This window comes from Reinekea sp. (assembly GCF_046710285.1).
In the GTDB taxonomy this organism is placed as follows: domain Bacteria; phylum Pseudomonadota; class Gammaproteobacteria; order Pseudomonadales; family Natronospirillaceae; genus Reinekea.
On the sequence record NZ_JBKEGY010000006.1, the window covers coordinates 115,343 to 173,013 of the forward strand.

Genomic DNA, 57,671 nt, shown 5'->3' on the forward strand with positions numbered 1-57,671 from the left:
CGATATGGGCAATAATGGAAAAGTTGCGGATATGAGATAAATCGCTGCTCACAAATGTCTTCACTTGACTGAAAAATGGGGCGCGAAGTTTAAACTATTTAGCCCTTGATCTCTATGGTTTTGCCCACAAAGTGCGGGCAAAACCAAATTTTGACTACTTTATCGGTATTGCTAAGTAAACAATGTTATTACCACGAATAATCCGAACGGCAACGGCACCATTTGCAGGTAGCTCAGACATTATGCGGTCAAAATCGTCTTCGGTACGAACGAACTCATTACGCATCATGGTAATAATGTCGTTTTGGCGCATACCGGCTCGCTTTGCAGGCCCATCTAAGACTTGATCAACGACCACCCCGTTTTTTCCACCGGCATCACGGACTATGATATTTAACGGGTTATCTGCCTGCGGATTCAACGCGGGCGCGGTAGCTAAGCCGTTTTCATTTAAAATGCCTATTGTCACGCTAACTTTACGTTCTTTACCATCTCGTAAAATAATGGCATCAACTGAATCACCTGGTTTAATTAAACCCACCAGCGGCGGTAAATCGGAATAACGCTTAACTTCACTACCGTTAAGCTCGATAATTACATCGTTAGCTTGAATGCCAGCTTGCTCTGCTGGGCTATCATCGAACACTCGAGCAACGAGAGCGCCTTCAGCACGGTCTAAACCAAGAGATTTTGCCAATTCGAGATCATCGTTAAAGGCAGCGTACATTTCAACACCCAACCAGCCTCGTTGCACAACACCATTTTCTTTCAGTTGCTCAGCAACGCTCATAGCTATGTTAATCGGTATCGCAAACGACACGCCCATAAAACCACCCGAACGTGTATATATTTGCGAGTTAATACCCACAACTTCGCCATCTAGGTTAAAAAGTGGCCCACCAGAGTTTCCTGGGTTAATGGCTACATCGGTCTGGATAAAAGGAACATATCGGTCATTACCACCTAGCGCGCGTCCTTTGGCACTGACGATGCCTGCGGTGACACTGTATTCAAAATTAAACGGCGAACCGATAGCAAGTACCCACTCACCTACTCTAAGCGCATCACTATCGCCCAGTTTCACCGCAGGAAGTTTTTCACCTTCAATTTTGAGTACAGCTACATCGCTTGCAGCATCGGAACCGATTAATTGAGCTTCAAACTCGTCACCATTGGTTAACCGGACGGTAATTTCATCGGCACCATCAACGACATGATTGTTGGTCAAAATATAACCATCTTCAGAGAATATAAACCCAGACCCCAAACCCTGACTTGGCTGAGGTTGATTATAGTTAAAATCGTCGGGTAACTGGTCACCGAAGAAGTAGCGAAACAGCTCGGGCACATCTTCTCGGCCTTGCGCTACCGCTTTACGGGTGGATTTGGTACTGATTTTAACGACCGAAGGTGACTGATCTTCAACCAACTGGGTAAAATCAGGCAAGCCTGAAGACAGGGCAAAAACCACTGTGCTCGAAACGAAAAATAAATTGAATAGCAATAAAAATCGCTTAGCCATCTGTTCTACTCCTAATAAGACTGCACTAACAATAGCGCTAAGAGTAAGGCCACACGAAGTGGTTAGTAGTCGCTTTACGTCTGTTTTACACCCTAAGGCTTAATTTGACGAAGCAATCACATTACTTTGACGCGCACCATACACTTGGAGGATTACAGGGGTTAATCGCGCTGTTTTTATGAAGGAATATTTATGCATAAACGCATAGGCTGCGAAAATACCAGCCACAAAACCTATTAGCTGAATACCTTCGTTAAAATTCAAATACAACGCCAAGCTTAAAAACGCCAAACCGAAGAACAGTGGCAGTATATATACCAACAACGCCACTTGAGAAATGACGTCAGGTTGCATACCTAACTTAACCACATCACCAACATGAAATGCTTGGTCGGTCGGGATATTAAAATGATTTTTAGCTTGCTGCTTGGTTTCACTACCCCACTCGCTTAGGACAGCTTGACCACAACCTTGCTTAGCTTTACAACTTTGACAAGCACTTGTACGCACGACTTCAACAACTACGCCAGCGGGCTCGATGGCAACAACAGTGCCTTGTTCTTCTATCAACATGGGGTTTAGAAATCCTCGACCAACACAACATTCTGCGCCAGTTTTAACGCGGTTTGCTCTGGCACTTCACCAATCACGGTAATACCAAGTTTATCACGACTGATCATTAATGCAGTGGTTGCGCCCATTTTTGCCATGGTTGATTGAGGCATCTTAAGTCCAGCACTATCGACAAACACACTGAAACTCGTTAAACCATCACTGTAGATAAGCTTTTCGGTCCAACCCTGGGCACTGGCACTGGTCGCGGAATGGGACAGCATAAAGCCATTCGGCATCCAATTTAACTTAACTTTTTTACTTTGCTGCTTGTTAGCAAGGTGACTAATTTGGCTTTTTTGCACTAGCACGGGCGACTCGACAGTTGGTGTCAACTCAGTCGGTTTTAACACCGCGTTTAATTCTAAGCGAGTAAAACGAAACTGCTCTAAAACATTACCATCGGCATCAATTAATTCTGACTGCAATAGCATATGAGTGCCTTTATCAAGCCAATAGCGATGTTCGTATCCCCACGGGCCTGTCGATAAACTAATAATTTTAGTTTTAAATCCAGCGACTCTCTCCTCCCCTACCTCCATGGCTTTGTAGGTTTGGCTAATGCGCTCTATGTCCATCGCCGTTAACTGAGTAAAGGGCGCTGCAGGCACGGCATGATCGGCAGCCGTTTCAGACCCTTCAGGGAAGTAACAGGTCAACAGTTCCCCTTGCCTTAAGACTTCTACCATGAACCCGTCAAGCTGCTTCAGTAACTCTGTAGTGCCGCCTTGCTTATCATACTGATGAATAACGCTATAAACATTTGTCTCATCACCACGACGATGCAGGAATTCACCTCGATAGGTCAACTGCTGAACCGACAAACGCATTTTCTCTAACCACATCCATTCCATTGCCTGAACTGACTGCATTGAAACTAAGCCAACTAGAAGCAATCGAAAAACTATTTTACTCATTTGACTCACTCAATTGTGACCAAGTTAAAGCACTCGGAATAACACCATGCCCTGATGAAAATGAGGCCTGCTCAATATGTTCCTTCAAAAAAGCCTGTAATCGTTGTTGCGCTTCGAACTGCTGCGCAGCTAAAACAGCTGACGACTGCTCACTTTGATTGATACTAATTTGTGGAACTGTAGCGTTGGTATTCGATTGGACCGTGACCCAATACCCACTGGTTACCGCAACGACAACCACGGCGGCTACCGTAGCTCTCGGCAACCATGCTGTTAACGATTTTGCCGGTTTGTCTGAAGCTGAGGCTGCTTTAAACTGCAATCCAGCCTGACTAACAACTTCGTTATTCAGCAGCGCCTGGGCGCTTGATAGGTTATGCCAATGACCAGCGACATTCGGATCCTCCTCATAGGCTTTGAGCAAGCGCTGGATATCTAATTCACTTGCCTCACCATCTAAAAAGGCGGAAAAACTTTCATTTACTTTTGTCATCGACGGCTACCTCAATTCTCGGCTGATAAACGGTTACGACCCGCGATCACCGAATGTAATTGTTGTTCAATAAATTCTCTTGCCCTAAAAATTCTGGAACGAACGGTTCCAATCGGCGTGTCCATAATCTTCGAAATATCTTGATAGCTTTTGCCTTCAAACTCTCGCAGCGTTAATGCGATGCGTAAGTCTTCGGGCAAGGCGGCCAAAGATTGCTGAAGCTTATCTTCCAACTGCTGCTTAGCCATTAATCCATCGGGGGTATCATAGTCGCGCAGTGATTCTGGCGTATCGATCGTGACTAATGCATCAAGGTCTTGCGCCCTATAACTCGGCTTGCGACCTGCTGACTCTAGGTGGTTTTTTGCCGTATTTGTTGCAATACGATGTAACCAAGTAAAAAACGCACTGTCACCTCGAAACCCCGTTATCGCCCGATAGGCTTTCACGAAAGAGTCTTGCACTATGTCTTCTACAATATCGCGCTCTGAGATCAGTTTAGCCACGACACTGGCTAATCGGTGTTGATACTTCAGCACCAGTAGATCAAACGCGCGTTTGTCACCTTTTTGAGCTTTTCGTACCAGTAGTAAATCGACATCGGCGGCATCTGCCATTCCGTGTGCTCCAAGTTTATTCTTACTCTATTGACGTGAACTCGCTTAAAAAGTTCCCAATCTCTTTAAATTTAGACCTAATCTGTAACGTTTCGATTGATTCAGATTATGTACATGTGCTGTAAACTCCGTACAATCTTCGCCGGTTACCGTTAAGAGTATAAAATTATGTCTACCCGTCTTGCTACTGATGTTTTGATTGTCGGCTCTGGAGCGGCTGGTCTCACCATGGCGTTGAGCCTTCCGAGCCACATGAATATTTTGGTATTGAGCAAGGGGCAGCTTGGTGGTGGTTCTACCGCCTGGGCTCAAGGCGGTGTTGCTGGTGTTTTAGATGATGTCGATTCCGTCGACCAGCACGTGGAAGACACACTCAAAGCTGGGGCGGGATTGTGCGACCCTAAAGCGGTACGTCACACGATTGAGCGCTCAACCAGTGCTATCCATTGGCTAGTTGACCAAGGCGTCCCTTTTACCATGGCTGATGGCTCAGACGCTGAGTTTCATTTAACACGTGAAGGCGGACATAGTCAGCGACGTATTATACATGCAGCCGATGCCACGGGCCTTGCCATTTCAAGCACACTGATAGACCGAGTAAATCAAGCACCCAATATTTTAGTGCTCGAAAACCACGTAGCCATTGACCTTATCATGCTCGAAAAGCTTGGCGTTACTAATGAACCTAATCGTTGCGTGGGTGCTTATGTTTTAGATATGGCCAAAGACGAAACAGTAACGATTGGTGCTCAATTCACTTTACTGGCTTCAGGTGGGGCAAGTAAAACCTATTTATATACTTCTAACCCCGATGGTGCGACCGGTGACGGTATAGCAATGGCATGGCGCGCAGGCTGCCAAGTGGTCAATATGGAGTTCAACCAATTTCACCCAACCTGTTTGTTTCACCCAAAGGCTAAATCTTTTTTAGTCTCGGAAGCGGTTCGAGGTGAAGGCGGCCTATTGAAACTGCCCAATGGCAAACGCTTTATGCACGAGTTTGACGAACGCGCGGAGCTCGCCCCGCGCGATATAGTAGCCCGAGCCATTGACCATGAAATGAAGCGCTTAGGGGTCGACAATCTTTACTTAGATATCTCTCACAAGCCTGCTGAGTTTATAACCAGCCATTTCCCAACTATCTATAAACGTTGCTTAGAATATGGCTACGATATGACCAAAGAACCTTTACCTATCGTACCCGCTGCTCATTACACTTGCGGAGGTGTACGAACAGATGTGCATGGCTGCACCGAACTACCCGGTTTGTATGCCGCAGGTGAATGCGCTTATACCGGGCTACATGGAGCTAACCGCCTCGCATCTAATTCACTGCTTGAGTGCATTGTTTATGCCCGTAGTGCCGCAGAGCACATCATAAATTCTGAGCTGAAAGCCTATAATCCCGAAAATTTACCGTTATGGGATGAATCACGCGTAAGCGATTCCGATGAACTCATTGTCATTACTCATAACTGGGATGAACTACGCCGTTTTATGTGGGACTATGTTGGCATTGTGCGCACAGATAAACGCTTAGAGCGCGCGAAGCGTCGTGTTAAAGTGCTTAAACAAGAAATTATGGATTACTACTCTAATTACCGAGTCAATGCTGATTTACTGGAATTGCGCAATTTAGTCGTTGTCGCTGAATTGATCATTGAATCTGCGCTTTCGCGCAAAGAAAGCCGCGGTCTACACTATACTCGCAGCCATCCACAAACCAATGAAAACGCTGAAATTACGGTACTGTCTTCGCGGGAAGTGCCTTAGCGGCCTTAAGTTGCTGTATAATAACTGGCTGCCAAACTGAAAACGCCATATTCAATGCACGCCAGCTAGCTTCGCTCACTTGATCTTTCCAGATAACTAGGGACTTTTTGCCAGCTTCACCTTGTAATTCTAATTTAATAAAAGCAAAAGACTGACGCCCATGCCCTGCCCACATCCACTTATTCGTCTCACTACTTTCATTATTCTCAGAGACTGGTATCAAGCGTATTTCAGAGCACTGCCATTGCAAATGGCGATATGGATCAGGTGCTATGCGTCGAATTGTAAGCAGAAAAGCCAAAGCAAGCATGATTATAAAATAACCATGCTCAAATAATGCGATCGTCAAAAAACTGGTTAACACCAATGCAAAGCCGTGAACAAGGTATGGCCAACGGCTGTGCGACAGGGTTGCGCTAACCGTTACGTGCATATTCAAGGACAATTTCGACCATCCTCTGAAGCTCTGTATCTTCACTTTTTGATTTTTGCATAAACCAGTCAAAGAGATCCTGATCTTCGCAATCAATCAAACGACGATACAAAAATTTATTCGCCTCTGTTAAACCACGGAATTTATTTTCAGTGAAAGGTAACAATAAACCATCAAGCTCTAGCATGCCTCGACGACTGTGCCACCATAAACGGCGAATTTCTGTTTCTTCTTTTTCTTTTTGATCCACTTTCAATTACTCTACACATTACGATATTGTCCTTAGTTTACCATTTTCTAGAGTCAAACCGAGCCCTATGAACGAAATAACTCAACATCCGATCAAACATTTAGCCTCTATCACGGTCTGTGGTAGCGATGCACTGACCTTTTTACAAGGCCAATGCACCCAGGATATTAAAAAGATCCCTAGTTTTGGTGCCTTGCCGGGGGCTTTTTGCTCAGCGAAAGGTCGCGTTGTCAGTAATGTTCTTGTGCATCGTGTCAATGACAGCCAAGATGATTTTGAATTACTTTGTCATGCTAGTTCAGCGGCTTTGCTCTATGACCACCTTAAAAAATATGTGCCTTTTTTCCGCGGCACCAAAATGTCGATAACCAGCAATGCAGCGCTGAATATGGTCGGGTATATTGGAACAGGTGATCGCCCTGGGTTTAAACTCAATGACCTAATGAGTTTAGAGCTTAATTCGCCAGCAATTAACGAAGAGCTGGACACAGCAGAGCAATGGCTGGTTGAAGAGATTAAACAAGGTGTTTTATGGCTTGACGAACATCAGTTTGAACAATGGATAGCTCAGAATATCAATTTAGATAGTTTAAACACGGTCTCTTTCACTAAAGGTTGCTATACCGGCCAAGAAGTTGTTGCACGTTTACACTACAAAGGTAGCAGCAAAAAGCGGCTTTACGCGGTGCGTGCGACTGATTCAATGACAACCTCGCAATCAATTTCCGCTAACGGCAAAACTGTTGGTAATCTGCTGCAATGCGCTCATTGGGGTCCGCATTCATATGGCCTAGCCGTGATTAAAACCGATGCAACTGAAGGTCCGCTTTTTATCACGGAAAACGAGCAGCTTCAGTTAGAGCTGCTACACTCTTTTTAAATAGTTTCGAACGGGTATAGAGAAAACATGAGCAACTTAGTTGAGACGGTCACAAAAGATATAGTAGAAGCATTAAATAATGACCAATTAACGCTACCAAGCCTTCCAGAGATAGCGCTAAAAGTGAGAGATATTGCCGAACGAGACGACTCCACTATTAACGACTTAACTGAAATTATCGTTCAAGACTCCGCTTTAACGGCCAGAATTATCCGTGTCGTCAATAGCCCTCTTTTACGCGCTGCTCAAGACGTAAAAAACCTTCCAATGGCGGTAAGCCGTCTAGGTATGAATTACACTTCAAACCTTGCCATTGGCTTAGCGATGGAACAAATGTTTCAGGCTACCAGTGACATGATTGAAAAACGCATGCGCGCCTTATGGCAATTAACAGGGACTATTTCAACCTGGGCATCGGTACTGGCTTCACACACCAAATTACTACCGCCTGATGAAGCCATGCTCGCCGGCCTCATTCATCGCCTCGGTGCGTTACCTATCTTGACCTATGCCGAAGAGCGTGACGATATCATCCAAGATAACATTACCTTAGGTAAAATTATTGATCGCTTACATGGGCCCTTAGGTGAGGCCATTTTGAAGAAATGGGATTTCTCTGAAGAATTAACATCAGTGCCTAAGTATTATCGTAAAACTGATCGTGTTTCTGAACAGCCCGATTTTACCGGACTTATTACACTTGCAAACCTCATTCACAATAAAGATGTGCAGGCAGGTTGGGGTCTAAAAGATTGGTCAGAGATCAAGCTCTTTGAGCAATTTAACTTACCACCCGATAGAGATCATGAAATTTATATAGAATTGGATAAACAAGTACAGGCCTCACGTGCGGCATTAATGTAAAACGGGTTAGTCTTCACCTACCTTGTTAAGCGTTATCAATTCTAACTCTTCTAAAATAGAGAGGGCTTGCTCTCTATTGTCACCACAGATACTTTGTTCAGCGGCAAAGTTTGAACAAACCTTCGGCCTTTCTGGGCGATCAAAAATCAAACAATTAAAAGAGTCATCAAGGTGTACACAGGCAATTCCTGCTGGCTTACCCTCTGGCATGCCATAGAACGGTTGGTTGATACTGGGAGCGATACAACAGGCGCCGCAGCCAAATCTACACTTCATACTGCTTGCCTCTGACTATTTATTATATAAACTGCTCTGCTACAACACGAAGGACATAGCATGTTAAACACTGAAACACTTGGCAGCGGACCCGATTTAGTTTTTTTACACGGCCTCTTCGGTGCCGGTGACAATTGGAAAAGTATCGCACGAAGTTTGAGTGATCACTACAGAATACATTTGATCGATTTACCGAATCACGGACGTTCGGCTTGGGTAAACGACCCTTCATACCCAGCCATCGCGAACATTGTTGAACACTGGATTGACCAACAAGACATTACCAGCTACCGACTACTCGGTCATTCTATGGGCGGTAAAATAGCAATGCAAATGGCTTTAAACGCACATGCGCAAAGAATAGAAAAGCTCATTGTTGTCGATATCGCACCAAAATTTTATCCTCCCCATCATCAAGATATATTTAAAGCTCTCAATACCATTGATCTGAACCTTTACCAAGATCGACAAAGTGTAGAAGCCCAGCTCGCACCTTGGGTTGAAGATCAGGGCATACGACAGTTCTTATTGAAGAGTCTATATAAGAAAGACGGCGTCTTGAACTGGCGGTTTAACTACCCAATATTAGAACAGCACTATGATGAGATTGCACAAGCCCCTACTATGAATGAGCCATTTCGACAGCCCACTTTATTTATAAAGGGAATGAATAGCCAGTACATTAGCGCCGAAGATCAACCTCAAATCAACGCCCTATTTCCATATGCTCAAGCAAAACTCATAGAAGGCGCGGGCCATTGGCCTCATGCAGAAAAACCCAACGTCTTTCTCAAAATTATAGAAAAGTTTTTAAACTAAGGAATTTATATGGCTGGAACAAGCCTCCTCGCACTAATCGACGACATAGCAACCCTATTAGATGATGTCGCACTCATGACCAAAGCTGCGGCCAAAAAGACCGCTGGCGTGCTTGGTGATGATCTCGCTCTAAACGCCGAGCAAGTAACCGGCGTTAGCGCCGCCAGAGAAATACCTGTCGTTTGGGCTGTTGCCAAGGGCTCGTTTATCAATAAACTCATACTCGTGCCATTGGCCTTGTTAATCAGTTTTTTTATTCCTTGGGCTATTACACCTTTATTGATGCTAGGTGGCGCATTTTTATGCTTTGAAGGAGCGGAAAAGATCATTCACAAGTTCTTTCATAAGCCAGAAGAAAAGAAATTGGCTCGAGAAGAAAAATTAAAAGCTGTTCTTGATCCTCAGGTAAACATGGTTTCTTTTGAACGAGAAAAAGTAAAGGGTGCGATACGAACTGACTTCATTCTGTCTGCAGAGATTATTGCCATTACCTTAGGTACCGTTGCTGCGGTTAACTTAACAACTCAATTTTTGGTACTTGCGACAATCGCGATAGTTGTGACTGTGGGTGTTTATGGCCTTGTCGCTGGCTTAGTCAAAGTGGATGATCTTGGCTTGTACTTATTTAACAAGCCCAATGCAACTACCAGTTCTAAATGGGCTGGATCCTTTTTGCTTAGCTTAGCTCCGAAAATGATGAAGTTTTTGTCTATTGCAGGCACCATCGCCATGTTTTTAGTCGGTGGCGGTATTTTGGTTCATGGCATTCCCGCTTTACATCATTTATTTGAAACATGGGCCGTGAATTTTGGTCTACTGTTAACTGTACTGAACGGCCTCACCGGACTAATAGCCGGCGTTATTTTGGTTCAAATATACAACCTAGTGAAAAAACTAAAACACAGTTAAGCTTGCTTAAACCGAGGAGCCTGAACACTCAGGCTCCTCGAGTGTTTAGTATTTAGCCATAAATACACAAATAGACTGTCTCTTGGGTGACTTTCAACTGAAATTTACTGTTTGCAGGCACATTGAATTCGGTGCCCGCTAAATAAGTTAACCAGTCATCCGAACCCGGCAGTTTCACAATCAGCTGCCCTACGACCACTTTCATCAATTCAGCCGCTTCTGTACCGAACTCATATTCACCAATCGACATAACACCAACCGTAGCTGGTTTATCATGGCCTGAAACGGAAAGCGACTGAACTGCACCGCCAAAATACTCATTATGTTTTATCATCTAAACCCCATTAATACGCGTAGTGTAACGTTATTCTTCACCTAAAAAGCCACCGGTTTGATGCGCCCAAAGTGAGCTATAAATACCGCCCTGTTCTATTAACTCTTGGTGAGTACCTTGCTCTACTACTCTGCCTTGGTCCATAACAACCAAACGATCCATGGCCGCAATAGTCGAAAGCCGATGGGCTATCGCAATCACGGTTTTACCTTCCATAAGCTTATATAGATTCTCTTGAATGGCGGCCTCAACTTCTGAATCCAGTGCTGATGTCGCTTCGTCGAGAACTAATATGGGTGCATTTTTCAACAAAGCTCTAGCAATTGCGATTCGTTGCCGCTGACCACCAGAGAGTTTAATCCCGCGCTCACCGACTTGCGCATCGAAACCTTTTAGCCCGTTAGGATCGGTTAACTCTGCAATAAAATCTAAAGCCTCGGCCTTTGCACAGGCGGCGTGTAATTCTGCTTCGCTGGCGTCAGGTTTGCCATAAAGGATATTGTCCCGCACAGATCTGTGCAACAACATTGTGTCTTGAGTCACCATGCCAATTTTAGATCGAAGTGACTCTTGTTGCACTTGGTTAATCTCTTGACCGTCGATACGTATAGCACCTGATTCAACATCGTAAAAGCGTAACAACAAATTAACCAGTGTCGACTTCCCTGCCCCTGAACGGCCAACCAGGCCTACTTTTTCACCGGGCTTAAGTGTTAGGTGTAGGTCTTCTATGACACCAGAGCCTTTACCATAGTGAAAGCCAACTTGGTCAAATTCAATTTCACCGTGCTCAACATGCAACACAGGTGCATTAGGTTCATCTTCAATTGCAATGGGTTTACTCAATGTGCCCATGCCATCGATTACTGTACCTATATTTTCAAACAGCGCTGACACTTCCCACATTATCCAATGACTCATGCCATTTAAACGCAGAGCCAAAGCAAGTGCCACAGCAATTGCACCCACCGTGATACTGTTTTGCAGCCAAAGGTATAAAGACAGAGCGCCTATAGAGAAGACCAACGTATAGTTAAGCCATTCTATGCACATATTGAAACCGGTCACTAGCCGCATTTGCTTATGAACCGTGGCAAGAAAGCCGTCCATACCTTCTTTCGCGTATTCGGTTTCCCGATCGGTATGGGCAAAAAGCTTTACCGTCTGAATGTTGGTATAGCTGTCAACAATTCTGCCTGTCATTAACGATCTGGCATCGGCTTGTTCTGCGGCAACATTACGCAAGCGAGGGATGAAGTAACGCTGCACCATGACATAACCTAACAGCCATACGAGCATTGGAATAATTAAGGCTTTTTCAGCATTACCCACCAATACCAGCATGGTGACAAAATAGATAACCACATAGACTAAGACATCTAATAGCTTCATCACTGATTCACGCACCGAAAGTGACGTTTGCATTAACTTGGTGGCAACTCGACCGGCAAAATCATTTTGATAAAAAGATAAGCTTTGCTTTATTAGGTAGCGATGCGCCTGCCAGCGAATCGCCATCGGGTAATTCCCCAGTAGCGTCTGATGTACAAGCATTGAATGAAGCAAAACGGTTGAAGGAATTACCACCAATAAGAGAATAGAGATCGCGATCAACTCAAAACGATAATCAACCAAAAAAGTTTCACGATTCCCCGAACTTAGCCAATCAATAACCACACCAATCATGCCGAACATAGAGGCTTCGGCGATAGCGACAATCGAAGTAAGCAATGAAACAATCAGAATTGGCCACCACATACCTTTCGTATAATGCAAGCAAAATTGAATTAGGGTACTAGGTGGTTGGCTCGGGCTTTCAGAAGGGAACGGATTAAGTATCCGTTCGAAAAAAGACAGCATGTGACTCCTTAGTCAATAAATGTTACTTCTCCAGTCGCCAAGGAATACTCTGCGCCGACAACGGCTACCTTTCCTTGCTGGACAAGTCTTTCGAGAATTGGCGAAGAATAGCGTATATGAGTCACGGATGCGCGAACATTTGCTCTGACCGAATACTTCATCAGCTGCTCGTAGTCATGCTTGAGATCGGTTTCATAGAGAGTTTCAATGACTGGTTTTATTCTAGACACGATTGAGTTGAGATTATGAGAAGATGTGTCTGTCTTGCCTGCTAAGGCATCCAATGTTGATTGAATAGCCCCACAATTTGAGTGGCCTAAAACGATCACCAAGGGCGCACCAAACTTTTCTACCGCATACTCGATTGAGCCTACTTGAGAAGGTGCAACAATATTTCCTGCAACGCGAATCACAAATAAGTCACCCAAGCCTTGGTCGAATATGATTTCCGCAGGGACTCTGGAGTCTGAGCACCCTAAGATAATTGCAAATGGCTCCTGATCCGCGACTAATAACTGACGTCGACGCTCTGAAGACATCGATTTATGCTGGCTGTCTTCACTATAAAATCGTTGATTACCTTCTTTTAAACGAGATAAGGCTTCTTCTGCAGTAATCATAAAGGCTCCAAAATAGAATTGTGTCACTAACAATAGTGAATTATCAGCATACCACAAGACTATAAAAATCAGAGCAATAGTGAATTTTTGGAAAAGACGGGGATAGAGCCAAGCTCAGTTGCTCATTTTTGTAGGCCCAAATTAAGCAACTGAGTTAAAACATCGAAGGTAATTGAAGCCTCTATTAAAATCTATAACCTATGGAAATACCTACTGGCATTGTATCTGCAATAACACTTCCTCCAGCACCAGAAGTATATGAAGGGTCAACTCCACTAAAATAGCCAGAGTCGCCTAAATCAACGTAATTGCCCTCTCGTAATTCAGCGAACAACTCAACATTAAACTGTTTAAAGTTTGCACCGATGCCCAATGGAATAGTAAAGCTGCCAAATGAAACCGCTTTATTTCCCTCCCAAAAGTAATGGGTTCCGGTATAAACATAAACACCTTGGCCATTCATGTTATAGCCGGTTAACAACTCAATTTTCAAGCCTACTAGTGGCTTATCAACCTCACAACCAATATTGAAAGAATTTGATGCCATTGAGCATTGATTCATTTGATAGATTTGCACGCCAATTGTCGTCCATGGAGAATAAATGTAACGACCTTCCAGCCCAATACCCTTTAGCTCATACAATAAACTCCCTGGGTTGCTGCCAAAAACATTATAATTTCCAGAATAGGTCCTGCTGACTAGGTTTACTTGAAACTTATTGTCTACATTCGTTTCGGAAAAGCTAAAAGAACCAAATAGAACCAGCCCTGTTAGTACAATTATCTTTAGTTTTTTCAATTAAAAATACCTACAATTTAAGTTAAAAACGGAAGCCAAATTCAGTTTGAGCGCCAAATGCTTCAAAGCCTTCGGCTGACTTAAAAGCGGTAGAGACCTCTAAGCCAAACCGAACAAATAAAGCGTCTATAGGGCTGATTGTCCAAAAGCTGGCAATTGTGGGAGACTTTCTTCGCTCTGACAAAGTTACTTTGAGTCGTGCCTCAGTAGAAACGATGTGGTTAACAGGCGCGGCATAGGTAGCAGAAAAATGCCCCTGATGCGTGATCGTCTCGATGTAGTCAGCTATTGACCGAGCAGAATGCTCAATAGGCGCTTGCCCAAGGTAGCCAATTTTAAATTGGACCTCAGCATCATTACTGACTAAAGCAAAGTCATAGCCAATTTCTGCCCCTAAGTAGATATCATTGACAGGTGTAAATGCACTACCCCATACCTCTGTTCTTACCTGACCGAGAATAATGTTCATTGGTATTTTTGGAGAAACAAAAGTGCCTCCCTGTATAAAATAGCCTCTTGGGTAATACTCGTAGTGCTCACTTCCTGTTACCAAGTCAATTCGGTACCCACCCGAGATATAATTTTGCGCCATCGCTGGAAACGTGAATCCGATCACAAATAAAAACAGAATGATTTTTTGTATGCCCTTCATTAAAGGTCCCTTTTACGTAGATATATTTTAGCAGCCACTTCAACGCGGGGATATTAACGTAAAACATAATATTAATTAATGAATAATTTATATTTTAGGATATTAATACTGCAAGGAAGGAGCACACTCGATTTAGGAAAGCCGAGTGCACTAAACAATATAAGATTCAACTAACAAAAACTAACTTCTTAAAAATTACTCAGGCACGTGAACTTGACCCGACATAATAATTCGCGCACTTCGGCTCATGGTTGCTTTTGCCACTTGCCACTGTCCGGCAACTTCCGTTGCTTGTGCTCCCACTTTTAAGGTGCCCGATGGATGGCCAAAGTTAACAGTTGGCTTTGCGCCACCCGCAGCGATGCTTACTGTGGTTCCAGGGATTGCTGCTGCCGCGCCAATGGCCACTGCGGCGGTACCCATCATAGCGTGATGCAGTTTGCCCATGGAAAGAGCTCGTACTAATAGATCAATTTGTTCAGCCTGCACTTGTGTACCACTTGATGCAGTATATCCTTTAGCTGCACTCACAAATGCAACCTTCGGAGTATGTTGACGCAATGCAGCTTCATCTACGTGCTGTATTAAACCCATTTTAACGGCGCCATAGGCACGAATTGTTTCGAAACGCGCCAGCGCTGTTTCATCGCTGTTAATCGCTTCTTGCAGTTCAGTTCCTTGATAGCCTAATTCTTCAGCATTTAGAAAAATAGTTGGGATGCCTGCGTTAATTAATGTGGCGGTTAACTTGCCACCGGCAACTACAGATTCTGGCACCTTGAGTTGGTCAATCACATTACCAGTGGGGAACATAGCACCCTCACCGTCTGCCGGGTCTATAAATTCAACGACTATTTCAGCGGCTGGGAAGGTGACTCCATCTAACATGAAGTCGCCGGTTTCTTGCACTTGACCATTACTCATTGGAATATTCACAATAAGTGTTTTTTGAATGTTCGCTTGCCAAATTCGTACTGCGGCAATGCCATTGGTTGGCAAACGATCTTTATCAACCAAGCCCTTATGTATAGCAAAGGCACCCACCGCCGCCGTCAGGTTGCCACAGTTGCCACTCCAATCTACAAATGCTTTATCAATGGCTATTTGACCAAACAGATAGTCGACATCATGATTTGGCTGCAGACTTTTTGACACGATAACTGTTTTACTCGTGCTTGAGGTAGCACCGCCCATACCGTCAGTTTGTTTACCGTAAGGGTCTGGGCTACCAATAATACGCATTAACAATTCATCGCGAGCAGAGCCCGCTTGTTGTGCTTTTTTAGGCAAGTCTTCCAAATTGAAAAACACACCCTTGCTAGTTCCACCGCGCATATAGGTTGCCGGAACGGTAATTTGTGCTGCCTGTGTCATTGGAGCCTTCCTTTATAAATAAGCTGACTTGGTTCTGTTATAAATTCACAAAAATTCTAAGACTGTGCTGTGGTGCTGTAAAACTAGGGCGTTCATTGGCATGGATGCCAATGACGAGCTCCCATGGATGGGTTCACGGCGGTCCTAGTTTTACAGTACCTCAGCGCAGGAGCCGCTGTAAATTAAGCTAGATTAGATTCTAGAAAATCTTCGGCGAAACGCTGCAAGACGCCACCGGCTTGATAAACCAAAACCTCATCTTTAGTATCTAATCGGCACGTCACGGGTACTTCAACCGACTCACCATTTTTTCGGTGAATGACTAATGTTAGCTGCGTACGCGGCGCTGCTTTACCAACAACATCAAAAGTTTCCGTGCCATCGATTGCATAAGTTAAACGACTTTCACCTGGTTGAAATTCTAGCGGCATCACACCCATACCCACTAGGTTAGTTCGGTGAATACGCTCAAATCCTTCGGCGACAATGGCTTCAACACCGGCCAAACGCACACCCTTGGCTGCCCAGTCACGTGATGAGCCTTGGCCGTAATCGGCACCAGCAACAATAATTAGTGGCTGCTTGCGTTTCATGTAAGTTTCGATTGCTTCCCACATGCGCATCACTTCGCCTTCTGGCTCGACACGCGCGAGTGAACCTTGCTTAACTTTTCCCTGCTCCAGCACCATTTCATTTAGCAGCTTAGGGTTTGCAAAGGTGGCACGCTGAGCAGTTAAATGATCGCCTCGATGGGTCGCGTAAGAGTTAAAATCTTCTTCAGGCAAGCCCATCTTATGTAAGTATTCACCGGCTGCACTGTTCATCATAATGGCATTCGAAGGTGATAAATGATCGGTAGTTATATTGTCACCTAGCACCGCCAAAGGACGCATTGCCGTTAAGCTACGCTCACCGGCTAAGGCACCTTCCCAATAAGGCGGCCGACGAATATAAGTTGATTGTGGTCGCCAATCGTATAGCGGGTTAATACTTTCATTTACTGCAGGTGTAGCATCAAACATGGGGATATAAACTTCTTGGAACTGCTCTGGTTTAACGTGAGCATTTACAATTTCATCAATCTCTTCATCGCTTGGCCAAATATCTTTTAAGCGAATTTCATTTCCTGAAGAATCAAGTCCGAGAATATCTTTTTCAATATCGAAACGAATCGTACCTGCAATTGCATAAGCAACCACCAAGGGTGGCGATGCTAAGAAAGCTTGTTTGGCATAAGGATGAATACGACCATCGAAATTTCGATTACCCGATAAAATCGCCGTTGCGTATAAATCTTGATCGATTATTTCTTGCTGAATAACGGGGTCTAGCGCGCCACTCATGCCATTACAGGTTGTGCACGCAAAACCGACAATGCCAAAACCAAGTTGCTCCAATTCCGATAGAAGATTTGCATCGTTTAAATACAATTCAGCAACTTTTGAACCCGGCGCAAAGGAAGTTTTTACCCAAGGTTTGCGAGCAAGGCCTAACTTGTTTGCATTTCGCGCCAACAAGGCGGCCGCAACAACGTTACGAGGGTTACTGGTGTTTGTGCAACTGGTAATGGCCGCGATAATAACGGCACCATCTGGCATCTTGTCACCATGAGCGGGAACTGCGCGTGAGATACCCTCTTTCGCTAAGTCACTGGTTGATACTCGGCGATGCGGGTTAGAAGGCCCGGCGATGTTGCGACCTACACTCGAAAGATCAAAGTTCAAAACACGCTGATACTTGGCCTTTGTCATGCCATCGGCCCATAAGCCAGTGTGTTTAGCATAATTTTCAACCAAAGCGATTTGCTCAGGTTCACGGCCTGTTATGGTTAAGTAATCAATGGTTTGTTGATCGATATAAAAAATACCGGCACTAGCACCGTATTCAGGTGTCATATTTGAAATAGTTGCACGGTCACCAATGGTTAAGTTCGCAGCACCCTCACCAAAAAATTCTAGATAAGCCGAGACCACTTTTTCATTACGTAAAAACTCTGTGATGGCCAAAACAATATCGGTTGCCGTGATACCAGGCTGACGCTTGCCCGTTAGCTCAACACCAATGATATCGGGTAGTCGCATATAAGAGGGTCGGCCTAGCATAACGTTCTCAGCTTCTAAACCACCCACACCTATAGCAATAACGCCTAAGGCATCAACGTGTGGCGTGTGACTGTCAGTACCCACTAACGTATCAGGGAACGCAACGCCGTCTAAGTTATGAATAACTGGCGACATTTTTTCTAAATTAATTTGATGCATAATGCCGTTGCCAGGCTGGATAACATCGACATTTTTAAAAGCTTTTTTGGTCCAATTAATAAAGTGGAAACGGTCTTCATTGCGGCGATCTTCAATGTTACGATTTTTTTCAAAAGCGCCTTTATCAAAACCCGCATGTTCAACGGCCAATGAATGATCGACAATCAATTGCGTAGGCACTACGGGGTTAACTAAAGCAGGATCTCCACCTCGCTCGGCAATTGCATCACGCAGCCCGGCCAAATCTACCAATGCTGTTTGGCCCAAAATATCATGGCAAACCACACGCGCAGGGTACCAAGGAAAATCAAGATCTTGTTTAGCTTCAATAATCTGCGTTAAACAATCGTTAAGAATTTCTGGCTGACAACGACGAACTAGGTTTTCTGCCAGTAACTTAGAGGTATAAGGCAGCGTATCGTATGCACCTGGTTTAATATCATTGATCGCTTGGCGCGTATCAAAAAAATCTATCGCCGAACCCGGTAATTGTTTTCTATAATTCGTATTCATAGCGTATCCATATTTTCAAGTGAGTGCCCATCTTGGAGCGTCAATTCTAAACTCGTCACGGAATGAGGATGGACTAAAAGGTTTATTTTAATAAGCCTCAGCGAGAAGGATCTCGCTGTAGAGTGTCACATGGATGTGCTCGAACGACTTCTTAAAATAAACCTTTTGGTCAATCCGTAACAACCCACCGCATTTGGGTGAGAAAAAGTTATCGATCCGTTATTGGCGTATATACCCGCGGCTCTTCACCAATATAATCAGCACTTGGCCGAATAATTCGGTTATTCGCACGTTGCTCTTTAATGTGTGCAGCCCAACCTGAAACACGTGACATAACAAAGATAGGCGTGAATAAATCGGTTGGAATGCCCATGTGATGATATGTCGAGGCATGATAAAAATCGGCGTTCGGGAACAGTTCTTTTTCCCGCCACATAACTTTTTCACATTGCTCGGAAATATTATACAAGTTCATATTGCCAACTTCTTCACCGATACGTTTAGCCCATTCCTTAATAACAATACTACGTGGATCACTGGTACGATAAACGGCATGGCCAAAGCCCATAATCTTATCCTTTGCCGAAAGCATCGCCATTAAACCCTGCTCTGCATCCGCAGGGTCATTAAACGAACTGATCAGCGCCATTGCCGCTTCATTTGCACCACCATGCAATGGCCCACGTAAAGTGCCAATCGCAGCCGTTACCGCACTGTAGATATCAGTTAAGGTACTTGCAGCAACCCGCGCAGCAAAAGTAGAGGCATTAAACTCGTGCTCAGCGTATAGAATCAAAGACGCCTGTAGCGCTTGAACATGTAACTCACTCGGTGATGACTGGGTGAGCAGCTCTAAAAAATGCTCAGCTATTGAATCTGCATTGGAGCCAGTTTCAATTTTTTTACCATTAAAATGAAAGTGATACCAATAAGTCATGATGGCAGGAAATTTTGCCAACATATTAATAATGTGGTCGTCCTGTTCAGAAAAATCATTTTCTTGCTGCAATACACCTAGGGCAGAGCAACCCGTGCGCATAACATCCATCGGGTGTGCAGACTTAGGAATGCGCTCCAATATCTCACATAAAGCTTGTGGTAATGCTCGCTGCGCTTTTAAAGCTTGATGAAAGCGATCTAGTTCATCTTGGCTAGGCAATTGACCAAATTGCAGTAAATAAGCCACCTCTTCAAAGGTAGCGTTAGCCGCTAGGTCAGATACATCATAACCACAATAGGTTAAACCACTGCCGGTAACACCAACAGTGCATAGAGCTGTTTCACCAGCGACCTGACCACGCAGGCCAGCGGTTGAAGTAGATTTTTGTACCATCTTGCTCTCCATTTATTTTTGTTTTAGGACAATAAAAATTCACGCTAAATGTGCGACTATGCCGAGATACTGTAAAATTAGGAACGCCGTAAAACCTTCCATGGAGGCTCGTCATTGGCATCCATGCCAATGAACGTCCTACTTTTACAGCATCTCAGCACAGATGTTACTGAGACCAACTTTAAAGCTAGTTCAAGTAATTACTTTTTAGTAAACAACGCATCTAACTTTTCTTCGAACTGGTGATAGTTCAAAACATCATATAAATCCATACGTGTTTGCATGCTATCAACCACTGCTTTTTGATCGCCATTTTTATGGATGCTTTCATAGACATTCAACGCCGCTAAACTCATCGCTCTGAATGCACTTAATGGATAAAGCACCATCGCGCAACCGACTTCATCCAATTCTTTTTGGTTATAAAGTGGTGTTTGACCAAATTCGGTAATGTTTGCTAAAACCGGAACGTTCAATGCATCGGTAAATGCTTTGTAGTCTTCTAAGGTGTGCACAGCCTCTGCGAATATGCCATCGGCACCGGCTTCGACACAGGCCGTTGCGCGTTCAAGCGCGGCTTCGAGACCTTCTTGTGCAAACGCATCAGTGCGTGCCATGATGAAAAAGTTTTCATCAACACGCGCATCTACACAGGCTTTAATTCGATCGACCATCTCTTCTTTACTGACAATTTCTTTATTCGGGCGATGACCGCATCGCTTTTGAGCAACTTGGTCTTCAATGTGAACGGCAGCAACACCCGCACGCTCCATCTCTTGAATAGTACGCGCAATATTAAACGCACCACCCCAGCCCGTATCGATATCTACTAATAACGGTAAATCACAAGCAGCTGTTATTCGACGTGCGTCTTCTGTAACATCGTTTAACGACGTCACACCTAAATCGGGTAAGCCAAATGACGCATTCGCAACACCGCCGCCCGATAAATAAATAGCATGATGCCCTGCACGCTCGGCCAGCATCGCTGAATAGGCATTGACCGCACCAACAATTGGTAAGGGCTTATGGGCAGCTAGTGCCTGACGAAATTTTAATCCTGCGCTCATGAGAATTCCTCTTAGTTCACTGTATTGTTCGACGAAAGCAGTAAACGCTTTGCCGCTTGGATGTGCCGCTTCATCAATAAAGCCGCTAACTCACCGTCTCTATTTGATAAAGCCTGAAAAATACCTTGGTGCTCTTCTAACGCTTTCGCCGGTCGGCTGCGTTGGTGTGCCGATTGATAACGATACATGCGAACGCGGTGATAAAGTTCATCGCATAGCAAACGAATCAGCCACTGGTTTTCTGAACACTGAATAATAAAAAAATGAAAATCTAAATCAGGGTCTTGGTCGATGTAGGTTTGGCCATCATTGCTGGCTAAGTACGCCTCATGCCGAACCAGTATCGCTGCGAGTTCTGCTAGCTTAGTGTCACTCATATTCTGCGCGGCAAGCTCACAAGCTAAAGCCTCTAAGTTTTCGCGCAGCTGATAAATTTCCACCAACTCACGCTCATCAAAAGCAATAACTTGTGCACCGACATTCGGCACTTTGGTCACCATTTTACGCGCTTCAAGCTTATGAATAGCCTCTCGCAGTGGCCCTCGACCTACCCCTAACTCTACGGCAAGCTCAGTTTCACGAAGACGCGCACTCGGCGCTATATCGCCCTTAACAATGGCTTCTAGTAAGTGGCTGTATATTTTATCAACACTGGTTAATTCGATCATATTGTTAACAATCTAGAAATATCGGAGCCAAAATACGCCAAATTTTGGCAAAACTCAAATATATTGTTAACGATTTGGAATTTAGAGCAGATTATTGTTTAGAGTTTTGGGCAATTAGCCCAAGCGGATTACCTAGATAACGCTAGAAATAAGACGGAAAAGGAGCGAAAGCAGACACAAGAACACAGAGAGAAGTAAGACTATATAGATTTGCTTAGTAGACCCACTTGAGCCTGTTTTGTTTAATAGATATTCGTGAATGCCGACTTCTTTTAAATGGGCTTTCGCATTTTCAGCAGTACAGGATTTACCATTCTTATAATGATTGACCGCTCATTGATGAATTAACCAAATACCACCAGCCGCCAAGACAACCAATAATAGATCAATCACAAAGCAATACCTCTAAATAGACACGTTAGCGAATTTGGCTGTCTTTGTTTCCACGCCGATTTATACCACCAGTGGCAACACTTCAGCTTCGAAATTCGATTGACAGTTAACACATAACTCTACGTCCAGAATAGCCGTACGATGAGACTTAGGAATAACAGCATCACATTCTAAGCAGTTTTCAGCCTATCGCCAGAATGAAGTTTACTTCTGGCCTCATGGACCGCATCTTCAATAGTGGCATCAATCTGATCTTGAACCGCACCATCACGTGCCCAACCACCAGCCATATCATCCCCCCTTAATTAAACGCCAAATCTAAGCAATAGATAAGGTCATAAAATGACTGTCTCCATTGCTAGCCAGAGTGCTATCAATTTGAAAACCAGCGGTCTCATATAAAGAAACTGCTTTCCGATTATGCTTAAACACCTCAAGGACTAAAAATCTAACACCGTCGCTTTTACTGAATCTCTCGGCTTCCAGAATTAATAGCCGACCAAGCCCCAAACCTTGAAACTCAGGCGTTACATACATTTGAATAATTTCCGCCGCACTTGGAATGAGTTGAGTTTCATATGCAATCCCGCACATCCCTACTAACTTACCTTCGATATATGCACCAAGCATTGTACCTTTTGCAGAACGTTGCTCAATAAGGCTCTCAAAGTATAGCTTATCTAATCTTTTCTGCTGATCGTAGCTTGAACCAAAGTATTCTGGATTTGTTTGCAATGCCTCAAGCCTAAGCTTGCGGTAAGCCAATGAGTCGTTTGGTTCTAGCACTCTAACTTTTTTCATTTTAGTCCTGCGGGCTTTTAAATGGCATGAGGCATTCTAGCATGTACCGATTTTAGGCTAGTCAAAAGAAACCTCAGTAAAATGAGGGTTTTCAACACAGACTTCCAACTTTGAAATGCTACTTAAAACGACCAAAATTTCCGTGTTCGACTGCTCTACCTTAATGCACTCCTCACGAGAATCATTGCGAGCTGTATCAAGCGCAGTACACTCGATGGTCTCACCTGTTTTCAAGGTCAACTTAATCGGATATTTAAACATGCAGACTATTTCAATATAGTCGTATTCATTGCAACTAATCATGACAATCACCTTTAGACATTTTTAATTACATTTACCAATTGCCCATTTCTTACAAGATTTTGAACTATCTTAGTTCCTATTGATCAAATATATGACCTATATTGAGTCACTGGACATGTTCTATAAAGGATGTTCAGTTGAGCCTTTTATACCTTAGTTGATACATCTATTCTTTACCTAAAGGAATACCAATGAAACCAATTCTATATATACCGCTGCTACCTGCGCTTATGCTCGCCGCATGTAGCTCAAACACTATTAAAGCAGAAGATCATAGTGACTTTCACAGTCATGGTAGCGGTTTTGATTTGGGACTGTTTTATGATGGTGCTGTTGAAGACCATTCAATTGTCGACTGTACGCTCTCAGATGGAACTGAAACAAGTTGTTATGAAATTACTATCGCTGGGTACCCCGTCAATCATGACATCGGTCCATTTTGCCCAGAGACAATAACGACAACCGCTGACGAGGCGGGTATATGGTTAGACGGTAAAGCCGTATATGACGCCGACGGTGCTTTTATAGTTTCATTAGCAGAGCTGTATAGCGACCCGAATTGGAAAATGTACGATGAAGATGGCAATGTTTATATCACCGATACAGAAGAAGCGTTTGAAGCCGCTGCCCGGCCGGATGTAGACCCAGCTTATCAAAACCATTGCGTGGAAGGTCGAATGGCGTGGTTAGCAAATGGTGAGCCCGTTACGACCACAGTTGTGCTACCAGTTGAACCTGTACTTGCCGACCGCACCTCTTCTGGTGGTAACTGGGGTATTACCCTTAATGGCGTGGTTATTGCTGCTTCAGCTCCGGTGGATACAATTTTAAGTGCTTATACCATCGCAACGTTTGATGATTGTGGCGGACACATAAACCCATTTGATGGTTATCATCTTCATGGCGCTCGGGGTTGCTCAGAAGTCGGCAATGCAGAAGATGGTGAAACGCCGATTTTTGCCTACGCAATGGATGGATTCCCTATTCACAGCGCCCTTTCCTCTGAAGCAACCGAAACCGCTAATTTAGATGAGTGTAATGGCCACGAAACCCATTCCGATGGTTATCACTACCATGCAAATACAGCGGAGAAAAACAGCGTACTTACCTGTTTTAAAGGTTTAACAGTTGCAAGCAATCAAGGCGACCAAGGCGGACCCGTTAATGGAGCTGGTGGCGCGCCAGATTTTTCAGCCGCAGCAGATCAACTAGGCGTTACAGAACATGAATTACAAGACGCGCTAGGTATGCCACCAAACTTCTCAAATGCTGCTCAAACTTTGGGCGTCAGTGAAGCAGAGTTAATTGATGCTCTAGGTGATGATTTACCACAACCTCCGCAATAAGCCGCATTCTAAAGCCTAGCAATACGAGCGTTGAATTATTTAATCAACGTTCGTTATTTTCTTTCAAACCAAGCTGCCTTCGATTTTTACGGCGCCGTATATGCAGTTCAATAAAAACTGAGTCAATTGCGCTCTACTCCAGTCATATTGACGTTAGAGCAGCACTGCCAAGTAAACCAAAAAAATTTCTAGATCCACTGCTAACAGCTCCACTCAGGTATAGAAAGTTTTGACTAAAGTTACCCCCGCTATTGAGCAAATTAACAATTATTCTTGATGGCAGCTAAGTGTTTTACAGCAGTTTATTTTCAAGAGCACAACAAATCGATCAAAACAATACATTAGATTTATCTAACGCCAACTTTCGGCAATGTATATAACCGAAAGGCGCTAAATACGAAACTCCTTTCCTCAATTATTTAATAGCGACCAATCAAGGCTGATTTGCCACCAAAAGAAACAATAACCACATACATTAAAACAACAAATGCCTAACTTTTGAGCCACTGATGGTAATAATCGGCTATCAGACTTAGATTAGCTGTCTTTGCTGGAAACTGCTGTTGTAGATAAACCAACGCGTCAGCTAAGGTAACTTGATGTAAGTTGTCACAAGTGTCGAATATCAGCGCGCTTAGTTTTTTATGGAACTCATCTTCACTGGAAATTAACTCAATTCCATTCAGTATTGTGATATCTAATGCATCATCTGGGTCATCTAAAGGAGATGTGGCTTGCAAGTATAAGTGATAAGACATTTTGGATAATTGCTCCGAGTTAAGCATCGCCTCACAGCGAATTAACCAAGCTAACGTAATTAAATTATGCCCGAAAAAGCTGGGTTGCTTGATTGAAACTTCTAATAGTTCACTAAAGCTCGGTGCCTTGACTGGATTGCTTGGAACTACTGATGAATTTCGCTCGAATGTTGAAGTTAAGAACTCAGTCATTCGATTCAAAAATGGCGTGGTTTGAGCAACCGTTAGTTGTTGATAAACAGTATTTAACGCCAGCAAAATAGTAACATTATGCGAAAGGTATTCACTATGGCTAGCAGCCTCTGCAATATAGTGTGCAAAGATATCTTCAAAGCCTTTGCGTTCATACCATTGCGCTAACGCTAGGTAAGCCGCAGGGTAAATACCGCCAGACAATATTCGAGAAATGCGAACTTCTGAAAATTCGGGGGCCTCAACCATTTCAGAAATAGAGCCTGTCACCGAAAGCTCACTTTTTGAAATCAATTCACTGACCTGCAGCCAAAGACCATCACAATCAGGTAACGTAACAGATAAATACTGAGCAGCTATAAAAGCTTTCAACGCATGGGGCTGATGAATTGACGCGCTACTGTGCAATGCTTTTTCTAATAATTCTGTTTCTGTCACGCTTTATTCCATTGAACCATCATTGATTTCAAAGACAAATGTACCACTAATTTTTCAAAATATGACCTTTGATCATACTTATTAATCAACTCACTTTTCTTTAGATTCATAGTGAATCAAATTAACGGAGATCCGCTCATATAGTGGTAAAACACTCCCTTTCCAATTTACATGATCGTTAAGTTAATAAAAACACCACAAATACCTTGACTCATAAATAAGAATGATTATCATTTGTGATGAAAATAACAAAACCAAGGATTGAAAATGAGCTACCACATCAATGCATGGCTTGAAGATGGCAAGCCGCAATTACAAATTGTCGATGCTCAATCTAAAGCCATCTGCATGTCTTGGAGCTATGCGCCAAATAAGGAGCAAAGCTATAAGGAAAGGCACGAAATTCAGAGGCTGTTCAAAGAGTTACTCCTACTAACCTGCAAGCAAGACATCTCTAACTGTCGTATTTTTAATGTTAAGCCACAGGGAAATTAAGGGTGCGGGTAAGCTAGGGAAATAAACTAAATGCGCAATGCGGTGAATTTACGGCGATATTGCTACATCTTTTAACGCTTTGGATAATATAGATCATCAGGTTGTTTACCTATATTGTCTGGTTCCAGCGGCTCAGGAAATTGAACGGCTAATAGAGTTTCGCGGCCTTCCAATTTAGCCTTACAAACCCGATGCATTCCATCCATTATTCGGCCTTGGTTACATAAAATAATTGGATAACTAAGGTCTGCCTCGTAAATCTGTTTTGCGTGCTGAATTATATCTTCACACTTAGGCTCCAATCCCGGCATAAAACCAAACCAGTAGTTTTCTTTAAGCTCGCCAATTTCACTTACTTGTTTTTCAAAAACTGGGAAGTCTTTGGACAACTCAATCAGCTTCAATACATCCCATGACAGCAGCCCTTTGGCAGAAGGTCTAAAATGATATTGTTGATGTAATTTCTTTTTCATACGGGCCTAGCTCTCCTATTCAGCCTATGTAAAACATTTAGCTGCTGTACTTCATTTAACACATTAAACTAGGCCCCTTCTGTTTGCTATATAAAACCTAAAAACTATTATAGTCTTCGAGCTACTGGTCTAAAGCACAACTCAGAAAAGCTCATTTGTCACCAAAGCGTGAACTGCCACTGAATCGTGGTTTGATTTTTCGCGTCTCCGCAGGCTCCGAACTCTCCTACAATAAATATAAACGGTTATTGGCTTCGGGCTGCGAGCTTCTGGTCTAAAACATCAAAAAACCGAAAAGCTAAGCTTTGGTGGCAAATTAGCTTTTATCGGGAATCTGAGGCATGGATGCCGAAGCTTAGCGGCGCAGGGATGCGCGAACAGCGACCGATCAAAGCTGATTTGTCACCAAAGCGGAAATTGCCACTGAGTAGTGGTTTGGTTTTTCGCGTCTCCGCAGGCTCCTACAATAAGTAAAACCGGTTATTGGCTTCGGGCTGCGAGCTTCTGGTCTAAAACATCAAAAAACCGAAAAGCTGAGTTTTGGTGGCAAATTAGCTTTTATCGGGAATCTGAGGCATGGATGCCGAAGCTTAGCGGCGCAGGGATGCGCGAACAGCGACCGATCAAAGCTGATTTGTCATCAAAGCGGGAAAACGGTACGAAACAAGAATAACAGGAATCAAAAATAGGTTTAAAACTAAAAAAAGAAATACAAAGAAGTAAAACTGGGGAAAGTTGGTCGGAGCAGAGGGATTCGAACCCCCGACCCTCTGGTCCCAAACCAGATGCGCTACCAAACTGCGCTATGCTCCGACTTTTAACTGGCGGTGAGTGAGAGATTCGAACTCTCGATACGATTTCTCGTATACACGCTTTCCAGGCGTGCTCCTTCAGCCACTCGGACAACTCACCTAAGGGTAAGTTTTGGCTTAATGACATAAGCTCTACTCACCTCGTTTTCGAAACAAACAAGTCACCTCGAAAACGGGAGCGAACTTTAACCAAAAATATCATGACACGCAAGTTTTATTTTTAAAAACAACGAGTTACCCACTATTTGGGATTAAATTCACTCACAAAATCATCAATGGCCAAGGCTTGAATTGGCTTATCGTCATTCGCAGGCGTGCCGAGATATAGAAAGCCTACCACTTTATCGGTTTCCCGCAAGCCAAGAGCGGCCAACAGACTATTAGATTCGGTAACGTGCCCAGAGCGCCACATAGCACCCAAACCCTGTGCATAGGCAGCAGAGACTAAGTTATGTGCTGCACAGCCCGTCGCTACGACTTGCTCCCAAGCAGGTACTTTCGCATGCTCTTGAATATGGGCATAAACGATAATAACCAAAGGTGCACGTAAAGGCCCCTTTTTAGCCTTCGCCAAAGCCGCTTCGGCAACATCAGGGTCATCCGCTTGCATCGCCGCCGCCATAGCCTCGCCTAGCACGATGCGTTGATCACCACGCACCTCGATAAAGCGCCAAGGTCGCAAATAAGCGTGATCTGGCGCACGAAATGCAGCATAATAACACTGTTCTAACTCTTCTTTAGTTGGAGCAGGGTCCGTTAAAATAGCGTGTGAAACCCTAGTTTGCAGGCCCTTAAGAAACTCAGGGCTTTTATGAATAGTCATAGTTAAACCAATGATTTAGTTTGGTTTTTATCATACATTAATCAGTTTAATCCGCTATCATATATAAAACACAAATAATAAATTAGACTTATTGAAGTGAGCGCACGCCATGACACGGCAGATAAAAACGCCAAATAAACAAAAGCCAGTACAACAGAAAGCTAAAAATATTTCCAAGACTCATATTGCAACCCAAGAACTTGAAATATTTGACGATTTTACGGTATTACCTATATCGGCCGAGTTTAATTCCCGCTCAATAATTTATTTAACCTTAGCTGGCACCATTGTAAGTAGCATTGCTTTTGGATCAATGACCGTCCTATTTTCATTGGTTGTTGCATTTTGCCTACTGTATCCCACTTTTATACGCTTTTTGAGCTTACCGCTTCGTCGTAAATACCCCAAGCAAATTGGTTATACCCTTATTTTATTTGACGCATTTTTTATCGGCGCCATTTTGACCGTGATGGGCCTGCCTTTAGAGCCTACTATTTTCATCCTTATCATGGCCAATGCCAGCTTTATTGCCCTAGGGCGAGCAGTCGCCTACATGCTTTGTATGATTTTCTTATTTGGCGGCGCGATTGCTGCTTACTCAACCCAACCTGATTTTGTATTCAATGAGGCGAGCGTCACCATGATGCTGATTGCAGCTTTCGGCACGGGTTTATATGTGGCCGTAACGGCTTTTTATACCAACCAATCGGCACGTAGATTAAAAGCAGCTCGTTTAGAGTCTTATAAACAAAACGAAAAATACCGAACCATCTCTCGCAAATTGTCTAAATATTTGTCACCGCAAGTTTGGGAAAGTGTTTTCAGTGGCAAGCGCGACGTAAAACTAGAAACCACTCGTAAACGCTTGGTTATCTTCTTTAGTGATATTAAGGGCTTTAGTGAGCTTTCCGAGCAGATGGAGTCTGAAGCCTTAACAGAATTGATTAATACTTACCTAACTGAAATGAGCCGCATTGTCATGAAACACGGCGGCACCTTAGATAAGTTTATTGGTGATGCCATTATGGTCTTTTTTGGCGATCCAGAAACTAAAGGCGTTAAAAAAGACGCCGAAGCCTGCGTTTCAATGGCCATAGAAATGCGCCGCCACATGAAAGTGTTGCGTCAGCGTTGGAAAGCCCAAGGCATTAAGCACCCGCTTGAAATTCGCATGGGTATAAACACCGGCTATTGTACGGTAGGTAACTTTGGTGCCGAAACTCGAATGGATTACACCTTACTAGGCAAGGAAGTTAACTTAGCATCTCGCTTAGAATCGGCTTCAGAACCTGGCGAAATTTTAATTTCATATGAAACCTATTCCCTGGTACAAGATCGAATTCTTTGTAAAGAGAAAGGCCAAATAAATGCTAAAGGCTTTTCACGCCCTGTACCGGTATATCAAGTCATTGACTTCCGACGCGACCTAGGTGGCCGACGCACATTTACCGAACTCGAACTCGAAGGGTTCTCAATGGCTTTAGATTTAGACAAAATTAAAAATTACGATAAAGATCGAATAATCGAAGCACTCGATAAAATCAAGCAATCGGTTGTTGGTCGGAATATGCCTTAGGGTTTTTGGTTTGTTGGCTTGGAGTGGTGAGGGTTCGCGCAGGTGGTTGATTGTCTTTGACCGGCCGCTCGGGCGCATCCATGCGACGCTATACTTCGCCATCCATGGCTCAGAATTCCGGTCAAAGACAATCAACCACCCGCGCTTAGTTTTGAGTTTGGTCTAGGTTTTTTAATCTGCTTTTCGCGTCTTCGCTTTGCTACGAGCGCTCCTACTTGAGCTTATCTATTTACTTCGCTTTAGATTTTACCCGCAGCCCGAAGCCCAAAACCATCTCTTGAACCTACTTGCAGCTTGCAACTATAAACTTAAAACTTTCTTTACTGCCTCACTAACCGTACATTCTCAGGCTGCGCGCCATCAACATTAGTACGGAACGGGTTAATATCTAAGCCTCCCCGTCTTGTGTAGCGTGCGTAAACCGTAAGCGTTTCACAGTGGCAATGTCCCATTAAATCGGTAAATATTCTCTCGACACATTGTTCGTGAAACTCGTTGTGCTGTCTAAATGAAATTAAATATTTAAGTAACGCTTCATGGTCTATTTTTGCTCCGGTGTATTCAATAATCACACTGCCCCAGTCAGGTTGGCCGGTGACTAAGCAGTTTGATTTCAATAGATGCGATACTAATTTTTCGCTAACAATTTGATCTGCGCTAGCTTTGAGCATATTTGGCTGTGTGCTGTAGTGCTCGATATCGACATCGAGTTCATCAATACAGACGGCATCGAAAGCTCCTATATCTGCAGAGCTTCCTGCTTGATGCAAGTAGACTACTGTTACATGAACATCAGACCCTGCGGCTGCAGTAAGGTCAGCTTCAAGTCGATTCTGTACCGCTTGCAGTGAGTCAAATTTCGTTTGATTAAAACTATTTAAATATAGCTTAAAAGATTTAGATTCAACCAAATTGGGTGAACCCACCGGTATAAAAAACTCAGCTAAGGCTACAACGGGCTTACCCTTGCTATTTAGCCAAGAGAGTTCGTAGGCGTTCCAAATATCTACGCCTTGAAATGGTAGTTGACCGTCTATACCTAGCTCTAATCGTTTCTCAAGCCTTGATATAGGGAATAGTAAGCTAGCATCATACTCATCAATGTATGAACTTGTTTTACCTAATGGTGATTGTTCTGGAGTCGCCATAACTGCCCTTAAATTTTATCAGTCGTTTATGACCGTAGACCTTTCGCTACGTTTAGCAAGTGCAGCGCCCAGCTACCTAATACCACTACAAATAGCAATAGCATTGCATAAGCAGAGCCGACTGGTATATCGGTAATGCCAATTATGCCATAGCGGAATGTATTCACCATATAGAGTACCGGGTTTAACTTACTGACCCACTGCCAAAACTCGGGCAATAGTGAAACCGAATAAAACACACCACCTAGGTAGGTTAGTGGCGTTAAGATGAAAGTGGGAACAATGGTGACATCATCAAACTTAGTCGCGAAAATAGCATTGATGAGCCCCGCTGTCGCAAACACGATAGCCGTGAGTAAAATAACCGAAACGGTTACCCAAATATTGTGAATATGCAGCTCGGTAAACCATAGAGATAAGGCCATTACAATTAGGCCACAGGCGATGCCTCTTGCCACTCCGCCAATGACAAAACCGGATAAGATAATCCAGTTTGGTACCGGTGCAACCAATAATTCTTCTATCGAACGGGCGAATTTGTTAGAAAAAAAGCTCGAACTGACGTTGCCGTAGGCGTTAGTAATGACAGACATCATAATGAGCCCAGGCACGATAAACTGCATATAATCAAAGCCATCCATCTCACCAATTCGTGAGCCGATCAGATTACCAAATATGACGAAGTACAAGACCATCGTTATGGCCGGGGGCAAAAGTGTTTGGGGCCATATGCGCAAAAAACGTCGAACTTCTTTATACACAATAGACCAAAATGCGACCCAATATGGATGACTCATGCTAATGCCTCCTGTGCGTTTTGGGTACCGGTTAAATCTATAAACAATTCTTCGAGTCTATTGGTTTTTGGTCGGATACTGTTTACTTCAATATTCACCTTGGACAAGGCGTTAAAAATAGAATTCAAACTGTGACCTCTTTGAACACTGAATTCGAGACTGGTGTCGTCAATTAGATTGGCTTCAAATTCGCTGAGCGTATCGGGTAATTCGCTAACAGGCGCACTCAAATCGGCAATGAATGTCGATTTATTCTTTTCTTTAAGCAGCTCTTTTGTTGGCCCATTCGCAATAATACTGCCTTGACCAATGATGGCGATATTGCGACACAAACTCTCAGCTTCTTCTAGATAGTGGGTTGTTAGAATAATGGTGGTGCCTTGACGGTTTAATTCTTTAAGGAATATCCACATTGAACGGCGAATTTCTATATCTACACCCGCTGTCGGTTCATCAAGGATAAGCATTTTTGGCTCATGAACTAAAGCCCTGGCAATCATTAATCGACGTTTCATACCACCAGAAAGCATTTGGCCGCGAGTATCTCGCTTATCCCATAAATCTAACTGCTTGAGATATTTTTCAGTACGTTGCTTTGCAAGCTTGCGTGGCAAGCCATAATAGCCTGCTTGCTGAATGATAATGTCTTCAACTTTTTCGAATGGGTTAAAGTTAAATTCTTGCGGAACAATACCTAGGCACCGTTTTACTGCTTCACGCTGCGTATCTAGGTCGTTGCCAAATACTCGAACTTGACCGCTGGTTTTGTTGACCAATGAAGAGACGATGCCAAGCGACGTTGATTTCCCCGCTCCGTTTGGCCCTAAAAGCGCAAAAAAATCGCCTTCTTTAACGGTTAAATCTATGCCCTTCAATGCTTGAAAGCCATTCTCATATATTTTAACCAGCTGCGAAATTTCTAGTGCATTTGACATATTTGCCCCAACTTTAACTCAAACAAGTAACTCTATATGGGTACCAATTTAGCAAAAACAACTGGTTTAGCGGGGCCTTTTCTCTAATACATTGACCACATAGCTCTTCGACGCGAAATCCATTCCGACATCATGACCCTGCTCCTCACTTAGGTACCAGCGGTGCTCTAGAATCTCATGGAACAATTCAGCGTCATCTAATCCGCCTTTCATGTGGTAAGGAATATCCTGCACGGCGGGGTTAAAAATCTCTGAAGTCCAGCGATAAGCCGCAACCGGCAACGGCACATCATGCCCTGCTTGCTCGCTTAATGTCACTTTATAGCGGTTTAAGCTATTTAAAAGGCGCCTTGCTTGATTCTCTTGTACTTGCAAACCTGTCAAAGAGGACAAGCGACGCTTATGGTGCCAGTGCTCTACAACGCGCGGGACCATTCTGACTCGTTTACCATCATCGACTGTCGTAATTTCCATTTCTTCTACATCGAAACCTAAATCGTTCAGTCGACCTATACGCTTTTCAATCTTATATTGATCTTCAGGATCAAAGACCTCGTCTTTCGTTAGTTCAGACCATAAATTATTATAACGCTCGACTAACGAGTCGGCTAAATCGACCGGGTCTAACTTACCAGGCAACCCTACCGATGCTTCTAGATCCATTAAATCACCGGCTATATTGGTGTGTGCGATATCGACATCGAACTCTCGGCGGCGATCGGATACTTCATCCATGAGCTCACCTGTCTCAGCGTCGACCAAATAAGCTGCCATTAAACCCGCATCCCGACGAAATAGAGCGTTCGAAAAAGAGCAGTCACCCCAATAAAAACCTGAGAGGTGAAGTCGCACTAACAACTCAGCTAATGCATCTAACATTTGATGCATTTGCTCTGGGCTAATGCCTTGCTGGATAATAATGCGATAAGGTAACGCACCAACCAAATAGTTGGTAATGAGCAGGCCGCGGCCTTTCATATCTAGCTCAGCTGTTTTCAAGCCACTGGGTACTGACGCAGCCTTAACATTTTCATCTCTATGCGTCACCAATCCGACTGGCTCAACGACTGGCAAGCCCATTTCTTCTAATTCTCGTAATAACCGATATTCTTTAGCTGCAATTGGGGCTGCTAGCTCTTTGAGCGCATACACTCGCTCCTTATGGCTAATAAACTTAACCACGTTGCGGTGAATACCCCTAGCCACTTCAACAAAGTGCTCTTCTGGCCATTCATTCAAATGGCGTGACCAAGGCAAACGAAGATCAGTAAAATAATGACTAGGTGAGGCTATTTGAAATTTCATTAGATCTATCTTTTATCAGTTATTTAGGGAGTTAAACGCTGTATAAATCAGGGTAAGTTTAAAGCATTAAATACAAAAAAGCCGACTATCACGTCGGCTTTTTAACATTTTCTACATAGAGAAGCGTTTATAGACGTTCTTGTGTGTCAGCGTCAAATATATGTAGCTTATCGACGTTTACGTGTAATGCCACATCACCACCAATGCGCGGCGTGCGATGAACATCCATCTTAGCAATAAACGGTGCTTTTTCACCTGCAACTTCAAAGTGAACAACAACTTCATGGCCTAGTGTTTCAATGATGCACACTTTACCTTTAAGTTCTGCCGTGTTTTTCCATTCATGTTCTTCTGATTCACGGACATACTCAGGGCGGAAACCGACTACAACTTGCTTACCTTTTCGAGCTTCAACACCTTCTTTCCAATTTGCTGGGGTGTTAAAGGTAACGCACTCGCTGACCAACTGAGAACCGTCTTCAGAAACGGTCATTGACAAGGTGTTCATGTTTGGTGTTCCGATAAACTGCGCAACAAAAATGTTGGCTGGCGTATCGTAAAGATCTAAAGGCGTACCCACTTGACGTAAATTACCATCATGTAATACCGCAATACGGTCGCCCATGGTCATTGCTTCAACTTGGTCGTGCGTTACGTATACAGCAGTAATACCTAGACGCTTCTGTAGGTTTGCAATTTCTGCACGCATTTGCACACGCAACTCAGCATCTAAGTTTGATAACGGCTCATCGAATAGGAAAACTGATGGCTTACGAACAATGGCTCGGCCAAGTGCAACACGCTGACGCTGACCACCAGAAAGAGCTTTAGGCTTACGATCTAGCAACTGAGCTAAGCCTAATGTTTCGGCAGCTTCGGTGACTAAGCGGTCAATTTCATTCTTGTCCATTTTACGAAGGCGTAAACCAAATGCGATGTTTTCATAGACAGTCATGTGGGGGTATAGCGCGTAACTTTGAAAAACCATCGCAACATCACGGTCTTTCGGGTGAACGGTGTTTACAACACGATCACCAATATAAAGTTTGCCGTCGGTTATTTCCTCTAGACCTGCGATCATTCGCAAAGTGGTAGATTTACCACAACCTGAAGGCCCAACTAACACCATGAATTCTTTATCTTGAATTTCAAGATCTAGACTTTTAATGATGTTCACATCACCGTAACTTTTTACTACTTTGTCGAATTTAATACTAGCCATTAGTTTTTACTCGTTTGTCGTTATCAGTCCGTCTACTCATCTTCTCAGAGGATGAGAGCCCGTGAATGCTTACCCCCTAAGGGTTCGCATCGATACTCTTTATTGTAATTTTATTACAACATAATTCTAAAAACTTGTCGAACAAATCCATTATAGCCGTAATTATACTACCAATGACAAGCTTAAATTGAATTCTAATGACTCAGGTCAGGCAAATACAGATGAGTAGCCGTGTAGAACATCGTTTTACACGGCTAAAGTGTGGGATAGCTATTTACGGTGCTTATTTAGCTTTTGACAAAAACTGACGATTTCTGGTCGAGAAAACAATTCAGTACTGCTCATATCGAGTTTTCTGCGCCAGTTTGGGTATTCTGAGCTTGTTCCTGGGATATTAACTGGCTTATTTATCAGCATCATATCTTCCAACTGCACGGCAACAATCTGAGAGTGAGTGACCGCTAACTGCTCATGAATGGCTAAGCATAGCTCTTCAGTCATCTCTGCTAATTGGCTTGCGTCTTTAGGTGTACCTGCTGGCAAGCGGTTGTGCTTTTGCAATAAGTTTAAAATGTGTTGTTTAGCGCTCTCACGTGATGCTTGCTCAGCACGCAAGTCAGCTTCAGAACCAAACATGCCTAACTGCCACCGTAAGTCTAAATCACTCTTATTCCAATAAGCCTTAACGGTAGGCATATCGTGATTGCAAACAATCGCTAAAGCCTTATCCGCGTAGTCTTCTGGCTCAGTACAACCCTGCTCGCCAATTTCAAAATAGAAGACCTTATTTGAGTAGAGCTCGGCTTTAGGGAAGTTTTCCATAACCGCATCTGGCACGGTGCCAAGATCTTCAGCAATGACTAAACACTGATTACGTTGTGACTCTAGATTCAGAATTCCAAGCATATCGAACATATCGTAATAAACGTATGTGCCATAAGCGGCTGTTTTGCCTGGTGGGCACCACCATAGACGCAATAGAGCCATGGCGTGATCTATCCGCAATGCACCGCATGCACGCATATTGTTACGAAGCAGTGTAATAAAGGTCGCATACCCCTTATTTTTCAACTGTATTGGATCTAACGGCGGGAGTCCCCAGTTTTGACCGCTGGGTCCTAATGCATCCGGTGGCGCACCAACCGAGGCGTCTAAACAAAAACTCTCTTTATTCGACCATATTTCGGCACCACCGCGGTCGGCACCAACGGCTAAATCACGGTAGAGGCCAATTTTCATGCCTAAGCTCTTTGCAAGCTTATCAACCTTTTGCAATTGTTCATCGGTAATAAACTGCAAATATTGCCAATAATGGATCGCGTCTTCATTTTCTTCTTTGAATGACTGTACAGCTGCCGAGTTTAAATCTTGATAGGCTGCCGGCCATACTGGCCACCCCCAGGCGTTAATATCTAAAGCTTTAAAGTGAGCTAACAGTGCCTCAAATAGTGAATGTTGCTGCAATGGCTCACCTTGCTGCTCAACAAAACTAGCGAATGCTCTGCCACGAGCAGTCTCTTTATTAAGGTGGTTTTTCTTAAATACTTTATAAAGTACCGAAAAACATTCGTGCTTTAGGGCGCTGACACCGGTGTACTCTACGTCGGAGGTTGCTCTCAAATGCTCTACCGTTGCTGCAAACTTTTTAGTCGTTACTTTACGCTTTAATGCCGCAGACTCTTCAAATTCAGGTACGGCCGTAATATCGGTATAGAGTATATTTAAAAAGCTGCGATTAGATGGAGAGTAAGGACTGTTATGGTCAGGACTAATAGGGTATAAGGCATGAATCGGGTTCAAACCGATGACATCAGCACCTTGGGCTGCCATGTCTTTTATCAATTGAGCTAGGTCTGAAAAGTCACCCATCCCCCAATTATGGTCAGACTTTAATGTGTACAACTGAATCGCTGTACCCCATATTTTATCGCCATTAGCCATCGGCTTAGATTGAAAACTTGTTTTTGGCGTTACTATAAGCGGACTCGTACGCTCAAGATCTCCAACACATACTCGAATTGAGTGATAACCTAATGCAAGATCTGTTGGCAAAACCAAGACTCGACGGACATGTTCTGTGCCATCTATCCAATAGTCCCCAGTTTGCTCGAGCATATCTAAGTTAAAGTGGCCTTCAATTCGCCCACCCTCTTCTAACTCAATCGTCCAGTGACAAGGTTTCATTAGGTCATGAGATGTAACATAGACATTAATGCCCCAGTAATCTCGTAATGGCGACAGTACCGTTATTGGCTCAAGCATTTCGCGCCACTGGTGCATATCTAACTCGGCGGCGTCATGTGCCAATTTTTCATCGTTATCGAGGTCGTATCCCATTGCACGAAGTATCATTTCTATATTGTCGAAGGGAACTTCCGATTCCTTACCACGATAATCTACAAACTTACTAGAAATGTTACGCAAATGAGCGACCTTCGATGAAAGCTCATAATTTGCCATGAAAAACCCCTTTGTCATTGATAAAACACCTTGAACTAAGGTGCTATTCTTAAATTGATTACTATGGGGCTCAGTTTAGAGTAGTCGCTAGGAAAAAACTCACTGGAGATTGAAATTTGCAGTCGGATTTTTGGTTAGGTGGAGTTTGACCCCGCCCCACCTTAACCAAAACAACATTGAAAAATCTAATTCCATTAAAGTAAATGGTCCTAAAGGCAGGCTTCTCTAGCTAACTGCTCAATACGCGACCAGTCTTGTTGGTTTAACGCATCGGCCGGTACTACCCATGAACCACCGACACATTTAACGTTATCAAGTGCGAGATAGTCTTTGAAGTTCGCGATAGATATTCCGCCGGTTGGGCAAAAGCTTACATTAGGAAACGGACCCGCAAAAGATTTTAACGCTGCAACGCCGCCAGACGCTTCAGCAGGGAAAAATTTAAAACTGCTATAACCCATTTCCAATCCTTGCATCATTTCTGAAACACTCGCGATCGCGGGCAAAAATGGAAAATCTACAGCTTTTCCTGCTTCGAGAAGTCTTGGTGTTGCACCAGGACTGATCGCAAAATCTGCACCAATTCGTTGCAGCTCTATCAATTGCGTTTCATTCGTTACGGTACCCGCGCCCACAATAACGCCTTCGACTGTTTTCATCGCCTCGATAACGGCCATCGCCGCTTCTGTTCTTAACGTTACTTCTAGTACCGTTAAACCGCCAGCTTTCAGAGCCTCGGCTAGCGGCACGGCATCTTCTACACGATTTACGGCTAAGACAGGCATTACCGGATAAGCCGCGGTCATTATTTGCTCTACACTGTATTTCATAATTAAGTTATAACTCTTTTAAGTTAAGGACGCATATTGTTTGTTGTGGATTCGGTGATTGAGTACAGCAGCTGCGCCTAATAGACCTGGCTGTTTTGCCATAACAACATAGGTTGGAATGGTCACAACAAAGCCACTCATTCGTGCTTTGTTTTCAAAACACGCTCTGAATTGACTGTTTTTAAAATACTCAATAAACCGCGGCACAATTCCGCCCGTTATATAAACACCACCTTTTGCGCCTATGGTTAGCGCTACATCACCCGCATAATTACCCGTGATTGCACAAAATGTTGCTAACGCTTCTTCGGCAACAGAATCCGTTTTATCCAATGCTGCTTTCGAAATTTCTGGTGCTGACAACTCAACAACTGGCAGTCCTTTTGAACTACACAATCCTTGATAAATATTTTCTAAGCCCATACCGGAGATAAGCCGTTCGTTTGAAACACGACTGTATTTGGTTAGAAGATATTTAAGAATATCTATTTCTGCTGCTGTCGTCGGTGCGAAATGAGCATGACCACCTTCGGTTTCTAACGTCAGCGGGCCTAAATCACTGAAAGCCAACGCAGCTAAACCTAACCCTGTCCCTGGGCCAGTCACCGCAATTGGCATACCTTTAACCGCTGCACCGCCACCGACTTTAACCAACTCTTTTTCACCCATATGCGGAATAGCATTGGCCATTGCATTGTAGTCATTTATAAATTTCAAACTAACCAAGCCTAGACTGGCCTTGAGTTCAGAAACTGAAAAGGACCATGTATGGTTGGTCATGGTGATTTGATCTTTATCGGTAGGGCATGCGATAGCCATAACAGCATGATCTGGCCGCGGGTAATCGGCGGCTATGCTTTCTAAATAGGCTTCAGCGGCCTCTAAAATAGAGTTATAGTCCGCTCCATTTAACGCCAACGGCGCAATTAATTCTTGTTCCGACAGCATCAATGCATCTGGTGTTTCAAACTGTTTTATTGGCGCTAGTGCAAAACGTGCATTCGTTCCGCCAATGTCTGCGATCAAGCCATACTGAGTCATGAAAATTATCCTTCAAAGTCTTCGAATCGAAATACGGTTGCACCTTCTTCAGGTGCACTCACCATTTGTCGCATGTGCGCAAACAATTCACGGCCAACGCCAAATTCATTTTGACTAAAATCACCTTTCGCTAACGGTCGCGCAGCTAATTCTGTTGGTGAGAGCTTAACCTCTAATGTGCCCGCTATCGCATCTAAGCGAATTACATCGCCTGCATTAATACGAGCAAGCACGCCACCTTCTTTGGCTTCTGGCGATACATGAATAGCCGCAGGTACTTTACCTGAAGCGCCACTCATCCGGCCATCTGTAACCAGAGCAACCTTAAAGCCTTTGTCTTGCAAAACACTTAATGGCGGTGTGAGCTTATGCAACTCAGGCATGCCATTGGCTTTAGGGCCTTGGAAACGCACGACGACAATGCAATCTTTATCTAAATCACCGGCTTCAAATGCGGCCTGTAAATCATGCTGTGATTCAAAAATAACCGCAGGTGCTTCAATAATTCTATGCTCAGGCGCTACAGCAGATATTTTAATTACGCCCGTACCTAAGTTCCCCGTCAACATCTGTAAGCCACCCTCTTCACTGAACGGGTCGCTTACGGGTCGGCAAATATCTGTATTTAATGAATGCGCTGTGCCTGCTTTAAACACAACAGTACCATTATCAATAAACGGTTCTTGAGTATATTGATCCATGCCAACACCCATGATGGTTGTCACGTCATCATGCAGTAAACCATTGGAACGCAGCTCTCCAATCACGTAACCAACCCCACCAGCGGCGTGAAAATGGTTCACATCCGCCATGCCATTAGGGTAAACACGCGCTAGCAAGGGTATGGCTTTGGAAAGTTTGGCAAAATCATCCCAAGTTAAAATTATTCCCGCTGCGCGGGCCATGGCAATAAGATGAATGGTAAGATTGGTTGACCCACCTGTGGCCAACAAGCCGATAATGCCATTTACAAAAGCCTTCTCATCTAATATTTGATAAAGCGGCGTGTAGTGACCGTTCTGCTTGGTTATACGAATAGCCTGGTGCGTGGCTTCTTTGGTTAACAAGGTTCGTAGGTTATTTTCCGGATTAACAAAACTACTGCCCGGTAAATGCAAGCCCATAAACTCCATTAACATTTGATTAGTATTGGCCGTGCCGTAAAAAGTACAGGTGCCTGCAGAATGATAAGAGTCTGATTCGGCTTGCAGTAATTCATCACGACCAATTTTGCCTTGTGCATATTCTTGGCGAATACGTGATTTTTCACTGTTCGGCAACCCAGAAGGCATTGGTCCAGCGGGTACAAATACCGTTGGTAAATAGCCAAACCGCAAAGCCCCCATCACTAAACCCGGTACAATTTTATCGCATACGCCTAAATACATTGCAGCATCAAACATATTATGCGACAAGCCAATACCGGCTGACATTGCAATGTTGTCACGGCTAAACAAACTTAGCTCCATGCCTGGCTGACCTTGGGTAACGCCATCACACATAGCTGCTGTTGCGCCAGCAACTTGCGCGGTACAACCCATCTCTGAACTGGCTTGCTTAATGATGTCAGGAAATAGTTGGTACGGCTGATGGGCACTGAGCATATCATTGTAGGAAGTAATGATGCCAATGTTGGCTGCATTCATCATTTTAATAGTGTTTTTTGTTTCAGGTTCACACGCCGCAAAACCATGCGCTAAATTGCCACAAGACAATTGATTCCGATCAGGAATATTATTACCTGCATCGATCATGCGAGCGACATACTTATTTCTAGAAACTTTACTACGTTCAATAATGCGTTGGGTTACTTGGTCAATAATCGAATTCATCTTAAAACTACCTTAACTTGCAAAGTAAATGGTTACCGGAGTTTGCGTTTGCTTTAAAACACTGCGAACTGGCATCTCTTCAACGTCACCCTCTGCTAGAGCAGCTTCAAGAACCGGTAATTTGCTGTCGCCAGTCAAATGTAAAATAATTTTTTTGCTGGCCAACACTGTCGGCAATGTCAAAGTCATTCGGTCATGAGGCGCCGTTAAGGGTGTTGTTGCGCAACACATTAAACCTGAATCCATATCAAGTGCTTTGCTAAGTGTTTTTGCACCAGGGAAAAACGAAGCAGTATGACCATCTTCACCCATGCCCAAGATCGAAACCGTCATGGGCAAAGGCAACTTCATTAAACGCTGATGTAATTCAGTTACGGCGTCATAAGCAGAGTCATAATGTGTTTTTAAGGCAACGAAATTAGCCTCACTGGCGTAATTTTGCAGGAAGTGGCGGCGCACCAAAGCTTCGTTACTGGCCTGATGGTTTGGCTCAACCCAGCGCTCATCTACTAAAGTAATAAAGACTTTAGACCAATCTAGCTCTACTTTGCTCAGCTGTTCAAATAAATCAATGGGCGTTCTTCCGCCTGAAACCGCAAGCGCTGCGCTACCTTTGCTCACTAAATCACTGCGCAGCAAATTAGTAACTTCATTCGCCAGTGCCTGAGTTAACTCTATACGTGAGGTAAATGTTTTTTGTTCCATAACTCGTTTCCCCTTAGGTAGATTCATGCCACGAACGGCCATCTCGTGCAGTCAATTCAAAGGCGGCCTGCGGCCCCCAACTCCCAGCGGGATAATAGTGAGGCTCAGCGGTTGATGCTTGCCATTCATTTAAAATTGCATCCGCCCAAACCCAAGCGGCTTCCACTTCATCACGATGAACAAACAAAGTAGAGTTGCCTCGCATAACATCTAAGATTAAACGCTCGTAAGCTTCAGGCACGCGAACTTCTGCAAAGCGGTCAGGCATAGATAAATTTAGCGATACTGGCATGACCGGCATCCCCTCACTTAATCCAGGAATTTTATTCATCATTGACAATTGGATGGACTCTTCGGGCTGCAATCGAATGACTAGCTTATTCGACCGAAGGTGCGTTCCCGCAGGGAAAATGGAATGCGGTACATCTTTGAATTGAATCACAATTTCACTGAATCGTGCAGGCAGTCGTTTACCTGTTCTTAGATAAAATGGCACACCACGCCAACGCCAGTTTTGAACTTCTGCTTTTACAGCAACAAAAGTTTCTGTAGTGGAGTCTGTCTCACCGCCATCTTCAGACCGATAACCGGGTACTTGTTTACCGTCCATATTGCCTTCAGTATATTGCGCTCGCACAACATTTCGACGTACACCTTCTGGGCTAAGTGTTTTCAAGGACTTTAGAACTTTAATTTTTTCCGCACGAACCGCTTCGGGGTCAAGGGATACAGGAACGCCCATTGCGACTAAGCACAGCAACTGAAGCAGATGGTTTTGTATCATATCTCGCAGCGCACCAGAATCATCATAATAGCCCCAACGACCACCGACACCGACTGTTTCGGCCACGGTTATTTGTACGTTGTCGATATGTGTATTGCTCCATACCGGTTCAAACAAGGCATTAGCAAATCGTACGGCTAATAAGTTTTGAACGGTTTCTTTTCCTAAGTAATGATCTATCCGGTAGATATCTTTTTCAGGAAAAACTTTTGCCACGGCGTCGTTAATTACCTTTGAGCTTTCTAAGTCTTTGCCTATCGGCTTTTCAAGAACAACACGGGTATTATCAGAAATAAGGCCAACATGGGCTAGATTTTCACATGTCGGGCCAAAAAATTGTGGTGCGGTTGATAAGTAATATACTGTGCCCTGCTCTTCAAACTCGTGGCCCAGCGCATCTTTTAAGCCTTGAAATGAATCGGGATCTTTTGCATCAACGGCAATATAGTCTAGCCGTTTAGAGAAAGATTCCCAGATGGCTTCATCCCAGTCGCTGCGGTCAATAAATTGATCTAACCCTTCTTTAACCAACTGAGTGTATTTTTCTTTACCCAGATCTGTTCTAGATGCACCGATTATGCGAGCACTGCCACAGACATAACCGTCTTTCTCAAGGTGATATAAGGCCGGCAGTAGCTTTCTTATGGCTAAATCACCGTTGCCGCCGAAAATCACAACGTTACAGGGTACTTGCTTAGCTTGCGAGGTCATTACAGTCTAATTCCCACTATTCTTGTAGTTTTATTTCATTTGCTGGTCATGATAGCAATGTAAACCAACAAATCTAGTAATTTAATTACAAAAAATACTTTTAATACCTCATATCCTAATCCATTCATCACCCTCTTGTAGACACTTGGCAACTATATATGACGATCAATTCTAATTAACCTTAAATTCTATTCTCTTTTCCCTTTACCTTTAGCCCCCGCATTCCCTACAATCTGTAGACGACAAATCCAGCGGAACAAGACCACAATGGCCACAAATATATTAGATCGCCTTAAATCCAACCCGAGTGTACTCAGTAAAAGCGAACGAAAGGTAGCGGTCGTAATATTACAAGATCCCAACAAGGCGATTCGTTCCAGCATTGCTAGCTTAGCAAAAGCAGCCGATGTATCTGAACCTACCGTTAATCGATTTTGTCGATCGCTAGATTGCACTGGCTTCCCAGATTTCAAGCTAAAGCTCGCACAATGTTTGGCAACAGGAACACCCTACGTAAATCGCAACGTAGAGCCAAATGACCGTGTTGAGGACTATAGCAGTAAGATTTTTGAAGCGACCATGAGCGCCATCAGTGATGCAAAACGATCTATTGATCCAAACGCATTGAGCCGCACCGTTGATGCTCTGGCACAAGCTCGTAGAATAGAATTTTATGGTTTAGGTGCGTCCGGCTCTGTCGTCATGGACGCGCAAAATAAGTTTTTCCGGTTAAACACGCCCTGTGTTGCATACGTAGACATTCTTCAACAACGCATGGCCGCCGCGGCGACTAAACCTGGCGATGTTGTAGTCATAGTCTCCAATACCGGCCGGACAATTTCACTTGTAGAAACGGCTAAAATTGCTCGCGATTCAGGTGCTACGGTTATTTCTCTGACCTCACCTCATACCCCTTTAGCAAACAGCAGTCATATTTTATTGGGTGTCGACAGCTCCGAGAACACCGACATTTATACACCAATGACTTCCCGACTAGTTCATCTGACTATCCTTGATGTACTAGCAACCGGTGTAACGTTGAAACTGGGACCTGAATTCCAAAGCCACTTGAAGCGCATCAAAGCCGCACTGGCTGACACTCGTTTCCAAGAAGACAGCGGTGATTAACGCAACTTACGACGATTTAAAAGCAGATAAATTCCGGCTAGAATTGCTTTGAATTATTTCTTTGAAATGTAATAAAATTACAAAGCCGATTTTAAAAAGTTTAGGTTTGTAGTAGATTAGCGCCCTGCAGTGCAATTTCGACACAAATAGAGAGCTGAAAGCATGACAATTAGACGTACCAAAATTGTGACAACCTTGGGCCCTTCGACTGACCCAGAAGGAGTTTTGGAGCAATTAATAATGGCCGGTGCGAATACTGTACGCTTAAATTTTTCTCACGGTAATGCCGAAGATCATAGAACTCGCGCCAGCGCTGTTCGCGAAATTGCAAAAAGACTGGGGAAATCCGTCGCTATTCTAGGTGATTTACAAGGCCCGAAGATCCGCATTGCACGTTTCAAAGATGACCAAAAAATTCAAGTTATAAAAGGCCAAAGTTTTATTCTTGATGCCGATTACGATAAAACCGCGGGCAACAATCAAATTGTGGGTATCGATTATCCAGCCTTAGCCAAAGACAGTAAGCCAGATGACATTTATTTATTAGACGATGGTCGTGTTCGCGTTCAAGTAACAAAAATTGAAGGCAATGCCGTACATACCACCGTTTTACAAGGCGGTCCCTTGTCTAATAACAAGGGCATTAATAAGTTAGGCGGCGGACTATCAGCCGCTGCGTTAACAGAAAAAGATAAGAACGATATTAAGTTGGCTGCTGAAATTGGCGCTGACTATGTTGCAGTTTCTTTCCCACGTGGTCCTGAAGACATGATGGAAGCTCGGCAATTATTAAACGCTGCTGGGTCAACGGCAGAGCTGGTTGCTAAGTTAGAGCGCGCAGAAGCGGTTCTAGACCATGACAATTTAGACAAGATTATCCTTGCATCCGATGTCGTCATGGTCGCCCGGGGTGATTTAGGCGTTGAAATTGGCGACCCTGAACTTATCGCCGTTCAAAAACATATTATTAAACGCGCACGCACGCTTGACCGTATTGTCATCACGGCTACTCAGATGATGGAATCAATGATAGAGAATCCATTCCCGACTCGCGCTGAAGTTTTCGATGTTGCCAACGCTGTATTAGATGGCACCGACGCCATCATGTGCTCTGCCGAAACCGCTGCAGGAAAGTACCCACTCGAAACTGTTAAAGCCATGAGTGACATCTGTATCGGCGCAGAAAAGCATAAACTAACCACTGAGTCTCGCCACAGAATAGGCTCTGAGTTTAAACGAATTGATGAAACCATCGCGATGACAGTTATGTATGCCGCAAACCATTTGCGTGGTGTTAAAGCTATTATCGCCATGACCGAATCAGGCTCTACGGCCAAGTGGATGTCACGAATCAGCTCTGGCATGCCAATTTATGCATTAACCCGACATGAAGTAACACAAAGCCGCGTATCACTTTATCGTGGCGTTGAAGCGATCCCATTTGATTTATCAGCCGTAGCTCCAAACCAAATTAACAAAGCAGCCGTCGATGAATTAAAGAAGCGTAACTTCGTACGGGACGGTGATTTAGTTATTTTAAGCTATGGTGATCATCAAGGCGTTCATGGCGGTAGTAATACAATTAAGATTGTAAGTGTTGGTAATATCCTGTAAAAAGGCGACCGTTAAACAACAATTATCAAACGGCAGCCTCGGCTGCCGTTTGTTGTTTTAGAAACAGAAAAAGCGTAATTTCGCCAGTTTTCTTTAACTCGCTAATTAGCGTAAGTTAGCTAAAGTAAACTGATTAAATAGCAAACGTAGAAGTTTAAAACACACCATTGGGGCAAGAGGGTATTAACCTATGGAACATGATTTAGATCCTATCGAAACACAAGAATGGCTTGATGCACTCGCATCTGTTGTTCGTGAAGAAGGTAATAATCGCGCTCAGTTTTTATTGAAGCGCCTTTCAGACCAAGTAACCGACGGCGGTTCTGATGTGCCGTTCGCGATCAACACGCCGTTTCGCAACACTATTAGGTTGGAAGATGAACCTAAATACCCTGGCGACAATGAGATCGAGCGCAAGATTCGCGCGATGATTCGCTGGAACGCGGTCGCAATGGTGGTCAAAGCAAACAATTCTGGTGACGACTTAGGCGGCCATATCTCCAGCTTCCAGTCATCGGCTACTTTGTACGATATTGGTTTCAACCATTTCTGGCGCGCACCTACCGATACACACCCTGGTGATATGATTTATTTCCAAGGTCATATTTCTCCAGGTATCTATGCTCGCTCTTATGTTGAAGGTCGCCTAACGGATGAACAGCTAGAAAACTTTCGTCGTGAAGTTGATGGCAAAGGCCTATCTTCATACCCACACCCTTGGTTAATGCCTGACTACTGGCAGTTCCCTACCGTTTCGATGGGTTTAGGTCCGATCCAAGCGATTTACCAAGCGCACGTTATGCGTTATTTAGAAAACCGTGAAAAAATCGACAAAGGCGGCCGCGTTTGGGCTTTCTTAGGTGATGGTGAGATGGATGAACCAGAATCTATCGGCGCTATTTCACTGGCGGGTCGTGAAAACCTCGACAACCTAAACTTCGTCATTAACTGCAACCTGCAACGCTTAGATGGTCCTGTTCGTGGCAACGGAAAAATCATTCAAGAACTTGAAGGTATGTTCCGTGGCGCAGGCTGGAATGTTGTTAAAGTTGTTTGGGGTCGTCACTGGGACCAACTGTTTGCTAAAGACAAAAAAGGCTTTATGCAAAAGCGTATGGACGAAGTGGTTGATGGCGAATTGCAAGCCTATAAATCTCACGGTGGTGAATACACTCGCGAATTCTTCTTTGGCAAATACCCTGAGCTAGCCGAATTAGTTAAAGATATGTCTGATGACGACATCTATCGCTTGAACCGCGGCGGACACGATCCGTATAAAGTTTACGCTGCATTCCAAAAAGCCGTTAACGATAACAACGGCAAACCAACCGTTATTCTTGCTCATACGGTTAAAGGTTATGGCATTGAAGCAGGCGAAGCGAAAAACATGACTCACTCACTGAAAAAACTTTCAGTTGATGATTTAAAAACATTCCGTGATCGTTGTGGTGTACCTATTAGTGATAAAGATTTGGAAGATGGCAAAATTCCATTTTATCGCCCGAGCGAAAACAGCCCAGAAATGCAATATATCCGTAACCACCGTAATAATTTAGGGGGTTACATTCCGGCACGTCGCGTTAAAGCAGCTGAGCAATTAACGGTACCAACGCTTGAGTCTTTTGAAGCTATTACAAAAGACAGTGGCGATCGTGAAATTTCAACCACCATGTCCTTTGTACGCATGCTGTCCCAGCTAATGAAAGATAAAACCATTGGAGATCGCATTGTACCGATCGTACCGGACGAAGCTCGTACTTTCGGTATGGAAGGAATGTTCCGTCAATTTGGCATTTACTCTCCGTGGGGCCAAACTTACATCCCACAAGATAAAAACCAAGTCATGTGGTACAAAGAAGACCTCAAAGGCCAAATACTTCAAGAAGGGATTAACGAAGCAGGTGCCATGAGTTCTTGGGTTGCCGCGGCAACGTCTTACAGTACTTACAACCATCAACTGGTGCCTTTCTATGTTTATTATTCTATGTTTGGCTTCCAGCGCATTGGCGATTTAGCTTGGGCAGCGGGTGATTTACAAGCTCGTGGTTTCTTAATTGGTGCAACCTCAGGACGAACTACCTTAAATGGTGAAGGCCTGCAGCATCAAGATGGACACAGCCACATATTAGCGGGCACTATTCCAAACTGTGTCACCTACGATGCCACCTATGGTTATGAAGTCGCCGTTATCATCCAAGAAGGGATGAAGCGCATGGTTGAGAACCAAGAGAATGTTTATTACTACCTAACAACTTTGAACGAAAACTATCAGAACCCTGGTTTAGTCGACGAGAAAATGACCGAAGGCATCAAGAAAGGCATGTACCTACTTGAAGACGGCGTTAAGAAAGGTAAGAAAGCCGTTCAGCTCATGGGCTCAGGTTCTATTATGCAAGAAGTTCGCGCAGCCGCGGTTATTTTGCGAGAAGAATACGATGTTCAAGTCGATGTTTGGGCGGTCACGTCTTACAACGAATTAACACGAGATGGCCTAGCCGTTGACCGTATTAACTTATTGAACCCAGAAGCAAAAGCTCAAGAATCTTTCGTGACGCAGTCATTAGCGAAACGTCGTGGCCCTGTTGTTTCAGCAAGTGATTACATGAAAAACTACGCAAACCAGATTCGTAAGTGGGTTCCTCAGGACTACCACGTATTGGGCACGGATGGTTTTGGTCGCAGTGATTCACGTGCAAAACTTCGTCACTTCTTCGAAGTTGATCGTAAGTGGGTCACCATAGCTGCACTTAAGGCCTTGGCCGATGAAGGAACGATCGAAGCAAAAATCGTGTCACAAGCGATTGAAAAGTTCGGTCTAGACATCAATAAACCAAACCCAATGACAGTGTGATTGCGGAATTAGGAGTCTTACATGACAACTGAAATTATCCTAGTACCCGATATCGGGATGGATTCTGCCACCTGCATCGAAGTGGCAGTGAAAGTAGGCGACATGATTAATGAGGACGATACCCTCATAGTCTTGGAGTCAGATAAAGCATCGATGGATGTGCCTGCACCTATGTCAGGTAAACTTGTTCAGATTAAGATAGCTGAAGGCGACACCGTAAAAGAAGGTGACGAGCTTGTGTATTTAGAAATCGAAGGAGCAGAGACAGCGGCGCTTAATGATACAGCTGAACCTAAAACTGAAAGCAAAAGTGCAAGCCCTGCCCCTGCGGCAGAGCCAGCACCGGCCAGTGAGTCGGCTGTTGAAGAAATTGCCGCGCCAGATATTGGTATGGACAGCGCTAACGTCATTGAAATCTCTGTCAAGGTGGGCGATATCATTGCCGAGGACGATACGATAGTGGTATTGGAATCAGACAAGGCGTCAATGGATGTACCTTCGCCAAAGTCAGGTGAAGTGGTCGCTATTCGCATCAAAGATGGCGATGAAGTTTCCGAAGGCAGTGTTTTAATTGAACTTAAAACAACTTCAGCCGCTCCGAGCAAGGCTGCATCTGCACCAGCAGCTCAGACAGCGCCAGTGCCAAGTGCATCAACACCGCCCGCTGCTGCCAGCAAAGAGCAAGTAAAAGTGCCTGATATTGGCATGGACAGCGCTCAAGTCATTGAGGTGTCAGTACGCCCTGGTGATTATTTAAAAGTGGATGACACCATTGTCATATTAGAGTCAGACAAAGCCTCAATGGACGTACCATCGCCAGTTGAAGGCGAAGTAACGTCTATTAAGGTCTCTGAGGGTGACGAAGTATCCCAAGGTACTTTGCTGCTTGAAGTCAAAGTAGCCGGCGCGGTTGCCGCAACAGCAACGGCTCAATCGACTCCAGCATCACCAAAAGCTGCGGCAGTCGAAGAGCCACCAGTGATTGCGCACGCTTACGAATCTGCTCCAGTTAAGCCAAGTAAAAATGTTCATGCTGGCCCTGCGGTACGTAGACTGGCTCGTGAATTTGGTGTCGACCTAGCATTAGTCCCTGGTTCCGGCCCACGCAGTCGTATTATTAAAGATGACGTAGCAGAATGGGTTAAAAAACGGCTTCAAGAACCAAAACAAACGACTGCAGGCAGTGGTTTACCAACGGTTCCTGATCAAGACTTTTCTAAGTTTGGCGAAGTCGAAATCGTTGAAATGAACCGTATTCAGCAAATAACCGCTGTTAACATGACTCGAAACGCATTAGTCATACCTCATGTAACCCAATTCGATGAAGCCGATGTCACCGAAACCGAAAGTTTCCGTCAATCGCTGAAACCTGAAATGGAAAAGCGTGGCGTTAGAATCAGTGCGCTCGCCTTTATTGTAAAAGCTTGTGCCTCTGCCTTGGTTGAGTTTCCAAAGTTCAACGTATCACTCATGGCCGACGGCAAACGCCTGGTTAAGAAGCACTATGTCAACATTGGTATTGCGGTTGATACGCCCAATGGACTGATTGTACCGGTGATCAAAGATGTCGACAAAAAGTCAGTTTGGCAGATTGCTGAAGAAATTATCGATTTCGCCAAACGCGGCCGTGATGGCAAAGTGAAACCCAATGAAATGCAAGGGGGATGCTTTACTGTTTCCAGCCTTGGTGGCTTGGGCGGCACTGCTTTTACACCCATTGTTAATGCGCCTGAAGTTGCAATTCTTGGGGTTTCAAAGAACGCTGTTAAGCCGCACTGGAATGGTAAAGAGTTTGTACCTCGTACCTTTATGCCGCTTTCATTGTCTTATGACCATAGGGCAATAAACGGTGCAGAAGCTGCGGTGTTTACCACCTACCTAACCCAGGTTCTAGCTGACGTTCGTCGACTCGTATTGTAATAATCGGCTTAAACGACATACTCAAAGGCCCTGCATCTGCAGGGCTTTTTTTGATCAAGAACAACCTACATATACATTACCTTATTTTAATAATGCATTGATCATACGTGTTAGTTATCCACAACCATGGTGCCACCTTAGGTTTCGAGCTAAATAGCTGGAAAAACAATCAAATTTGATTTTTGTCGTAATTAAACAACATAATTTTTTGCAATCCATGTTTTTTCTACCAGCACCCTACTAAGTTCAGAAAGACTAAATAAACTTGATTTTCGATGATTTTTTGCGAATATCGATACTTTTATTAGCCAAAACACAACATAAATAGCTATTTAATCATCACAAAAGAAGAACTTCATAGCAATCTTAAGTTGTAGTATTACCAAAATATTGATCTGGGATAGTGAATTTTTCCAGAAACATGGTAGTGTGCGCCTCAATAATTACGTAATCATTCCATTTGTTGGATGAATGAGCAGCCATAAGAGGTTCCATAAGATGAGAAAAACCAAGATCGTTTGTACAATCGGACCTGCTTCCGATTCAAAAGAAATGCTAACTAAACTTGCTAACGCTGGCATGAACGTTATGCGACTTAACTTCTCTCACGGTGACTACGATGAACATGGCGGCCGTATTAACGCGGTCCGTGAAGTAGTCCAGGAGACTGGTAAAAAAGTTGCCATCTTATTGGATACCAAAGGTCCTGAAATTCGCACCATGAACCTCGCCGACGGTGATGTTCTGTTGCAAGCGGGTCAGAGCTTTACGTTAACCACCGATCAGAGCGTTATTGGTGACAATACACAAGTTGCGGTAACTTATGAAGACTTCGCAAAAGACCTGTCAGTTGGCAATACTGTTCTTTTAGATGACGGCCTACTGCAGTTAACAGTGACAGAAATCAAAGGCAATGATGTGATTTGCCGCGTAGAAAATACCGGTGAATTAGGCAACAAGAAAGGCGTAAACCTACCTGGTGTCAGTGTAAAACTACCTGCATTGTCTGAAAAAGATAAGTCAGACATCATCTGGGGTTGTGGCCAAGGCGTAGATTTCGTTGCGGCGTCATTTATTCGCAAGGCGTCTGATGTTGAAGAGATCCGTACTCTACTTAACGCCAATGGCGGCAAGCAGATTAAGATCATCTCAAAAATTGAAAACCAAGAAGGCGTAGATAACTTTGACGCTATTTTAGATGCTTCCGATGGCATTATGGTTGCCCGTGGCGACTTAGGTGTAGAAATTGCCGTTGAAGAAGTCATCTTCGCTCAAAAGATGATGATTAAAGCCTGTATAGCAGCGCGTAAGCCCGTTATCACGGCAACTCAGATGCTTGATTCAATGATCAAAAACCCTCGCCCTACGCGCGCTGAGGCCGGTGACGTTGCCAACGCAATTCTTGATGGTACCGATGCAGTGATGCTTTCAGGTGAGTCTGCAAAAGGTAAGTATCCGGTTGAGACGGTTGCCATCATGGCACAAATTTGTGAGCGTACAGATGACGCAATGGAACAAATAAAGCGGCCAATCGCTTTAGTAGAAGAAGGCGACTTACGAGTCACTGAATCTGTTTGTAAAGCTGCTGTTCAAAGCGCTGTTGATTTAGATGCAAAGGTTATCGTTGTTGCAACCCAACACGGAAAATCAGTTATGTCTGTTCGTAAGTATTTTCCAAAAGCTCAAATATTGGCCCTTACCCTTGACCCAAAAACGGCTCAACAACTTTGCCTGTCAAAAGGTGTCACTACTTCTGTCGTAGAACCGTTCAAGAACAGTGATTGTATGTTCGAAAAAGCAAAAGAAAAAGCGGTTCAATATAATTTAGCTAAGTCTGGCGAGCCAATTGTTGTTGTTGCTGGCGCTCTATTTTCGACTACCAATACCATGTCGGTTCACTATATCGATTAATTCTAAAGCTTAATGTCCAACTCAAGACCCTACCTTTACAACGTAGGGTTTTTTTATGCTTAAATTCTTACGATTTCAGCAATCTATGGTCATTATTCCAAGTCTATAGCAACCAAGTACCGACGCAAATTGCCCTTATTTAAATAGACTACCAAAATTTGAAAACCCTCAACATTTATAGTGCCTGGCCGATACCCCATCATAGGTAGCCCTATTATTTAGAACACTATAAGAGAGAGATCAAATGCGTAAAACAGGCCCTGTCACCCAAATTGACATTCCACTTCAAGATGGAGACCAATTAGTAAGTACGACAAATACCAAGGGCGTCATACTTTTTGCGAACAGTACATTTTGCAGAATCGCTGGCTTCAACAAAGAAGAGCTCGTCGGCCAAGCGCATAACATCGTACGTCACAGTGACATGCCACAAGCAGCGTTTGGGATGCTGTGGGACACGATAAAACAGGGCAAACCATGGCGTGGCATCGTAAAAAACAGATGTAAGAATGGTGATCACTACTGGGTAGACGCCTACGTAACGCCCATGTATGAAAATAATGAGATAATCGGTTATGAATCTGTTCGCCAACGCGCTCAGCCTGAATGGATAGCCAGAGCAGAAAGTGTCTACAGCAATATCAACAAGGGCAAACCGGCTATACCTGCCGTCCAGCGTTATTTCGAAAAATACCAACACCTATATATTGCTGCTTTAGTTGGTGTCTTTGCCTTTATCTGCAGCTTTGTACTTGCAGCCGATAAGGGTTGGCTGCTCGGTTCACTACTCTTTGCATTGAGTTTTTTATTACCACGGTTTTTTAGTGATCATAAAAAAACGAATGCGCAACTCTCTGAATTCAATGACGACGAACTTACCCAATACATTTATACCGGACACCTTGGCCAAGCAAGCCGAGTCGAGTTGTTGCATAGCTTTCATAAGCGCCATTTACACACCGTCTTAGAACGAATGGACCAAATGGCAACAGAAATTACCGAATTATCTGAGATGAACTTAAACCGAGTAAAGCAAGAATTTGCTAGCATTGAACTAGAAAGACAGCAATTAGATGCCGTTGCATCTGCGGTTCAAGAAATGAGTCACTCTATTCAAGAGATCGCAAATAGCGCTCAAAATACGGCAGATTCTACCCATAATGCCAACCAAGAAACGCAAACTGGCTTGGAAAGCTTAACCCGTGCAACACAACAAATAGAATCTTTAGTGTTAAATATGAATCAAACCGAATCATCGGTAACTCAGCTAGCACAGAACAGCTCCGAAATTCGCAACGTGATTACCACCATTTCTGGCATAGCAGAACAAACAAACTTGCTGGCGTTAAACGCCGCGATAGAAGCGGCTCGTGCCGGTGAACAGGGCCGAGGTTTTGCGGTCGTTGCAGACGAAGTGCGCGGCCTTGCACAAAGAACGCAGGATTCAACTCGAATCATAACTGAGGTTATCAACCAACTTGTCGAAACAACCGATCAATCGGTAGAGTCCATTAACCTCAGCGTCAGCATTTCTCAGGATGGCATGACGGCCATTAACAAGGCCCAAGAGAGTATTGAATCACTAGCCAAAGCCATTGCCGGTGTTAAGTCTAATACAGACGTTATTGCTGATTTATCAAATCAACAAACCTTAGCAGCGAATGAAATTAGCAGCAGCTCAGAAGCTGTATTGGCATTAACTAAAGAACTGGCTGAAAGCGCAAGTGAAACAATGAGTTTTAGTGACACGCTAAAGCAGCGTTCGCAGCTGCAAGCAAAGATTATTCGTCAATTTAGATAGCCGAATAAAATTAGGCTACTAACTCGAAAAGTCTTCATCTCGAGATAACACCGTCCATTTTTAAATTCAGCGTCTATGATTTACCGGTTTAACTCTTAATACATAGACGCTGTGACCTTAATAATCTTTCTTCCGCAAAAAAATGAAATTAAACTTTCAAAATGACCAGTCAGTACTAGTATGAACATTAAAGGTAACTTTTAACCTCAAAAAAAGAGAGACTTCCATGCGTAATACCGGCCCTGTTACACAACAAGACACTCCTCTAGAAGCGGGAGATCAACTGGTAAGCTCCACGGATACTAAAGGCGTGATAGTCGTCGCTAATGAAGCTTTTTGTAGATTTGCTGGTTTTACGGAAGATGAACTGATTGGACAAGCGCAAAATATTGTTCGTCACCCCGATATGCCTGCAGCCGTTTTTAAAATGCTTTGGGATACCATCAAACAAGGCAAGCCATGGCGAGGCGTTGTTAAAAATCGCTGTAAAAACGGCGACCACTATTGGGTAGATGCCTATATAACGCCAATGTATGAAAACAATGAAATTATCGGCTATGAATCTGTACGTCAAAAAGCCGAACCTGAGTGGATTAGTCGAGCTGAAGAAGTTTACAGTCGTTTAAAAGAAAACCAACCTGCCCTACCCAGGCTCCAACGCTACTTCGAAAAGTCTCAAACTCATATAATCAGTGCCTTGATTGGAGCGGTGGTATTTATCGCCAGTCTTTTACTCGGTGGGAACCTAGGTTGGTTGCTGGGCACTATATTATTTGCGCTAAGTTTTTTGTTACCCAATCTGTTTAGTACACATAAAGCCAGCGACAACCAATTAACAGAGTTTAATGATGACGATATCACGCAATATGTTTACACAGGCCACCTTACTCGCACGAGTCGAGTTCTATTACTGCAAGATTTCCATAAACGCCACCTTCACACGGTTCTAGAACGAATGGATCAAATGGCCGCTGAAATTACTGTGATGTCAGACACTAACTTGCAGCGTGTCAATCAAGAATTTAAAACCATTAAATTAGAGATGGATCAACTGGATGCCGTTGCGGCAGCAGTTCAAGAAATGAGTCATTCCATTCAAGAAATTGCGCAAAGTGCACAAAGCACGGCTGATACAACAAACCAAGCAAATCAAGAAACTCAATCGGGGTTAGAAAACCTAACCAACGCCACTCAAAAAATACAGGCATTGGTCACTACAATGAACAAAACGGAAGCATCCATTAACTTGCTGTCAGAAAACAGCTCGGAGATACGTAACGTCATTACCACCATTTCAGGCATTGCAGAACAGACCAATCTATTGGCGCTGAATGCTGCTATTGAGGCTGCCCGTGCGGGCGAACAAGGTCGAGGTTTTGCTGTTGTTGCAGATGAAGTTAGAAGCTTAGCGCAACGCACTCAAGAATCGACCAGTGTCATTACCGAGGTTATTAATCAACTGGTAGAGACAACAGATCATTCTGTTGAATCCATTAAAGTCAGCGTGAGTATTTCTCATGATGGTATGGCGGCTATTAATAAAGCTCAAGAAAGTATTGAGTCACTCGCATCCGCAATTTCTGGTGTGAAAAGTAACGCGGATGTTATTGCTGAACTCTCCAGTCAGCAATCTGTTGCGGCAAACGAAATCAGCAGTAGCTCAGAAGCTGTTTTAGAATTAACGAAAGAGTTAGCTGCAAGTTCGGCAGAAACAAAAAGCTTCAGTGAAGCATTGAAACGTCAGTCGCAGTTACAAACCAAAGTCATCCGTCAATTCCGCTAGCACTTGAAATGTACTTTATATTTGTTGGTTTTTTGACAGCCAGTAGTTTGCCAAAAGACCAATTAATAACCCCCAAAATGCACTGCCTATGCCAAACAAACTGATGCCTGAAACGGTAATCATAAAGGTAAGTAGAGCAGGCTCGCGAGATTGATCATTTGATAAGGCGATGGTTAAACTGTTCGCAATGGTGGTAATCAATGCGATCCCTGCAATTGCCATAACCAGCTCTGTTGGAAACATTAAAAATAACGAGACCACAGCGGCGCCGAATATACCCGTCAATAAATAAAACAACCCGGCCCAAACGGGCGCCATAAAACGCTGTTTAGGGTCTTCATCAACTTCAGGAGTCATACAAATTGCCGCGGTAATTGCAGCCAAATTAAATGCATAGCCACCAAACGGGGCTAGGATAACACCAGCAAGACCGGTCCAGGTCATAAGTGGCGAAGGGTTTACTTGATAGCCATGGGCGCGCAAGGCGGCATAGCCGGGTATATTTTGAGATGCCATGGTAACAATAAACAATGGGATTGCGACGCCTATGATCGCACCTACAGTGAATTTCGGCGTAACCCAAACAGGCGTGGTTAAACTTGTTTCGAAAGAAGACAACAGCACTTCGCCTTGA

At 43.8% G+C, this 57,671-nt stretch carries 51 protein-coding genes, 2 tRNA genes and 1 pseudogene (2 of these 54 running past the window's edge); 15 read left to right on the forward strand and 39 right to left on the reverse strand.

The genetic code is table 11. The features are described from left to right. From lepA to rpoE, 6 genes are all read right to left on the reverse strand, one after another. Window positions 1-52, reverse strand: the 5' end (the start) of a protein-coding gene (gene lepA / locus ACI882_RS06380; RefSeq protein ID WP_411745072.1) for a translation elongation factor 4. It extends 1,751 nt beyond the left edge of the window; the window shows 52 of its 1,803 coding nt (coding positions 1-52); its start codon is at window positions 50-52; its stop codon lies beyond the left edge, outside the window. Window positions 53-154: 102 nt separating this feature from the next. Next, window positions 155-1,522 carry a DegQ family serine endoprotease gene (locus ACI882_RS06385; protein ID WP_411748452.1) on the reverse strand — a complete coding sequence of 456 codons (1,368 nt, stop codon included), beginning with the start codon at window positions 1,520-1,522 and terminating at the stop codon, window positions 155-157. A 99-nt stretch (window positions 1,523-1,621) separates the two neighbouring features. Then, window positions 1,622-2,095 carry a SoxR reducing system RseC family protein gene (locus ACI882_RS06390; protein WP_411745611.1) on the reverse strand — a complete coding sequence of 158 codons (474 nt, stop codon included), beginning with the start codon at window positions 2,093-2,095 and terminating at the stop codon, window positions 1,622-1,624. Window positions 2,096-2,100: 5 nt separating this feature from the next. Then, window positions 2,101-3,051 carry a MucB/RseB C-terminal domain-containing protein gene (locus tag ACI882_RS06395; protein WP_411745610.1) on the reverse strand — a complete coding sequence of 317 codons (951 nt, stop codon included), beginning with the start codon at window positions 3,049-3,051 and terminating at the stop codon, window positions 2,101-2,103. Next, complete coding sequence (locus tag ACI882_RS06400) at window positions 3,044-3,544, reverse strand: hypothetical protein (RefSeq protein ID WP_411745609.1); 501 nt, start codon at window positions 3,542-3,544, stop codon at window positions 3,044-3,046. The genes ACI882_RS06395 and ACI882_RS06400 overlap by 8 nt, the downstream gene beginning before the upstream one ends. Before the next feature lie 11 nt (window positions 3,545-3,555). Then, on the reverse strand, window positions 3,556-4,161 hold the full coding sequence (gene rpoE / locus ACI882_RS06405) for an RNA polymerase sigma factor RpoE (RefSeq protein ID WP_411745608.1): 606 nt from the start codon (window positions 4,159-4,161) through the stop codon (window positions 3,556-3,558). A gap of 168 nt (window positions 4,162-4,329) precedes the next feature. Between rpoE and nadB the strand changes: the two genes are divergently transcribed. After that, window positions 4,330-5,934 (forward strand): L-aspartate oxidase, encoded by a 1,605-nt coding sequence (gene nadB, locus ACI882_RS06410; protein ID WP_411745607.1) that lies wholly within the window; start codon window positions 4,330-4,332, stop codon window positions 5,932-5,934. On the opposite strand, the gene ACI882_RS06415 is transcribed toward nadB, so the two are convergent. Continuing rightward, window positions 5,903-6,379: a protein YgfX gene (locus ACI882_RS06415; RefSeq protein WP_411745606.1), complete on the reverse strand. Its 477-nt coding sequence runs from the start codon at window positions 6,377-6,379 to the stop codon at window positions 5,903-5,905. The two genes, nadB and ACI882_RS06415, sit on opposite strands and share 32 nt — an antisense overlap. After that, the gene (locus ACI882_RS06420) at window positions 6,351-6,554 is read right to left on the reverse strand and encodes a succinate dehydrogenase assembly factor 2 (RefSeq protein WP_411745613.1); all 204 of its coding nucleotides are present in this window, start codon (window positions 6,552-6,554) and stop codon (window positions 6,351-6,353) included. The genes ACI882_RS06415 and ACI882_RS06420 overlap by 29 nt, the downstream gene beginning before the upstream one ends. A gap of 130 nt (window positions 6,555-6,684) precedes the next feature. Here ACI882_RS06420 and ACI882_RS06425 point away from each other — a divergent pair, with 130 nt between their 5' ends. After that, window positions 6,685-7,497, forward strand: a complete 813-nt coding sequence (locus ACI882_RS06425; protein WP_411745605.1) for a YgfZ/GcvT domain-containing protein — start codon at window positions 6,685-6,687, stop codon at window positions 7,495-7,497. A 27-nt stretch (window positions 7,498-7,524) separates the two neighbouring features. Then, window positions 7,525-8,361 carry an HDOD domain-containing protein gene (locus ACI882_RS06430; protein WP_411746684.1) on the forward strand — a complete coding sequence of 279 codons (837 nt, stop codon included), beginning with the start codon at window positions 7,525-7,527 and terminating at the stop codon, window positions 8,359-8,361. A 6-nt stretch (window positions 8,362-8,367) separates the two neighbouring features. Here ACI882_RS06430 and ACI882_RS06435 read toward each other — a convergent pair whose 3' ends face one another. Next, window positions 8,368-8,637 carry a YkgJ family cysteine cluster protein gene (locus ACI882_RS06435; RefSeq protein ID WP_411744264.1) on the reverse strand — a complete coding sequence of 90 codons (270 nt, stop codon included), beginning with the start codon at window positions 8,635-8,637 and terminating at the stop codon, window positions 8,368-8,370. A 60-nt stretch (window positions 8,638-8,697) separates the two neighbouring features. Between ACI882_RS06435 and ACI882_RS06440 the strand changes: the two genes are divergently transcribed. Together ACI882_RS06440 and ACI882_RS06445 are read left to right on the forward strand one after the other, a co-directional pair. Further along, a complete protein-coding gene (locus ACI882_RS06440) occupies window positions 8,698-9,456 on the forward strand; it encodes an alpha/beta fold hydrolase (RefSeq protein WP_411744263.1) in 759 nt (252 codons plus the stop codon). 9 nt (window positions 9,457-9,465) lie between these two features. Then, window positions 9,466-10,365, forward strand: coding sequence for a DUF808 domain-containing protein (locus ACI882_RS06445; protein WP_411744262.1), 900 nt, complete (start codon window positions 9,466-9,468; stop codon window positions 10,363-10,365). A gap of 52 nt (window positions 10,366-10,417) precedes the next feature. Here the strand turns inward: ACI882_RS06445 and ACI882_RS06450 are convergent, their stop codons facing one another. The 13 genes and pseudogenes from ACI882_RS06450 to ACI882_RS06510 form a co-directional block, all read right to left on the reverse strand. After that, window positions 10,418-10,699, reverse strand: coding sequence for a pyrimidine/purine nucleoside phosphorylase (locus ACI882_RS06450; protein WP_411744261.1), 282 nt, complete (start codon window positions 10,697-10,699; stop codon window positions 10,418-10,420). A 30-nt stretch (window positions 10,700-10,729) separates the two neighbouring features. After that, entirely contained in the window at window positions 10,730-12,559 is a 1,830-nt protein-coding gene (locus ACI882_RS06455; RefSeq protein ID WP_411744260.1) for an ABC transporter ATP-binding protein, read from the reverse strand. 8 nt (window positions 12,560-12,567) lie between these two features. Continuing rightward, window positions 12,568-13,179, reverse strand: coding sequence for a carbonic anhydrase (locus ACI882_RS06460; protein WP_411744259.1), 612 nt, complete (start codon window positions 13,177-13,179; stop codon window positions 12,568-12,570). A gap of 184 nt (window positions 13,180-13,363) precedes the next feature. Then, a complete protein-coding gene (locus ACI882_RS06465) occupies window positions 13,364-13,978 on the reverse strand; it encodes a hypothetical protein (protein ID WP_411744258.1) in 615 nt (204 codons plus the stop codon). Between the two features lie 22 nt (window positions 13,979-14,000). After that, the gene (locus ACI882_RS06470; protein WP_411744257.1) at window positions 14,001-14,630 is read right to left on the reverse strand and encodes a hypothetical protein; all 630 of its coding nucleotides are present in this window, start codon (window positions 14,628-14,630) and stop codon (window positions 14,001-14,003) included. Window positions 14,631-14,825: 195 nt separating this feature from the next. Then, window positions 14,826-16,004, reverse strand: coding sequence for a 2-methylaconitate cis-trans isomerase PrpF (gene prpF / locus ACI882_RS06475; protein ID WP_411744256.1), 1,179 nt, complete (start codon window positions 16,002-16,004; stop codon window positions 14,826-14,828). A gap of 182 nt (window positions 16,005-16,186) precedes the next feature. Continuing rightward, on the reverse strand, window positions 16,187-18,778 hold the full coding sequence (gene acnD / locus ACI882_RS06480; protein WP_411744255.1) for a Fe/S-dependent 2-methylisocitrate dehydratase AcnD: 2,592 nt from the start codon (window positions 18,776-18,778) through the stop codon (window positions 16,187-16,189). Between the two features lie 208 nt (window positions 18,779-18,986). Then, on the reverse strand, window positions 18,987-20,111 hold the full coding sequence (prpC, locus tag ACI882_RS06485) for a 2-methylcitrate synthase (RefSeq protein WP_411744254.1): 1,125 nt from the start codon (window positions 20,109-20,111) through the stop codon (window positions 18,987-18,989). Between the two features lie 200 nt (window positions 20,112-20,311). Next, window positions 20,312-21,181 (reverse strand): methylisocitrate lyase, encoded by an 870-nt coding sequence (gene prpB / locus ACI882_RS06490; RefSeq protein WP_411744253.1) that lies wholly within the window; start codon window positions 21,179-21,181, stop codon window positions 20,312-20,314. An 11-nt stretch (window positions 21,182-21,192) separates the two neighbouring features. Continuing rightward, window positions 21,193-21,849, reverse strand: a complete 657-nt coding sequence (locus ACI882_RS06495; protein ID WP_411744252.1) for a GntR family transcriptional regulator — start codon at window positions 21,847-21,849, stop codon at window positions 21,193-21,195. Window positions 21,850-22,267: 418 nt separating this feature from the next. Beyond that, window positions 22,268-22,532: pseudogene (locus ACI882_RS06500) on the reverse strand (DksA/TraR family C4-type zinc finger protein). A 28-nt stretch (window positions 22,533-22,560) separates the two neighbouring features. Continuing rightward, window positions 22,561-23,043 (reverse strand): GNAT family N-acetyltransferase, encoded by a 483-nt coding sequence (locus tag ACI882_RS06505; RefSeq protein WP_411744251.1) that lies wholly within the window; start codon window positions 23,041-23,043, stop codon window positions 22,561-22,563. Between the two features lie 57 nt (window positions 23,044-23,100). After that, complete coding sequence (locus tag ACI882_RS06510) at window positions 23,101-23,346, reverse strand: Rho-binding antiterminator (RefSeq protein ID WP_411744250.1); 246 nt, start codon at window positions 23,344-23,346, stop codon at window positions 23,101-23,103. A gap of 191 nt (window positions 23,347-23,537) precedes the next feature. On the opposite strand from ACI882_RS06510, the gene ACI882_RS06515 reads away from it, so the two are divergent. Then, window positions 23,538-24,692, forward strand: coding sequence for a YHYH protein (locus ACI882_RS06515; protein ID WP_411744249.1), 1,155 nt, complete (start codon window positions 23,538-23,540; stop codon window positions 24,690-24,692). 491 nt (window positions 24,693-25,183) lie between these two features. Here ACI882_RS06515 and ACI882_RS06520 read toward each other — a convergent pair whose 3' ends face one another. After that, entirely contained in the window at window positions 25,184-26,080 is an 897-nt protein-coding gene (locus ACI882_RS06520; protein WP_411744248.1) for a hypothetical protein, read from the reverse strand. A gap of 267 nt (window positions 26,081-26,347) precedes the next feature. Here ACI882_RS06520 and ACI882_RS06525 point away from each other — a divergent pair, with 267 nt between their 5' ends. Then, the gene (locus ACI882_RS06525; protein ID WP_411746733.1) at window positions 26,348-26,575 is read left to right on the forward strand and encodes a hypothetical protein; all 228 of its coding nucleotides are present in this window, start codon (window positions 26,348-26,350) and stop codon (window positions 26,573-26,575) included. A gap of 71 nt (window positions 26,576-26,646) precedes the next feature. Here ACI882_RS06525 and ACI882_RS06530 read toward each other — a convergent pair whose 3' ends face one another. The 4 genes from ACI882_RS06530 to ACI882_RS06545 all read right to left on the reverse strand — a co-directional run bounded on the left by ACI882_RS06530 (window position 26,647) and on the right by ACI882_RS06545 (window position 28,683). Beyond that, complete coding sequence (locus tag ACI882_RS06530; RefSeq protein ID WP_411746732.1) at window positions 26,647-27,048, reverse strand: hypothetical protein; 402 nt, start codon at window positions 27,046-27,048, stop codon at window positions 26,647-26,649. A 736-nt stretch (window positions 27,049-27,784) separates the two neighbouring features. Then, window positions 27,785-27,861 (reverse strand) — tRNA-Pro (locus ACI882_RS06535). 9 nt (window positions 27,862-27,870) lie between these two features. Then, window positions 27,871-27,960, reverse strand: a tRNA-Ser gene (locus ACI882_RS06540). Window positions 27,961-28,101: 141 nt separating this feature from the next. Next, entirely contained in the window at window positions 28,102-28,683 is a 582-nt protein-coding gene (locus ACI882_RS06545) for a nitroreductase family protein (protein WP_411746731.1), read from the reverse strand. A 109-nt stretch (window positions 28,684-28,792) separates the two neighbouring features. On the opposite strand from ACI882_RS06545, the gene ACI882_RS06550 reads away from it, so the two are divergent. Next, window positions 28,793-30,259 (forward strand): adenylate/guanylate cyclase domain-containing protein, encoded by a 1,467-nt coding sequence (locus ACI882_RS06550; RefSeq protein WP_411746730.1) that lies wholly within the window; start codon window positions 28,793-28,795, stop codon window positions 30,257-30,259. 320 nt (window positions 30,260-30,579) lie between these two features. Here ACI882_RS06550 and queF read toward each other — a convergent pair whose 3' ends face one another. The 11 genes from queF to zwf all read right to left on the reverse strand — a co-directional run bounded on the left by queF (window position 30,580) and on the right by zwf (window position 44,029). Then, window positions 30,580-31,407 carry an NADPH-dependent 7-cyano-7-deazaguanine reductase QueF gene (gene queF, locus ACI882_RS06555; protein WP_411745534.1) on the reverse strand — a complete coding sequence of 276 codons (828 nt, stop codon included), beginning with the start codon at window positions 31,405-31,407 and terminating at the stop codon, window positions 30,580-30,582. Between the two features lie 26 nt (window positions 31,408-31,433). Then, entirely contained in the window at window positions 31,434-32,204 is a 771-nt protein-coding gene (locus ACI882_RS06560) for an ABC transporter permease (protein ID WP_411745535.1), read from the reverse strand. After that, window positions 32,201-33,139, reverse strand: coding sequence for an ABC transporter ATP-binding protein (locus ACI882_RS06565; protein WP_411745536.1), 939 nt, complete (start codon window positions 33,137-33,139; stop codon window positions 32,201-32,203). Before ACI882_RS06565 ends, ACI882_RS06560 begins: the two co-directional genes overlap by 4 nt. Window positions 33,140-33,205: 66 nt before the next feature. Continuing rightward, window positions 33,206-34,444, reverse strand: a complete 1,239-nt coding sequence (locus ACI882_RS06570) for a DUF4032 domain-containing protein (RefSeq protein ID WP_411745537.1) — start codon at window positions 34,442-34,444, stop codon at window positions 33,206-33,208. Window positions 34,445-34,571: 127 nt separating this feature from the next. Next, complete coding sequence (locus ACI882_RS06575) at window positions 34,572-35,666, reverse strand: ABC transporter ATP-binding protein (RefSeq protein WP_411745538.1); 1,095 nt, start codon at window positions 35,664-35,666, stop codon at window positions 34,572-34,574. Between the two features lie 270 nt (window positions 35,667-35,936). Continuing rightward, window positions 35,937-38,126, reverse strand: a complete 2,190-nt coding sequence (gene malQ / locus ACI882_RS06580) for a 4-alpha-glucanotransferase (RefSeq protein WP_411746729.1) — start codon at window positions 38,124-38,126, stop codon at window positions 35,937-35,939. A 209-nt stretch (window positions 38,127-38,335) separates the two neighbouring features. Then, window positions 38,336-38,956, reverse strand: a complete 621-nt coding sequence (locus ACI882_RS06585) for a bifunctional 4-hydroxy-2-oxoglutarate aldolase/2-dehydro-3-deoxy-phosphogluconate aldolase (protein ID WP_411744864.1) — start codon at window positions 38,954-38,956, stop codon at window positions 38,336-38,338. An 18-nt stretch (window positions 38,957-38,974) separates the two neighbouring features. Then, window positions 38,975-39,997: a glucokinase gene (glk, locus tag ACI882_RS06590; protein ID WP_411744865.1), complete on the reverse strand. Its 1,023-nt coding sequence runs from the start codon at window positions 39,995-39,997 to the stop codon at window positions 38,975-38,977. 5 nt (window positions 39,998-40,002) lie between these two features. Further along, window positions 40,003-41,829 carry a phosphogluconate dehydratase gene (edd, locus tag ACI882_RS06595; protein WP_411744866.1) on the reverse strand — a complete coding sequence of 609 codons (1,827 nt, stop codon included), beginning with the start codon at window positions 41,827-41,829 and terminating at the stop codon, window positions 40,003-40,005. 12 nt (window positions 41,830-41,841) lie between these two features. Continuing rightward, entirely contained in the window at window positions 41,842-42,534 is a 693-nt protein-coding gene (pgl, locus tag ACI882_RS06600; RefSeq protein WP_411748453.1) for a 6-phosphogluconolactonase, read from the reverse strand. Between the two features lie 13 nt (window positions 42,535-42,547). Further along, window positions 42,548-44,029 (reverse strand): glucose-6-phosphate dehydrogenase, encoded by a 1,482-nt coding sequence (gene zwf, locus ACI882_RS06605; RefSeq protein WP_411744868.1) that lies wholly within the window; start codon window positions 44,027-44,029, stop codon window positions 42,548-42,550. Window positions 44,030-44,296: 267 nt separating this feature from the next. Here zwf and hexR point away from each other — a divergent pair, with 267 nt between their 5' ends. The 7 genes from hexR to ACI882_RS06640 all read left to right on the forward strand — a co-directional run bounded on the left by hexR (window position 44,297) and on the right by ACI882_RS06640 (window position 57,037). Next, window positions 44,297-45,157 carry a transcriptional regulator HexR gene (hexR, locus tag ACI882_RS06610; RefSeq protein WP_411744869.1) on the forward strand — a complete coding sequence of 287 codons (861 nt, stop codon included), beginning with the start codon at window positions 44,297-44,299 and terminating at the stop codon, window positions 45,155-45,157. Window positions 45,158-45,319: 162 nt separating this feature from the next. After that, the gene (gene pyk, locus ACI882_RS06615; RefSeq protein ID WP_411744870.1) at window positions 45,320-46,771 is read left to right on the forward strand and encodes a pyruvate kinase; all 1,452 of its coding nucleotides are present in this window, start codon (window positions 45,320-45,322) and stop codon (window positions 46,769-46,771) included. 190 nt (window positions 46,772-46,961) lie between these two features. Beyond that, a complete protein-coding gene (gene aceE, locus ACI882_RS06620) occupies window positions 46,962-49,622 on the forward strand; it encodes a pyruvate dehydrogenase (acetyl-transferring), homodimeric type (RefSeq protein ID WP_411744871.1) in 2,661 nt (886 codons plus the stop codon). 21 nt (window positions 49,623-49,643) lie between these two features. Further along, entirely contained in the window at window positions 49,644-51,542 is a 1,899-nt protein-coding gene (locus ACI882_RS06625) for a 2-oxo acid dehydrogenase subunit E2 (RefSeq protein ID WP_411748454.1), read from the forward strand. Window positions 51,543-52,040: 498 nt separating this feature from the next. After that, the gene (pykF, locus tag ACI882_RS06630) at window positions 52,041-53,453 is read left to right on the forward strand and encodes a pyruvate kinase PykF (RefSeq protein WP_411748455.1); all 1,413 of its coding nucleotides are present in this window, start codon (window positions 52,041-52,043) and stop codon (window positions 53,451-53,453) included. Between the two features lie 244 nt (window positions 53,454-53,697). Further along, a complete protein-coding gene (locus ACI882_RS06635) occupies window positions 53,698-55,254 on the forward strand; it encodes a methyl-accepting chemotaxis protein (RefSeq protein ID WP_411746531.1) in 1,557 nt (518 codons plus the stop codon). A 226-nt stretch (window positions 55,255-55,480) separates the two neighbouring features. After that, the gene (locus ACI882_RS06640) at window positions 55,481-57,037 is read left to right on the forward strand and encodes a methyl-accepting chemotaxis protein (protein WP_411744646.1); all 1,557 of its coding nucleotides are present in this window, start codon (window positions 55,481-55,483) and stop codon (window positions 57,035-57,037) included. Between the two features lie 15 nt (window positions 57,038-57,052). On the opposite strand, the gene ACI882_RS06645 is transcribed toward ACI882_RS06640, so the two are convergent. After that, window positions 57,053-57,671: part of a benzoate/H(+) symporter BenE family transporter coding region (locus ACI882_RS06645; RefSeq protein ID WP_411748456.1), annotated on the reverse strand (this coding region is incomplete at its 5' end). Its footprint extends 245 nt past the window's final position; the window shows 619 of its 864 annotated nt.

Coding starts and splice junctions, on each gene's coding strand:
- ACI882_RS06585 (WP_411744864.1), bottom strand. CDS start 38,956: ATGAAATACAGTGTAGAGCAAATAATGACCGCGGCTTATCCGGTAATG.
- ACI882_RS06440 (WP_411744263.1), top strand. CDS start 8,698: ATGTTAAACACTGAAACACTTGGCAGCGGACCCGATTTAGTTTTTTTA.
- aceE (WP_411744871.1), top strand. CDS start 46,962: ATGGAACATGATTTAGATCCTATCGAAACACAAGAATGGCTTGATGCA.
- ACI882_RS06550 (WP_411746730.1), top strand. CDS start 28,793: ATGACACGGCAGATAAAAACGCCAAATAAACAAAAGCCAGTACAACAG.
- nadB (WP_411745607.1), top strand. CDS start 4,330: ATGTCTACCCGTCTTGCTACTGATGTTTTGATTGTCGGCTCTGGAGCG.
- ACI882_RS06545 (WP_411746731.1), bottom strand. CDS start 28,683: ATGACTATTCATAAAAGCCCTGAGTTTCTTAAGGGCCTGCAAACTAGG.
- ACI882_RS06395 (WP_411745610.1), bottom strand. CDS start 3,051: ATGAGTAAAATAGTTTTTCGATTGCTTCTAGTTGGCTTAGTTTCAATG.
- ACI882_RS06560 (WP_411745535.1), bottom strand. CDS start 32,204: ATGAGTCATCCATATTGGGTCGCATTTTGGTCTATTGTGTATAAAGAA.
- ACI882_RS06460 (WP_411744259.1), bottom strand. CDS start 13,179: ATGATTACTGCAGAAGAAGCCTTATCTCGTTTAAAAGAAGGTAATCAA.
- ACI882_RS06565 (WP_411745536.1), bottom strand. CDS start 33,139: ATGTCAAATGCACTAGAAATTTCGCAGCTGGTTAAAATATATGAGAAT.
- ACI882_RS06525 (WP_411746733.1), top strand. CDS start 26,348: ATGAGCTACCACATCAATGCATGGCTTGAAGATGGCAAGCCGCAATTA.
- ACI882_RS06635 (WP_411746531.1), top strand. CDS start 53,698: ATGCGTAAAACAGGCCCTGTCACCCAAATTGACATTCCACTTCAAGAT.
- glk (WP_411744865.1), bottom strand. CDS start 39,997: ATGACTCAGTATGGCTTGATCGCAGACATTGGCGGAACGAATGCACGT.
- ACI882_RS06425 (WP_411745605.1), top strand. CDS start 6,685: ATGAACGAAATAACTCAACATCCGATCAAACATTTAGCCTCTATCACG.
- ACI882_RS06430 (WP_411746684.1), top strand. CDS start 7,525: ATGAGCAACTTAGTTGAGACGGTCACAAAAGATATAGTAGAAGCATTA.
- ACI882_RS06445 (WP_411744262.1), top strand. CDS start 9,466: ATGGCTGGAACAAGCCTCCTCGCACTAATCGACGACATAGCAACCCTA.
- ACI882_RS06530 (WP_411746732.1), bottom strand. CDS start 27,048: ATGAAAAAGAAATTACATCAACAATATCATTTTAGACCTTCTGCCAAA.
- hexR (WP_411744869.1), top strand. CDS start 44,297: ATGGCCACAAATATATTAGATCGCCTTAAATCCAACCCGAGTGTACTC.
- ACI882_RS06575 (WP_411745538.1), bottom strand. CDS start 35,666: ATGGCTAGTATTAAATTCGACAAAGTAGTAAAAAGTTACGGTGATGTG.
- ACI882_RS06400 (WP_411745609.1), bottom strand. CDS start 3,544: ATGACAAAAGTAAATGAAAGTTTTTCCGCCTTTTTAGATGGTGAGGCA.
- prpB (WP_411744253.1), bottom strand. CDS start 21,181: ATGAGCGCAGGATTAAAATTTCGTCAGGCACTAGCTGCCCATAAGCCC.
- zwf (WP_411744868.1), bottom strand. CDS start 44,029: ATGACCTCGCAAGCTAAGCAAGTACCCTGTAACGTTGTGATTTTCGGC.
- ACI882_RS06495 (WP_411744252.1), bottom strand. CDS start 21,849: ATGATCGAATTAACCAGTGTTGATAAAATATACAGCCACTTACTAGAA.
- ACI882_RS06455 (WP_411744260.1), bottom strand. CDS start 12,559: ATGCTGTCTTTTTTCGAACGGATACTTAATCCGTTCCCTTCTGAAAGC.
- rpoE (WP_411745608.1), bottom strand. CDS start 4,161: ATGGCAGATGCCGCCGATGTCGATTTACTACTGGTACGAAAAGCTCAA.
- malQ (WP_411746729.1), bottom strand. CDS start 38,126: ATGGCAAATTATGAGCTTTCATCGAAGGTCGCTCATTTGCGTAACATT.
- pykF (WP_411748455.1), top strand. CDS start 52,041: ATGAGAAAAACCAAGATCGTTTGTACAATCGGACCTGCTTCCGATTCA.
- ACI882_RS06450 (WP_411744261.1), bottom strand. CDS start 10,699: ATGATAAAACATAATGAGTATTTTGGCGGTGCAGTTCAGTCGCTTTCC.
- prpC (WP_411744254.1), bottom strand. CDS start 20,111: ATGGTACAAAAATCTACTTCAACCGCTGGCCTGCGTGGTCAGGTCGCT.
- ACI882_RS06640 (WP_411744646.1), top strand. CDS start 55,481: ATGCGTAATACCGGCCCTGTTACACAACAAGACACTCCTCTAGAAGCG.
- pyk (WP_411744870.1), top strand. CDS start 45,320: ATGACAATTAGACGTACCAAAATTGTGACAACCTTGGGCCCTTCGACT.
- ACI882_RS06435 (WP_411744264.1), bottom strand. CDS start 8,637: ATGAAGTGTAGATTTGGCTGCGGCGCCTGTTGTATCGCTCCCAGTATC.
- prpF (WP_411744256.1), bottom strand. CDS start 16,004: ATGACACAGGCAGCACAAATTACCGTTCCGGCAACCTATATGCGCGGT.
- ACI882_RS06570 (WP_411745537.1), bottom strand. CDS start 34,444: ATGAAATTTCAAATAGCCTCACCTAGTCATTATTTTACTGATCTTCGT.
- pgl (WP_411748453.1), bottom strand. CDS start 42,534: ATGGAACAAAAAACATTTACCTCACGTATAGAGTTAACTCAGGCACTG.
- edd (WP_411744866.1), bottom strand. CDS start 41,829: ATGAATTCGATTATTGACCAAGTAACCCAACGCATTATTGAACGTAGT.
- ACI882_RS06470 (WP_411744257.1), bottom strand. CDS start 14,630: ATGAAGGGCATACAAAAAATCATTCTGTTTTTATTTGTGATCGGATTC.
- ACI882_RS06390 (WP_411745611.1), bottom strand. CDS start 2,095: ATGTTGATAGAAGAACAAGGCACTGTTGTTGCCATCGAGCCCGCTGGC.
- ACI882_RS06505 (WP_411744251.1), bottom strand. CDS start 23,043: ATGAAAAAAGTTAGAGTGCTAGAACCAAACGACTCATTGGCTTACCGC.
- ACI882_RS06515 (WP_411744249.1), top strand. CDS start 23,538: ATGAAACCAATTCTATATATACCGCTGCTACCTGCGCTTATGCTCGCC.
- queF (WP_411745534.1), bottom strand. CDS start 31,407: ATGGCGACTCCAGAACAATCACCATTAGGTAAAACAAGTTCATACATT.
- ACI882_RS06510 (WP_411744250.1), bottom strand. CDS start 23,346: ATGATTAGTTGCAATGAATACGACTATATTGAAATAGTCTGCATGTTT.
- ACI882_RS06625 (WP_411748454.1), top strand. CDS start 49,644: ATGACAACTGAAATTATCCTAGTACCCGATATCGGGATGGATTCTGCC.
- ACI882_RS06420 (WP_411745613.1), bottom strand. CDS start 6,554: ATGCTAGAGCTTGATGGTTTATTGTTACCTTTCACTGAAAATAAATTC.
- ACI882_RS06385 (WP_411748452.1), bottom strand. CDS start 1,522: ATGGCTAAGCGATTTTTATTGCTATTCAATTTATTTTTCGTTTCGAGC.
- acnD (WP_411744255.1), bottom strand. CDS start 18,778: ATGAATACGAATTATAGAAAACAATTACCGGGTTCGGCGATAGATTTT.